Consider the following 57671-nt stretch of genomic DNA (forward strand, 5'->3'; position numbering starts at 1 on the left):
ATCACCGTCATGAGGATATCTACAAACTCCTCCTCAAGATGCTCAGAGAGAATCCTCTCTGCTAGTCATGACCCAAATTTTTTTCATGTTACAGCTGGAAAAAAGCATAAAAAAACACTGTAGACACACCAACATCCCAGCCTTTAAACAGGAATTCACGCACGATAGATTTTATAAATCAACATATTGCGCGTAATAAGCTGTTCTCCCACGGCGCTGTTCCTGCGAAAATGAAGAAAGGAGGCGTTAATATGAATTCCAAGGATGTTAGTAAGCTTGCCGCACAGGTTGGCCGCGTCATGGCCCGGCGACGCAAAATGTGCGGGATGACACAGGCCATGCTGGCCGAGAAACTCGGCATCACGCAAGACTCGCTTTCACGCATGGAAAAGGGCGTCATGGCCCCCAAATTTTCCCGTCTGCCGGAAGTGGCGCACTTTCTGGACTGTCGCGTAGCGGATCTTTTTCGCGAGGCCAGCCCCGAATCGGACGACTGGGCTGCGGCCATAGCCGAGGAGTTGCGGGATCTGTCTCCCGACGGCCGCGAGCTTATCCTGAACCTCGTTCGGGAGATCGCCCGCTCCCTGCGCAAGATGCAGGAAAGCCGAACGAAGGGATTTGACAGCAGCGAGGGCTAGGCATAGTTTTCCATTCAGTCATCCGGGCCGTGCACAGCTCATGACCGGTCTGCGCGCTGCGGGCAGGAACCGCCGACAGCAGCCACGCGTGTGCATTTTTCTTACAGGAGCAAGAGGGCATGAGCAAAGCCTTTCATCACGTTTACGGCCCGGTCCCTTCCCGCCGCCTCGGACGCTCGCTGGGCGTGGACGCCCTGACATTCAAGACCTGTTCCTTCGATTGCGTCTACTGCCAGCTTGGCCATACCACCAACCATACGGTCGAACGCAAGGAATACGTGGCAGTCGACGACATCCTCGATGAAGTCAGACGCAAACTTGCCGTCGATACGCCGCAGTACATCAGCTTCGCCGGCTCAGGAGAACCGACCCTCAACAGCCGGCTTGGCGACATCATCCGAAACATCAAGATCCTGACGGATGTGCCGGTGGTCGTCATCACCAACGGCTCACTGCTCTGGCGTGCCGATGTCCGCTCGGATCTGGCGGCGGCGGATGTGGTCATCCCCTCTCTGGACGGCGGCAGCGCCGCACAGCTCGATGCGGTCAATGCGCCGGAGGCTTCCCTGGGATTCCAGCAAATCGTGGACGGCCTCATCCGCTTCCGCAAGGAGTTCCGCGGGCAGATATGGCTGGAGATCATGCTGCTCGGCGGCATGAACGATGACGATGCCTCCATAGACGCCCTTGCCCGACTCGTGGCGGATATCCGCCCGGACAAAGTCCAGCTCAACAGCGTCTGCCGGCCTCCGGCGGAACGCAGCGCCCAGCCTGTCCCGATGGCGCGGTTGCGGGCCATCTGTGAACGCATGGCGGCGGAAGTCCCCTGTCCGGTGGAGATCATCGCCACGCATCTGGACGACGAGGCCCACACGACCTTCCGGACCCAGGTACAGGAAGAAGACGTGCTGGCGACCATCGCCCGGCGTCCCTGCACCGTCAACGATGTGGCCGCCGGATTGGGCATCCATCACAACGAGGCCCTCAAGCATCTGGAAATGCTGGTGGCTGACGGCAAGGCCGTCACCCAGACGCGCGGAGATCAGCTCTATTACGCCGCCGTGGAAACGGCCTGATCCCACCGTGACAGACAAACGGCGTCCGTTTGGCTTGAACGGACGCCGTTTTCATCATGCTCACCGACCTGCTCCACAATGGCGTTCGCCGCTTCAGGAGTCCGTCTCGTCTCCGACCCGACGCAATATCAACAGCAGGATCTCCCCAGGAACTCCCAGCCGGTAGGGGAAACCGCCCCACAGGCCGCATCCGCTGGACACGACAAGACGAGAATCCTCGTCCCCGTAGAGACCGCGCACATAACCGCCATTGAAGGCGGCCACCAGCCAGTCCACGCCCAGGATCGAACCGCCGTGCGTGTGCCCGGACAGTTGCAGCGCAACCTTGCCCCGCACGGCGTCAAAGAGGGTAGGCCGATGGGAAAGCAGGATGACGGGCAGGCGCTCCTTCGTGCCGTCCGGGCGCGCGGAGAGCGCATGGGAGTCCAAGCCGCGCGGCAGCGTGCTTTCCAGGTCCGGGCCGGGCAGGCCGAAACGGGCGGCAGCGGGATCGGTCACGCCGGACAGGACGAATTCCCTGTCCGCGTGCCTCACGATGACATGCATATTATCGAGCATCGTGATGCCCGTATGACGCAGCAGGGGCTTCCAGGCCGGATAGTCGGAGTAGTATTCATGGTTGCCCGTGCAGGCATACGTGCCCAGCGTTGACCGCAGATCGGCCAGCGGACGGATATCGTCAGCTCGCAGGGCCGGAGAACCATCCATGATGTCCCCGGTCAGCAGGATGATGTCCGGCCGGGCCGCGTTGACCCGCTGCACCAGTTCCTCAGCCCATGCACGGCTGAAGGTGCGGCTGAGATGCAGGTCGCTCAGATGCGCCAGCCGCAGACCGTCCAGTTCCGGCGGCAGAGAGCGCACGGGCAGTTCCACCTCCCGCACGGCGGGTACGCGCAGAGCCGTAGGGATGGCCACGGCAGCCAGAAGAAGAGCCAGCAGACACAAGCCCAGAGAAAGACGCCCGTCCCAGGGACGCAGACGGCTCCAGAGCCTGCCCGCACCACAACGCTCAAGCAGCCAGCAGATGCACAGCAGGGCATCCCGCCCCAGACTCAATGCGGCAAACAGCAGCACGATGCCCAACGGGATACCCGTGCCGACCTGGAACCAGCGCGGCACTTCCGGCGAATAGGAGCCGAAAAAAAGACGAAAAAATAAAAGCTTGCAGGCCCCGGCGACTGTCAGCGCGGCCAGCGGGAGCCGCAGGGAGAGGGAAAGATGCGTGCGCCACAGCACGCGCACCAGAACATACAACGTCAGCAGGAGGGAAAAGAACGTCAGCATACGATCAGGAATATAAAAAGAGACGAAGGGAGCCGCAACTCCCTCCGTCCGCATGTCTTTTGCGTCAGATCAACGCAGAGCCTCCGCGTCAACAGGCGCGGATGCCTCCGCTTGCCTAACGGGTGGCGATGGCCTCCACTTCAACCAGCGCTCCCAGCGGCAGACCGGCCACGGCCACGCAGGAACGAGCCGGGTAGGGCGCGGCAAAGTATTTCTTGTAGACCTCATTGACGGCGGGGAAGTTGGCCATATCCGTGATAAAGACGACCGTCTTCACCACGTTTTCCGTCCCAAGACCGGCTTCGGCCAACACGGCGGAAAGGTTCTTCAGGGCTTGCTCGGCCTGAGCCGCCACGTCGCCTTCCACCATTTTGCCCGTTTCGGGCACAAGGCCGATCTGGCCGGAAAAGTAGCAGGTCTCACCGGAACGGATTCCCTGACTGTAGGGACCGACAGCGGCAGGGGCCTTGGACGTGTTGATCAGTTCCTTGCTCATGCGTGTTCTCCTATTTGAAGGCAGGCAGATAGTTCAGTACGGTCAGGGTATGGCACACCGCCACGCCGATACCGTACACCAGCAACAGAGGGATGGCCCAGCTTGCGCCGGGCATACGATACAGCGCTTCGCCTCCCTTGCGGCGACTGACATGCAGCAGCATGGCCGGGACGATGACCGACCAGATGGCCGCCGCCAGACCGGCCCAGCCGATGGCCGCCAGAAAGCCGTCCGGCCAGATGAGACCGCCCAGCATGGGAGGCAGGAAGGTCACCAGCATGGTCAGTGTACGCCCACGCCGGGAATTGTCAAAGTTGCACAGGTCCGCCATGTAGTCGAACAGCCCGAGCCCCGCGCCGAGAAAGGATGTGGCGATGGCGAACAGGGCAAAGAATTCCAGCATCTTCTGGATGATGTACCCCAGCGAGGAGCCGGAAGCCTGCACCAGATCCCCCACGTTGCCGCCCGCCGCGATGACGGCGCGGAAGGCCTCGCGGTCCAGGATGCCGTCAGCGGCAATGATCCAGACAAGATAGCAGAGCAGGGCAATGAAGGTGCCGTTGCGCAGGCAGGCATTGATGATGCGAGGTTCCTTGCCCAGATATTTGATGAGGCTGGGCACCGAGGCATGGAAGCAGAAGGAGGTCAGATACGTGGAGACCGCGCCGAACAGGAAGATGAATTCCCCGCTGTCGGCCTGTTCCCCCCAGATATGCCCCATGTCGGCATTGCCGATCATGCCGCCCACGGAGAGGAAAAAGGTGATGATCATCCCGCCCATGAGCACCACGGAAAGCCGGTCCACCACCTGCGAGCTCCACCAGACGCAAGCCGTCAGCAACAAGGAAAAGATGAGGCTCGTCAGCACTCGCGGCGGCGTATAGCCCCAATTGGACTGCATGGCCTGCTGCACCACCGAGCCGCCGCCGCTCACATAGGCATAGACCAGCGTATAGAGCACAAAGGCCACGGCAAGCCCGTTGATGAGGCTCCACGCCGGTCCCAGCGTCCGGTTGACCATGGTATGCAGGCTGTCGCCGGGCTCAAAGCAGAGGTTGACCTCCAGGATAGCCTGACTGGCGCGCAACATGCAGAACCAGGAAACAAAAATGACCACCAGCGACCAGTTGAACCACATGCCCGCGGAGATCATGGGCAGGCCCAGCATCCCGGCGCCGATGGCCGTACCGGCCACGACCATGGATCCCCCCATGACTTTCTGAAAATTCGGGCCAAAAAAAGAACGCATGCGTTGTCTTTCCTCCTCATTGCCGCCGAATTGCGGCCAAAGGGCATCTTGGCAGAGAGGAGAGGGCAAATCAAGAGGGCGCTGCCGCGCGCTTGAAAATCCACGCGATGCCGTATATATTGGACAACCTTGGCGACCATACGGCCGCCCAATCCGACCTTTGAGGAAAGCATGAGCAACGAACCGGACAAGATTATTTATTCCATGATTCGCGTGTCCAAGCGGCACGGACAGAAGGAAGTGCTCAAGGATATCTCGCTCTCCTACTTTTACGGAGCGAAGATCGGCGTGCTCGGTCTGAACGGCGCAGGCAAGTCCAGCCTGCTCAAGATCCTGGCAGGCGTCGATCAGTCCTTTGACGGCAAGACCGTGCTCGCGCCCGGCTATACCATCGGCTATCTGGAGCAGGAGCCCCTTCAGGGCGAGACCCGCACTGTGCGGGAGGTGGTGGAAGAGGGCGTGGCCGAGCTCATGGCCATCGCCCGCGAATTTGAAGCCATCAACGCCAAGTTTGCCGAGCCCATGGAGCCGGAGGAGATGGACGCCCTCATCGCCCGGCAGGCGGAAGTGCAGGAGCTGATGGACCACAAGGGCGTCTGGGATCTGGACTCCAAGCTGGAAATGGCCATGGATGCCTTGCGCTGCCCGCCCGGGGACATGAGCGTGGCCCACATATCGGGCGGCGAACGTCGCCGCGTGGCCCTCTGCCGTCTGCTGCTCCAGAACCCCGACATCCTGCTGCTGGACGAACCCACCAACCATCTGGACGCCGAGTCCGTGGCCTGGCTGGAGCGCTATCTCTCCACCTTCCCCGGCACGGTCATCGCCGTCACCCACGACCGCTATTTCCTCGACAACGTGGCGGGCTGGATACTGGAACTGGACCGCGGCCGCGGCATCCCGTGGAAGGGCAACTATTCCTCCTGGCTCGAACAGAAGCAGAAGCGTCTGGCGCAGGAAGACAAGGCCGAGGCCGACCGCCAGAAGACCCTTGCCCGCGAGCTGGAATGGATACGCATGTCCCCCAAGGGCCGTCATGCCAAGGGCAAGGCCCGCATCAACGCTTATGAAGCCATGCTTTCCCACGAGAGCGAGAAGCGCGCGCCGGATCTGGAGATCTACATCCCGCCGGGACCGCGCCTCGGCAAGAGCGTCATCGAGCTTAAGGGCGTGAGCAAGAGCATGGGCGACAAGCTGCTCATGGAGAATGTGGACGCTCTCGTGCCCGCCGGCGCCATCGTGGGCATCATCGGCCCCAACGGCGCGGGCAAGACCACGCTGTTCAAGCTCCTCACCGGGCAGGAAAAGCCGGACGCGGGCACCATCACCATCGGCGATACCGTCAAGTTCGCCTATGTGGATCAGGGGCGCGAATCCCTCACGCCCGGCAAGACCGTCTATGAGCTCATCAGCGACGGGCACGAGACCATCAAGCTGGGCAGCAGGGAAGTGAACGCCCGAGCCTACTGCACGCGTTTCAATTTCCACGGCGCGGATCAGCAGAAAAAGGTGGACGTGCTCTCCGGCGGCGAACGCAACCGCCTGCACCTTGCCCGTATGCTCAAATCCGGGGCCAACGTCCTCCTGCTGGACGAACCGACCAACGATATCGACGTGAACACCATGCGGGCCCTTGAAGACGCGCTGGACAACTTTGCCGGTTGCGTGCTCGTGGTGAGCCATGACCGCTGGTTTCTCGACCGTATCGCCACCCACATCATGGCCTTTGAAGGCGACTCGAAGGTGGATTTCTTCGAGGGGAACTTCACGGAATACGAGGAAGACCGCAAGAAGCGCCTCGGCAAGGATGCCGATACGCCGCATCGCCTGAAATTCCGCCGCCTTACCCGGTAAGACGGCAAGGAGAGAAGTTCATGTTTCACATTAACTATAAAACGCCGCGCCCGTGCAGTGCGTCTCGACGGCATGGACGCGCTCTGCCGCTGGCCGTGCTGGCCCTGTGCGGGCTGCTGACGGGCAGTCCCGCGCCTGCGCAGGCCGCCGCAACGCCGGAGGTCGCAACCATGCCGACAGGTGCTTCAACGTTCCCGAAAGAAAGTGAGGGAGCGACGCCGTCCGCAGCCGCAAAAACCGCACCCGGGGCATCTCTTGATGCGCCTGTGGCCTCACAGCCTGCTGAACAGACGGACCGTGAAGCAGGGGAGACCTTCAGCCAGCCGCGGACGGTGGAACTGTTCCCGGCCGGAGCGCAGATCACCCTTGAAGAAAAGATCATGGCCGCCAGCCGTGACGGACAAGCCGTCCTGCGCCTGCTCCTGCCGGATGGCGCGGCCAATGTCGTGCCCGATGTGCCGGGGCAAAAGGTGCTTGGCTGGACGCTGACGCCCGTTGCCGCCCGGCCGCAGGGCAAGGTCGCTGAACGTCGGCGCGAGCTGCTGGACAGGCTGGATGAGCTGGAAGGCCGCATAGCGGCGCTCAACGCACGCATGGAGCTGCACAAGCAGCTTCCCGGCGGGGCAAACGGCGAAGCCGTGGAAGATCTGGATGCGTTGGCGGGAAAGACCGTGCCCGCTCTCATGGCCGAACGCCAGAAGCTCACGCGCGAGCAGGAACAGCTCCGCAAGCTCGTGAACGCCGTCCCGGCGCTTTCGGAGCAGGGGAAACTGCTGGAGATCCGGCTGGCCGCGGCGCCTGACGGCCCTGTGCAGGTTCATTGCTCCTACATGCTGCATAATTGCGGCTGGCAGCCGCGCTACAGCGTCAATGCCCGCCCCGGTACGGGCAAGGTGGACATCAGCCTTTCCGCGGAAGTCTGGCAGTATTCCGGCCAGGACTGGGACAAGGCCCGGCTGTCGCTGGTCACCCGTACGCCCGGTTCGCTCGGCCCGGATGCTCTGCCGGACTGGATCATCGAGCCCTTTTCACCGGAGGCCGCCCGCCCGGCCGGGATGCCCCGGCACGCCAAGGCTGTTCCGCTCATGGCCGCCGCCGCGGACAACAGCGGCATCCCCGTCTCGGAAGAGGGCGCTTTTGTCCGCTGGGAAGTCCCCTCGACGGGTCTTGCGCAGGGCAAATCCATCCTCAACGTAACGAGCGAGGAATGGACGGCTCCCATGCAGTGGCTGGCCCGCCCGTCGGCAGGGGAGAACCGTGTCTGGATGACGGCGGAATACGCCTTTGCCGATCGTCCTTCCTGGCCGACCGGTCTCATGGAATGCCGCATCGACGGACAGTATGTGGGTACAGGCACCTTCCGCCCCGAAGCCGGCAAGGTGAAGCTCTTTTTCGGGGCTGATCCGCGTGTGACCGTCAAGACCATCAACGAGACCCGCAAGGAAAACGAAAGCGGCATCATCAATGCCCGCCGTTTCTGGCGCTGGAGCTGGCGCTACGCCATCCGCAACGAGCGGCCGGAAGAAGTGCGGGTGCGCGTGGAGCGCCCCCTGCCGCGCAGCGTAGATGAGCGCGTGACGCTCAAGCTGGAGGGCACCCCCGCACCGACCACGGATCAGGACGAAGGCATCCTCTTCTGGGAAGTGAAGGTCCCCGCACGCGGCAACAGCGATATCCGGCAGAATGTGGAGATCACGGCCCCTGCCGACATGAAGCTCGCGCCAGTCGCCCCCTAATGGCAAAAACGATATCGTATCTTGGGAGCCGCCTTTTGCCGGGCGGCTCCCTGTTTTTCCAAGGGCCCCCCACGGACGGACAGTGCCGCGGCACTTGCCTCTCAGCGCCTTTTTCCGTAGGTTTGCTGCATGGCAAAAACGCGCGAAGTCTACATCTGTTCCGCCTGCGGCGCGCAGACCCTGCAATGGCGGGGCCAGTGCCCCGGCTGTCATGAGTGGAACACACTGCAGGCCGCTGCCCAGCCCCGCGCCGCTGCCGCGCGACCAGCTTCCGCCGCTGCCGCCCGTACGCCGGGCAGCCGTCCCCAGCCCCTGCGGGATGTTTCCGACTCGGGGCACACCCCCTATGCCAGCGGCATCGAGGCGCTGGACCGTGTTCTCGGCAAGGGGCTCGTGCCCGGCGCGGCCCTGCTGGTGGGCGGCGAACCCGGCATAGGCAAGTCGACCCTCCTGCTTCAGGTGGCCGGACTCGTGGCCCGGCAGGGCAGGGATGTGCTCTATGCCAGCGGCGAGGAGTCCCTCCCCCAGATCAAGGCCCGCGGGCAACGACTTGAAGTATTGCATGAACGATTGCTGGCCATGGCCACTTCCAGCGTGGAAGAAGTCATCGCCGCCGTGGAAAGCGCTCCGCCGACCCTGCTGGTGGTGGACTCCGTCCAGACCCTGACCAGCCTCGAGGCTGACGGTCTGCCCGGTAACGTCAGTCAGGTAAGGGCCGTGGCCACCGCTCTGCTGGAGTGCTGCCGACGCACCGGGACAACGCTCATCCTCGTGGGACATGTCACCAAGGATGGCGTGCTGGCCGGACCGCGTATGCTGGAACACATGGTCGATACGGTCATCTCCGTGGAAGGGGACCGCCGCCAGCTCTTCCGTCTGCTGCGCGTCTTCAAGAACCGCTTCGGCCCCAATGAAGAGCTCCTCGTCTTTCGCATGGGGCAGCGCGGCATGGAAGTGGTGGACGATCCTTCCACCTTCTTCCTCGGCGCACGCGACCCGGAGCTGTCCGGTACGGCCGTGGTCATGGCCGTGGACGGGCAGCGGCCTCTGGCGGTGGAAGTGCAGGCCCTTGTGGCGCGTACCTTTCTGAGCATCCCGCGTCGGGCGGCTCTGGGTTTTGACGCCAACCGGCTCCATCTGCTGCTGGCCGTGCTGGAAAAACGCCTCAAGCTCAACTTCGGGCAGGTGGACATCTACGCCAAGGTGGGCGGCGGCATGAAGCTCCAGGAGCCGGGGCTCGATCTGGCGCTGGTAGCGGCCGTACTGTCCTCCTACTATGACCTGCCGCTGCCGGAAAAATGCGTCCTCTGGGGCGAGGTCGATCTCAACGGCCAGATCCGGCCGGTCGCCGCTCAGGATCTGCGGCTCCGACAGGCACAGCGCCTTGGTTTTTCCCCCATCATCCATCCGGCGGCGGACAAGGGCGGCATATCCACTCTTACCCAGCTGCAACAGCGGCTTTTCCACCGCCGCAATCCCTGAGGCTTTCATGAGCTGTGAAGTGGAACGCAAATATCTGGATGTGGACTTTTCCCGCCTGCGGGAACGGCTGACCGCTCATGGCGCCCACAGCGAGGGCGTCCATTTCGAGCGCAACATCCTGTTCGACAAGGACGAGGAGCTGTTCGGCAGCCAGCGCCTGCTCCGCCTGCGCAGTCGGCAATGGGCCGACCATGAGGACCACATCCTTACCCTCAAGTTGCCGCCCCTCGCCGCGCGCACTGCCGCCGAGACCGGATTCAAGATCCGGGAGGAGCGTGAATGCCCCGTAGCGGACAGACAGACCATGCAGGGCATCCTGGAAGGGCTGGGCTATCTTCCTGTGGCCCGGTATGAAAAGTTCCGGGAAAGCTGGCAGGTCGACGGGGTGCATGTGGATATGGACATCCTGCCTTTCCTTCAGATGGTGGAGCTGGAAGGCGAGGCGGAACGCATCCGGAAAGTTGAAGTGCTGCTTGAACTTGACAAGCGGCCGACCAGTGCCGACTCTTACCATGTACTGCACAAGCGCTGGCGCGTGGAACAGGGTCTGCCGCCGGAGCGTTCCTTTGTCTTTTCCCCCTGTCAGGCGGCGCAATGGCGTGCCGCGCTGCATCTGCCGCCAGAGGAGGACTGAGCCATGCCGGCCCCATACAGACCGCAAGACGAAAGTGACGGGCAAAGCCTGGTAAAAGAGCGTGTCCGGGAGCCGCAGCGCTTCGTGGTGCTGCTGCACAATGACGACTACACCAGCATGGATTTTGTGGTGGATGTCCTGCAGGGGATCTTCAACAAGAACAGGGAAGAAGCCACGCGCATCATGCTGTCCGTGCATGAGAAAGGCGTAGGGCGTTGCGGCGTCTATACCGCGGAGATAGCCGAAGCCAAGGTCCGTCGCGTGACGCAGAAGGCACGCGCGGCGGGATTCCCGCTGCGCTGCACCATGGAGCCGGAATAAGACATGTTGAGCAACGACGTTCAGGAAGTCCTGAAGATCGCCGTCATGGAAGTGCAGGAACGGCAGCACGAGATGCTGACCGTGGAGCACATCCTCTACGGCATGACCGCCACGGTGCGCGGCTGCCTCATCCTGGAGGGCAGCGGGGTGGACGTGCCCTTGCTGCGCGAACAGCTCGAGCATTTTTTTCAAACGGAGATGGAGAGCGTCCGCCCGGCCAATCAGCTGGAGATCATCCAGACGCCGGGCGTGCAGCGTCTGCTGGAACGGGCCGTGGCGCATATCCGCTCCGCCGGGCGGGAGACCGTGGATGTGGGCGACATGCTTGTTTCCCTCATGGAAGAGGAAGGGAGCTATGCCGTCTATTATCTGCGCAAGCAGGGTGTGGAACGGCTGGACGTGCTGACCTTCATCTCCCACGGGCTGGAAGACGGCAGCGGCTCCAAAGGCGTTCGGGAAAAGGCGGAGGACGACGAGGAAGGCCGGGAGGACGATCCCCTGGCCCGCTATACCACGGACCTTACGGCCCGCGCGGCCGCCGGCGGCATCGATCCCCTCATCGGACGGGAAATGGAGCTTGACCGCGCCATCGAAGTGCTGTGCCGCCGCCGCAAGAACAATCCTCTTTTCGTGGGCGAGCCCGGCGTGGGCAAGACCGCCCTTGCGGAGGGCCTTGCCCTGCGCATCCACGAGGGCAAGGTGCCGCCGCGCTTCCGGGAGGCCCGCCTCTTCGCGCTGGACATGGGTCTCGTGCTGGCTGGCACGCGCTATCGCGGCGACTTCGAGCAACGCCTGAAAAAGATCATGGATGCCTTGAAGCATGTGCCGCAGGCCATCCTGTTCATCGACGAACTCCACACCATCGTGGGAGCGGGCGCCACGTCCGGCGGGTCGATGGATGCCTCCAACCTGCTCAAGCCTCTGCTGGCCAGCGGCGATCTGCGCTGCATCGGCTCCACCACCCATGAGGAATACCGCAACCATCTGGAGAAGGACAGGGCGCTCGTACGACGCTTTCAGCGCATAGATGTGCGTGAGCCCGGCATCGAGGACTGTCTGGCCATCCTGGAAGGCCTGCAGAGCCATTATGCGGACTTCCATCAGGTCCGCTATGCCAAGCCCGTCCTCCGGGCCATGGTGGAGCTTTCCAGCCGCCATGTGCGGGAGCGCCTCCTGCCGGACAAGGCCATCGACGTCATGGACGAGGCCGGGGCCGCCGTCCGTCTGCGGCAGCCGGACGAGGACGGCAAGCGCCCGGCGGTGACCCTGCGTGATGTGGAGCGCATCGTGGCCCGCATGGCCGGCATCCCCGAACGCAGCGTCAGCGGCGGGGAAAAAGACCGCCTGCGCCATCTGGAACGCGACCTCAATGCTCGCGTCTTCGGACAGGAGGCCGCCATCTCGCTGGTGGTGCGCGCCATCCTGCGCTCGCGCGCCGGACTGGGCCAGAGCGGACGCCCCGCCGGGGCCTTCCTCTTCTACGGGCCCACCGGCGTAGGCAAGACCGAGGTTGCCCGATCGCTGGCGCAGTGTCTGGGGGTGGATTTCCTGCGCTATGACATGAGCGAATACATGGAAAAACACGCGGTCTCCCGCCTCATCGGCGCGCCTCCGGGCTATGTGGGCTTCGATCAGGGCGGTCTGCTGACCGAGGCCGTGCGCAAATCCCCGTATTCCGTGGTCCTGCTGGACGAGATGGAAAAAGCGCATCCTGACATCTTTAATGTTCTGCTTCAAGTCATGGACTACGGCACGCTGACCGACACCACGGGCCGAAAGACGGACTTCTCGCACGTGGTGCTGATCATGACCAGCAATGCCGGGGCCTTCGAGATGTCCGCCGCCAGCATGGGCTTTGCCACGCCCGCCGCTGTCCGTACGGACGGTCCGGATGCGGAGGACGGGAAAGGAAGGACATCGGAAGCCGCGGCCCGCAAGGGGCGCAAAGCGCTGGAACAGCTCTTCACGCCGGAATTCCGCAACCGTCTTGATGCGCTGGTGCCGTTCGGTAGCCTGACGCAGCCCATGATGCTCCGCATCGTGGACAAATTCGTGGAAGAGGTGGCCCAGAGCCTGACCGAACGCCATGTCCACCTTACGCTGGACGAGGAGGCCCGGCGGCATCTGGCCCAAAAGGGATTCGATCCCCGCATGGGCGCGCGCCCGCTGCGCCGCCTGCTGCGGGATGAACTGGAAGACCCGCTGGCGCAGGAACTGCTGTTCGGCCGCCTGCAAAAGGGCGGCGAGGCCGTGCTCGTCCTGCGGGACGGCAAGCTGCATCTGGACATCTCCCGCAAGGGACCGGCCTGTGCGGAAGCTGCCGCCGCGGGTGGTGAAGCCCGCAAGACGCCGCGTCCGCGCCCGTCCACGAGGCGCACGAAAAGAGATGGGCATGAGTGAGGTCCCGCCGGAACGCCCGGCCGATCTGGTGGCAGCCTATGCCGAGCAATTCCCCCCTCTGGAGGCGGCACGAGAGGACGGGCTGTTGTGCCGCGGCGGCGATCTGCATCCGGTGCGCCTGCTGGCCGCTTACAGTCGGGGCATTTTCCCGTGGTACAGTGAGGGGATGCCGCTGCTCTGGTGGTCGCCCGCGCCGCGCTGCATCCTGCCGCTGGACAAGTTCCGCCTGCCCCGGCGCAGCATCCGGACGTTGCGCAAGGCGGGCTTCCGCCTGACCTGCGATACGGTCTTTGCGGAAGTCATGCTGCAATGTGCCGGGCCACGCCGCCGAGAACGGGGCACATGGATCACGCGCGACATGTTCCGTGCCTATGTACGGCTGCATGAAATGGGCTATGCCCATTCCATCGAGACCTGGCAGGGGGATGCGCTGGTAGGGGGGCTATACGGCGTGTCGCTGGGAAGGGCCTTCTTTGGCGAATCCATGTTCCACCGGGCGTCCGAAGCCTCGCGCGCGGCCCTGACAGGTCTGGTGGATCTGCTGCGCCTGCGGGGCACGCTCCTGCTGGACTGCCAGCAGGACACCCCGCACATCATGGGCATGGGGGGCGAGCTCGTCTCCCGCGCAACATTTGAAGAATTGCTTGAACGATCCGTACAGCAGGCGGCGGATCCCGCCTGTCCGTTGCGCTGGCAGCCCTGGCGCGAACGCTATGTCCATGACGGCCGGCAGTGGCACGAGGTCAACCCCGCATGAATGAGACCGTCTTTTCCCTGCAAAGCGAGCACCAGCCCACGGGCGACCAGCCCGAGGCCATCGACCAGCTCGTCAGCAATATCCAGGCCGGTGTCCCGGCGCAGGTACTGCTGGGGGTGACAGGGTCGGGCAAGACCTTCACCATGGCCAACGTCATCGCCCGCTGCAACCGTCCGGCGCTGGTGCTGGCCCCCAACAAGACCCTTGCCGCCCAGCTGTACAGCGAATTCCGCGCGCTCTTTCCACGCAATGCCGTGGAATACTTCGTCAGCTATTACGATTACTATCAGCCGGAAGCCTATGTGCCCGCCTCGGACACCTACATCGAAAAGGATTCGGCCATCAACGACAATATCGACAAGCTGCGACATGCGGCGACACATGCCCTGCTGACGCGGCGTGACGTCATCATCGTGGCTTCGGTCTCCTGCATCTACGGCCTCGGTTCGCCGGAATACTACGCCAAGATGGTCATTCCCGTGGAGGTCGGCCAGCGCTTCCCCATGGATGCGCTCATCAGCAGGCTGGTGGAAGTGCATTACGAGCGCAACGACTACGATTTCCACCGCGGCACCTTCAGGGTGCGGGGCGACGTGCTGGAGATCATCCCGGCCTATCACCACGAACGGGCCCTGCGGCTGGAATTCTTCGGTGACGACATCGACGCCATGCGCGAGATCGACCCGCTCACCGGCGACGTGCTGGCCGAGGTGAGCAAGACCGTCCTGTATCCTGCCAGCCACTTCGTGTCCGCGCAGGACAACCTCAAACGCGCCTGCGACGATATCCGTCAGGAGCTGCAGGAACGCCTTGCCCTGTTCCGCGAGCAGGGCAAGCTGGTGGAGGCCCAGCGCCTGGAACAGCGTACCCAGCTCGATCTCGAAATGATCGAGGAGCTGGGCTACTGCAACGGCATCGAAAACTATACCCGCCACATGGACGGACGCAAGCCGGGCGAGCCGCCGTCCTGCCTGCTCAACTATTTTCCCGAAGACTATCTGCTCTTCGTGGACGAGTCCCACATCAGCGTGCCGCAGGTGGGCGGCATGTTCAAGGGCGACCGTTCCCGCAAGGAAACGCTGGTCAATTACGGCTTTCGCCTGCCTTCGGCGCTGGACAACCGCCCCTTGCAGTTCGCGGAGTTCCGCCGGCTCGTGCATCAGGCCGTCTACGTCTCGGCCACGCCGGCCAAATACGAGCTGGACGAGGCGCAGGGCATCGTGGTGGAGCAGATCATCCGGCCCACCGGCCTTGTGGACCCGGAAGTGGAGGTGCGGCCCACGGCCGGACAGATGGAAAATCTGCTGGGCGAATGCCGCGCCCGCGTCAGTCGGGGCGAACGCGTGCTGGTGACGACGCTGACCAAGCGCATGGCCGAGGACCTGACGGAATACTGCTGCAATATGGGCGTGCGCACCCGCTACCTGCATTCGGACATCGACACGCTGGAGCGTATGCAGATCATCCGCGCCCTGCGCACCGGCGAATTTGACGTGCTGGTAGGGATCAACCTCCTGCGTGAAGGACTGGACATCCCGGAAGTCTCCCTGGTCTGTATCCTGGATGCGGACAAGGAGGGTTTTCTGCGCTCCACGGGCTCGCTCATCCAGACGTTCGGGCGAGCGGCCCGCAATGAGCACGGGCATGTCATCCTCTATGCGGACACGGTGACGGCCTCCATGCAGGCCGCCATGAACGAGACCGCCCGCCGCCGGGAAAAGCAGGCCGCCTACAATGAAGCGCACCACATCACCCCGCGCAGCACCCGCAAAAGCCTGGATTCTCCGCTGGACGCCCTCTATGCGGACAGCGAAGGCAAAGGCGGACGCGGACGCGGCAAGGGCAGGGCGGCCGCCCGCAACGAACAGGCGGAGCTCCCTCTCACGGCCGAGGAGACCGCCGTGCGCATCGCCGAACTGGAAAAGGAAATGCGGGCCGCGGCCCGCGATCTGGAATTTGAGCGGGCCGCCGAGCTGCGGGACAGCATCCGGGCACTGCGCTCCCGCCTTATCGCCCTGCCGGAGTGATCATGTCTTTTGATGATTTGCCGCTTTTTACCCAGCCTGACGCCCAAATGTCGCCGGAAAAGGCGCACATGGACGCTTTGGTAGCTCAACTGGAGCACCACAACTACCGCTACCATACGTTGGACGCACCGGAGATCAGCGACGACGCCTATGATGCCCTGTTCCGCGAACTGCAGGAACTGGAAGCCGCTCATCCCCAATGGCGCAGCCCGCATTCGCCGACCCTGCGCGTGGGCGGCGGTCTCTTGAGCGGACTGGACAAGAAGGCGCACCGCCGCCGCATGTACGGGCTGGACAATGTATTCAACGCTGAGGAATGGCGCGACTTCGTCGAACGTATGCGCCGGGCCCTGCCCGAAGCGCCGCTTGCCTTCTGGTGTGACCCCAAACTGGACGGGTTGGCGCTGGAGATCGTCTATGAAAACGGTATCCTGACCGAAGCCCTGACCCGCGGCGACGGGGAGACCGGCGAAGTGGTGACGGCCGCCGTGCGTACCATCAAGACCGTTCCCCTGCGCCTCAGACCACCGGCGCAAGGCGGGGAGCTGCCCGCCCGTCTGGAAGTCCGCGGCGAGGTCGTCATCTTCAAGGCCGACTTTGCCGCCCTCAATGAGCGTCGCGACGCTCTCGGGCAAAAAACCTTCGCCAATCCGCGCAATGCGGCGGCGGGTGCGCTCCGTCAGCTGGATACCACGGCGACCCGTTCCGTACCGCTGCGCTTTCTGGCCTACAGCCTGGGCGATGCGGACTGGGGCGGGGCACAGCCCTGTACGCATCAGAGCGAACTTATGGCGCGACTGCGGGACTACGGCTTCCAGACGCCGCCTTCCGGCCGCCTCTGCGCCGGTCCCGCCGACGTGGAAGCCTATGTGGAAGAAGTGCGACAGCGGCGCGAACACTTCGATATGGAGATCGACGGCGCCGTGGCCAAGCAGGACGATCTGGAAGCGCAGGAAGCTCTCGGCCATACGGCCCGTGCGCCGCGTTTTGCCGTGGCCTTCAAATTCCCGGCCATGCAGGCCCGCACCATCCTGCGCGGCATCGAGATCCAGGTGGGGCGTACCGGCGTACTGACGCCGGTGGCCATCCTTGACCCGGTGGCCGTGGGCGGGGTCATGGTCTCGCGGGCCACCCTGCACAATGAGGATGAGATCCGGGCCAAGAATATCCGCATCGGTGATACGGTGATCGTGCAGCGCGCCGGGGACGTCATCCCCGAAGTGGTCGGCCCGGTGCTGGAAGAACGCCCGGCGGATGCGGTGGAGTTTGCCTTCCCGCACACTTGCCCGGTCTGCGGCCAGCCCGCTCATCGGGAAGAAGGGGAGGCCGCTTGGCGCTGCGACAATCTTGCCTGCCCGGCCATCCGCCTGCGGGCCATCATCCACTTCGTCTCCAAGGCCGGGCTGGACATCGGCGGCATCGGCCAGAAGTGGATCGAGCAGCTCGTCAGCAGCGGGCGCGTCCAGTCGCCGCCGGATCTCTTCACCCTCACGGCGCAGGAACTGCTGCAATACGAGCGCATGGGCGAATCGCTGGCTCAGAAATTCGTGGACGCCATCGAGCAGGCCCGACACACGGCCACTCTCGCGCGCCTGATCTGCGGCCTCGGCATCCGGCATGTGGGCGAGCAGACGGCACGTCAGCTTGCCCGGCATTATGCCGACCTTGATGCACTGGCTCAGGCCGGGACGGAAGAGCTCATGCGCATGGAGGATATCGGTCCTGAAGTCGCATCATCCATCCATGCTTTCTTTGCCAATGCCGCCAATGCCGCCATGCTGGAACGCTTCCGCGCGCTGGGGCTCTGGCCTGTGGTCACGGAGGAAGCCGCACGGCCCTCCACGGCTGGAGGCCCGCTGGCCGGAAAAACCATCCTCTTCACTGGGACTCTTTCCATGAAACGGGACGACGCCGCCAAGATGGCGGAAGCCAGCGGCGCGACCATCGCGGGCGGCGTCAGCAAAAAACTGGATTATCTGGTGGCCGGAGAAAAGGCCGGCAGCAAGCGCGAAAAGGCCGAAAAGCTGGGGATCCCCATCCTCAGTGAGCAGGAATTTCTGGACATGCTCCATGCGGGCGAATAAGCCCGGCACGTCCATGATCAAAGGAGAGACGACATTATGGCAACGCCGCTTATCATCATGGGAGCCGGCGGGCGCATGGGACGCACCATCGCCACGCTGGCCGAAGAGGACGATACCTACAGCCTTGCGGCCCTGGTGGATCGGGCCGATCATCTGGACCAGCTCCGCGCCGGGAACGGCTGCCTGATCACCGACGACCTGCGCGCTGCGCTCGCCCACTGCGCCGATGCCGTGATCATTGATTTCACCGCCCCGGAAGTCAGCCTGAATACCGCACGGCAGGCCGCTGAAAGCGGTCATGCCGCCGTCATCGGTACAACGGGCCTTGATGAGGCGCAGCGGGCCGAACTTGCGGAACTTGCCCAAAAAGCGCCCTTGTTCTGGTCATCCAACATGAGCGTGGGCATCAATGTGCTGCGCAAGATCCTGCCCGAATTGACCAAGGCGCTGGGCGACAAGTACGACATCGAAATGGTGGAACTCCACCACAACCGCAAAAAGGACTCCCCCAGCGGTACGGCCCTGACCCTTGGCGAATGCCTCGCAGAGGCGCGCGGCTGGAAGCTGCCCGACGTTCGCTGTTCGGCGCGTGATGGCATCATCGGTGAGCGTCCCAAAGCGCAGATCGGCATCCAGGCCATCCGGGGCGGCGATGTGGTTGGCGTCCATACGATCTACTTCATGGGCCCCGGCGAGCGTATCGAGGTCACCCATCAGGCCCATTCGCGCGAGACCTTTGCCCAGGGAGCCCTGCGGGCCGCCGCCTGGCTCAAGGGTCGTGCCGCCGGTCGCCTCTACGGGATGCAAGATATTTTCTAGATTTTTTCTTGATATTTTCCCTTTGGTACGATAGGGAGAAAAGGTACGTGAAAAAATAAGGGGTTTGGAGCAGGCTCAAGCGCAACGGAACGCCCACGCCAATGTGATAGAAAGCAGAAAACCAGATGCTTTCTCTGTAGGTGCTTTTCCGTGCATCCTGTCTGCTCCCAATTTACCGGGGGGAACATGCCACAGGTCGCCGCTCGCATCAATGAGGACCAGGAACGCTGGCTCAAAGATTATTTCCGCACCAAGAGCGCGGGAGCGGAATTTATTCTCCCGTGGGCTGTGGATACGTTTTTCCGGGCCATCACCAACATCAAGACCCTGTTCACCGGCGCCGAGCTGAAAGCCATAGTGGAAGCGCACAAGGATATGCGGCTTATGCCGGATAATTCCCGCTTGTCCTATCTGTTGTTGCGGGTACATGATGCCTGTGAGATAAATCATGTGCACATGCGCCACGGTGCCAGCAAATCCAGTCTGGAAAGCAAGCTCAAATCTCTGGATGACACACAGGCAACAGCGCTCATGGTCTGGGCTTCCGCTTTTTGGGTCAGCCGCAATTGTTCGGCTGAAAGCCTGGACGAATATATCCGCGCGTACTAGACTTCCAGAGATTTTTATAACATTCGACGCGAACAGCACAGTGGCAAAAGCTGCTGTGCTGTTTTTTTGTGCTCGGAACTCTCGTTAAGCGGAGAGAGAGAGAATAGAGAATAGAGCGCTTTGCCTTTGAAAAGGCAAAGTGCGAGGTGGAGCACAGCGCCGCCCGACCGAAAGTGAGCGGAAAACCGTGCTTTTTCCGCGAAACGCCAGACCGTATGGAGGGCGTATGGTTTGGGAAACGCAAAGCGTTTCAAACTAAAATGCTCTAAAAAAACGGGCATCACCCGTTGAGGTGACGCCCGTCTCAGGCACGATAACAGATTGCTCGGTCAGATGGTGAATTCCTCGCACCCCGAAGACTCGGAAGAGGAGGCACGGGAAACGCCCTTGGGCGGCTCATTGCCCAAGCTGTTGCTGGCCTTGGACGTGGACATCACATAGATCTCATGCGGATCGAGGATGAGGATGACCGAACCGTCGCCCATGATGGTCGCCCCGGAAATGCCCTTCAAATCGCCAAGGTAAGCCCCCAGAGGCTTGATAACGATTTCCTGCCGTTCAAGCAGACGATCCACCACCAGACCCAGACGGCGGTCGTTATCATGGATCACCACGACGGAGAGCACTTCAGGCAGCGGATCCGTACGCGGCAGATCCAGCATCTCCGCCAGTTCCACGATACCCAGCACTTCACCGCGCAGGGTGACAGCCTTACGTCCCTTCACGTCCGTCAGGCGGCTGCACTCGATCTTGGTCGTTTCCGAGACCGCATCCAGGGGGATGGCATAGGTCTGGCCGGACACATTGACCATCAGGGCGTCAATGATGGCCAGCGTCAAGGGCAGACTCAGCGTGAAACGCGTGCCCTTGCCCAGTTCCGTATTGGTACTGACGCTTCCCTTGAGGTTCTTGATGTTGGTACGCACCACGTCCATACCCACACCACGACCGGAAATATCCGTAATCTTGTCCGCGGAAGAGAAGCCAGGAGCGAAGATAAGTTCAACCGCTTCGCGATCATCCAGTTGCGCGGCTTCTTCAGCCGTGATGATCCCCTTGCGGATGGCCACCTCGCGCATCTTTTCGGGGTCGATCCCCTTACCGTCGTCCTCGATCTCGATGGCGACGGAGTTCCCCTTGTGGAATGCCCGCAAGGTCACGCGGCCCTTGGGAGACTTTCCAGCGGCCACACGCACATCTTCCGGTTCGATGCCGTGGTCGACGGAGTTACGGATAAGGTGCACCAGCGGGTCGCCGATAGCCTCCACCACGCTCTTGTCCAGTTCCGTTTCCTCGCCTTCCATAACGAGATCCACTTCCTTGCCGCTCTTGCGGGAAAGGTCGCGCACCAGACGGGGGAAGCGGGAAAACACGGAAGAGACCGGCACCATGCGCACCTTCATGATGGTATCCTGAAGGTCGTCGGAAATGCGCGCCATGGCGTAGGTCGTTTCCGAAAGGCTCTGCGCCACCTGCGAAATGTCCACATCCGTCCCGCCGGATTCCAGGGAACGGGCGATGAGGGCATAGCGGTTGCGGTTGATGATGAGCTCACCGATGAGGTTCATGAGGTGGTCAAGACGCTCATGATCCACGCGGATGGACGAGCTTTTTTGCGCCGTCTCCGTAGCCGGCTTGGCAGCGGGTTTGGCGGCGGACGCCGCAGGCTTGGCCGCCGGGGCGGCAGGCTTGGCAGCAGCCGCTGGAGCAGGCGCGGCAGGCTTGGCCGCGGCGGCGGGTGCAGCGGGAGCAGCCGCTGCGGCAGCGGGCTTGGGTGCAGGCTCAGCGGCGGGAGCAGCCGCTGCGGGCTTTTCCGGCTCAGCTGCGGGAGCTGCGGCTTCAGACGCCGCGGGAGCGGCTTCACGCTTCTTTTTCACCGCTGCCGCCGCCATCTCTTCGATAATGGCGGTCTCCTGCGAAATGAGGTCCACCATCAAGGAAAAGTCGATACCCTGAGAACGTCCCTGATCGACGATGCCGGCGGTCCGCTCAGCGTATTCCTTGACGTCGTTGAAGCCCACAAAGCTGCTGGCATTCTTGATGGCCGTCAGACAACGGAAAAGAGCATCTTCGGAATCTTTGTGCGCCCCGTCCTTGCGCAGCGTGGCAAGCGCGGCATTGATGATCTCAAACTGCTGCTTGATCGTCGCCTGGAAGGCATCCAGATCGTCTCCTTCCGCACCCATGGGGATAATGACCGGCGTCACCACATCCACAGGCTTGCCGTCGCCGGCTTCTCCGGCCTTGCCGCCTTTCTGGGCAGCGATCAGCGCAGGGGGGAGGGCGACCTCCTCACCAGCCACCGCCTTTTTCAGCTGCGTCAGGATAGGTTCGGTATCAAAAGGCCGCGTCTTACCGCTGGCAACGTCGATTCGACCGACGAGCGCCTCCATGACGTCCACGACCAGCAACAGCAGGTCTATGAGCTCATGGGTCGGCGTCATTTTGCCCTGGCGGACATTATTGAGCAGCGTTTCCGCTTCATGCGTCAGGGCATTCAGTTCATTATAGCCGATGATGCCGCTGTTTCCCTTCATATTGTGGAAAAAGCGGAAAAGGTCATTGACCAGATCTCCCTGCCCGTCGCCTTCTTCCAGCTGCAGCAAGCCGTCATTGAGGTTGCCGGTAATCTCGAGAGACTCATCAATGAAGTCCTTGAGATGGGCCTCCCCAAAGGCGTTGAGCGCGTACTCTTTCGTATCCGGCAGGCTGGCGACCCACTCCTTGCTGCTCATGCCCGGGCTTTCTTCCGCCCCAGAGGCTTCAGACGAAGGCGCCGCCGGAGCCTCGGCAGCAGGTGCGGGAGCCTCGGGAGCAGGGGCAGCCTCGACTTCCGGTGCGGCCTCCACGGCGGCAGGAGCCGGTTCCGCGGGCGCTTCCGCCGGTGCGGCCTCAGCAGCGGGAGCCGCCGCCTCGCCGTTCATGATGGCTTCGATCTGGGCAATGATGTGGTCGATCTCCACATCCCCTTCGGAATTCGTCGCCTCAAGATTCTCGACCATCTGGCGCAAGGCATCGGTAGAGGAAAGGATCACGTCCATGATCTCGGGCGTGACCACCATGGTCCCCTTACGCAGTTCGTCCAGAATATTTTCTGACTTGTGGGCAAGCTGATTGATGCGATTCAGCCCAAGAAAGCCCGACGCCCCTTTCAGGGAGTGCATGGGCCGGAAAATATCATTGAGAAGCGCAAGATTGTCCGGAGCCTTTTCCAGCTCCAGCAAGTTCGGCTCGATAGTTTCCAGATGCTCCTTGGCTTCATTGATGAAGTCGGCAAAGAGTTCCGGATCAAAAAAATCTTGACTCATACCATACCTACTTGGCTTGAGAGTATGCCATTCAGGCGCACTTGCCTAGTTATATCGGCTAGCCAAGCAGCATCTTTATGTTGCGGACCATTTTTTCTGGCTGGGCGGGCTTCACCATGTACAGGTTGGCCCCGAGCGCCATGCCGGTCTGGATGTCCTTCTCCTGGCCTTCTGTGGAAAGCACGATGATGGGAATATCCTTATAGGCATCCTGAGCGCGGATGTTCTTGATGAAGGTAAAGCCGTCCATGCGCGGCATATTGACGTCGGAAACGATAAGATCCACCTGCTCCAGGCTGTACAGCTTTTCCATGGCGTCAAGACCGTCTTCGGCGGTGCTGACACGAAAGCCCTCGGCCTTGAGCACAAAGGCCACAAGATTGCGAATCGTCTTGGAATCGTCCACCACCAGTATATGCTTGCTCATGTCGTGCCATCCTCGTGCAAAGGCGTTTGAAGCTGAGTCTAGAGAGTTTCAGGGGGCTTGGCAAGTCTGCCGGATAACTGAAAGCTTCCGGTCAGCGGCACAGGATCTGCCCGATGCGTTCCGGCGCCAGAATGCCGTAAAGATGCTCGCCGATGCGGGCGAGCGCATAGAGACATTCCGCGGCTTCACCGAAGTGGGTCTCGGGATTCCAGTTGAGTTCCTGCTGCTGCACGGTATAAATATTTTCCACTTTGTCAATGATAAGGCCTATCTGTATCCCCCCGCAGGGGCAGACCACCACCAGACTGTCCGCATTGTAGCGGGGGGCGGCGTCACTGCTGACCAGCATACACAGGTGGACCAGCGGCGTGAGCCTTCCGCGCAGATTGATGACGCCCGCCACATGCCGTGGCGCGCGCGGCAGCAGTGCCAGCGGCATATGCCGCAGGACCTCGCTGATGGCCATGATGGGCAGCAGGAAGGACGTTCCGGCGATGCGAACGGACACCAGCTGGATCTCGGAAGCGGAAAAAAGCAAACGACGCTGATCCTCCACCGCATCGACAGGCTCCGCTTCCTCTGTCGCGGCGGCAAAAGAACGCTCCGCAGCCGATGACGCCGTCACGAGTGCAGGGGCCGGAGACGCGGCCACAGGCTGAACGGCGGCCCCCCCTTGCATCAACGGTTCGGGCGCGGTGATGACGGGGATGCCCGCCAGCGCATCAGGGCCAAGATATTTTTCCACAAAGGACTGTTCCGCACGCGAAAGAGGCGCGGTGGCCGCATCCTTGCCGGAAAGATGCAAATCCAGATCGGCAAAATATTCGGCAGGAGTTTTCACCATAATTTCAGCACCTCCTCGGCCATGTCGGCGTATGCGCACGCACCGCGGGACTTGGGATCTATATCAAAAATAGTGCAACCCAGAGCGCTGGCCTCACGGAAACGCGTGTCCACGCCGATGACGGTCTCAAAAATAGCGCCATCCATCTTCTTCTGCAGCAACTCCAGCACATGCATACAGGCTTTGGCCCTTTTGTCATACATGGTGGCCACGGCCCTGTAGCGGATGGGCGACGGCAACACCTTGTTCAGCGTATGCAGCGAATCAAACAACAGACGCAGGCCGTGCAGAGCCAAAAAATCCGTCTGGATGGGAATGATCAGCAGATCGCTGGCCAGCAAAGCATTGACGAGCATAAGGCACATGTGCGGCGGACAGTCCAGCAGGATAAAATCGTACCTGTCGCGCACCTTGCGCACAGCGCGTGCAAGAATCGTTCCCTTGCACGTCCTGTTATGCATGACATCTTCCAGATCGTTCAGGCGAATACTGCCTGGAGCGATATCCATGCCCGAAATGGCCTGCGTATGGATGAGCTGTTCCCAAACGGCAGGCCACTCGCTTTCTTTAGCGGTAAAAAGTTCATACAGGCTGACGGTGACCGTTTCAGGATACAGACGCGCATGTAGCGTTGCGCAGGCATGAGGATCCAGATCCAGAATCAGGACCCGCTTGCCCAAGCGCGCCAGAGCGCCGCCAAGACTGAGCGAAGTGGTCGTTTTGCCCACTCCGCCTTTCTGGTTGGCAACGGCAAGGATCTTGGCGGCCATGACCTCAGCTCATCTTGCGATAGACAATGGTGCCGGTATGGTGCTCCGGCTTGAACGCACGGCTGATATTGTGCAGCGATTCGGAATGACCGATAAGCAGCATACCGTTGGGTTCAAGATTGTCGTAAAACGCGCTGATGACCTTACGTTTCATATCATCGTCAAAATAAATGATGACATTACGGCAAAAAACGATTTGCGACTTTTCCACGCGCCGCAGCTGGTCCTTGTCGCTCAGATTGATCTGGCCAAAGGAAACCAGCTGTTTCAATTCCGGCTTGATCTTATAGACATTGCCGTCCTTGGTGAAATAGGCGGAAACGATCTCCGGCGGCGTGGTACGCAGGGCATACTCATTGTAGATGCCTCGGCGGGCGGCCGCTAGAACGGCTTCCGAAAGGTCGTTGGCGGTGATCTTGATATCCCACGAACGGATCTCCGACTTCAGCACTTCATACAGGATGATCGCCAACGTATACGGTTCTTCACCGGTACTGCACCCTGCCGACCAGATACGCAGGCGCTTGCGGCCTGTCTTGCGGCACTCGTCGATGACTTCCTTGAGCACATAGTCCTGAAAGACCTTGAGCTGCGGCGGATTACGGAAAAAGCTCGTTTCGTTGGTCGTGACCACTTCGAAAAGGCGGTTGAGCTCTTCCTTACGGCTGTTGTCGAAACGAAGAAAATTGTAATACTCGCTGTAGGACTTGAGGTTCAGTTCCTTGATGCGGTTGGAGAGTCGGTTTTCCACCAGATACTTACGGTTTTCCGCAATGAAGATACCGCACACCTGATAGATGAAGTCCCGCAACTGCAGAAATTCTTCGTCGGATATCTGCAAGTCCTTGCGAAAGGGCGTAGATGAGCCGGACAACATGCCACTGCCGGGAGCAGGGCGAAAGGCTGACGTAGGCGAGGGCGTACGCGGCCCGCCCAGAGCATTCTGCGTCCGAAAAGAAGAGGTGGGCGCGGAGGAGGGCGATGTCTGACCTGCCGGCCGGAATGGAGTAGAGGGCATCATCCCCGTGCGCGCCTGCGAGTCCTGGGCTGTACGGCTCAAGCTGCTCAACGGGGAGCGCAGTCCGCCAGTCCCCGCCGTGTTTGCGCCGCCTTGCTGCCCCAGAGTGGAACGGAAAGGAGAGGATGTCGTGCCAAGCCCGGATGTGGCCGTTCCCGCTCCTGCCCCTGAAGGCACCGCTGGACGGGAAAAGGCCGAGGGACGGGCGGGCGAGGAAAGACCAGAGGAAAAACTGCCTGTCTGGCCGGCCCCGGTGGCCCCCCCTAGTCCTGTGCCGCTGCGCAAGCCGGAAGAAAAGGCGGATCCGCTCCCCAACGCGCTGCCGCTGGTCTGGCTGCCGAACGAGGAACGAAAAGGAGATTCCGGCTTGTCGGAACCGGCGCCCAGTCCTGACCCCAGCGTACTGCCGGTCGTTCCCGTTGTGGTGCGCAAGGAAGAAAAGGGACGAGGAGCCTCGGCAGGCTTGCGCAGAGAAGAATCCTTGTCCTTTTCTGACGAGAGCTTGCCGTCACCACTTAAAAAAGAAGGGCGCTGCTGGCTCATGATAATTACTCCTGTTCAGCCTGAATGGCGGCAACGGCTTCGGCAGCCGCGTGCTGAATCTCAGGATCTTCATGATCCATCATGCTCAGCAACACGCTGAAAGCGACATTGCCGCCAATCTTGCCCAACACCTCAATGATCTTGAAGGTGAGCATGGGGCTGGAATGTTCCAGCATGGACGCCAGCGTCGGCACCGCATCAATGGCCTTGTTGAGCCCCAGCGCCTCGACGGCGCGGATACGCACCCAGTCATTGTCATCATTGAGGGCTGTCATCAAGTGCGGCATGACGGACGGCGTGCCGATCTGGCCGAGCAGATTGACGACAGCGGCGCGGACGTCCTTGTTTTCATCAAAGAGACGAGGGATGATGCGCGGCAAATAGCGTTCGGCCTCGATACCGAGATTGAGGAACGCCTCCACAGCCATCTGCCGTACGCGCGGGCTCTGATCCTCCAGAGCATCGGTGATCTCGCTGAGGTTTTCCGTCACGCTGTAACGCCCCATGGCATAGACAGCCATAAGGCGTTGCATGTCGTCATCGCTGTTCATGCGTTCACGGAACCGCTGATTGAGGATGGGGCTGTGCAGGTTGATGCAGGCCTCAAGGGCCATCTCCTGCACGTCCACATAGCGGTGATCGAGCTGGCTGAAAGCCACCGTGCAGGCATCTTCGCAACCGTGCTGATTACCAAAGAAGATAAGAGCGCTCTTGAGGATCTCCGGGTCATCGCAACGAGCGACGACATCCTTGAAGAAGGGGATATCCTCGGTCGTCCCCAGCTGGGAAAGTTCGGCCATGCCCGCGCGCTGCAGTTCGCTGCCCAGATCCCAGAAAATGCTTTTGATGACCTCGACAGGCCGGTGATCCCCCATGAGCTGGCAGGCTTCCATGGCGATCATGATATGCAGATCATCCCCGCTGGTCAGCGCATCACGGATGACGTCATTATAACCGATGGAGGCGATGGCACGGATGGTCGCCTCATACAGTTCGGGCGACTGATCGGGGTCGAGACGGCAGGCAAGATCGAATACCGCCTGCGAGGCTTCCCCGTCCCCCATGAAGCTCAGCCCCTGCAGGGCTGCCATGAGGATATCCTCATCATTGTCCGTCAGGGCATCCAGGAGATAGACGCGCAGGCGCTCCTGGAGCTTAGGCGTCAGCAGCGACAGGGACTGTCCCCCGAGGATCTGGACGATGGCCTTGACGGTCTTGTGCCGCAAGGCCACGCTGACATTCTCCAGCGACTTGAACAACAGAGGGATGGTCTTGATGTCGCCCACGCTGCCGATGGCGTCAATGATGGCGGAACACACCAGAGGCGAGACATCCGGCAACACCTGCACGAGGGCCCGGATGGTGGATTCGTCATTGATGCGGCTCAGGGCTTCCACCACGGCGAACTGCACCCACTCCTCGTCCTCCATCATGGCCTTGGCCAGATAGTCCACAGATTCGGGGAAGCCCAGCGTGCCCAAGCTCACCGCCGCCTGATAGCGGACGTTGACCTCGGGATCGTGCAGCAGCACTTCGCCCAGCAAGGGGACCGCAAGGTGATCCTGCGTGTATCCCAGAATATCGGACACGAAAATGCGGACATCCGGATCCTCGTCATGCAGCCATTCGCGCAGAGCACGCATGTTGTCCACGCCGATCTCGCGCAGAATATCCATGGCCACATTGCGGATGGGAGCGTCGTCATGGCGCAGCAGCGGCAACACAGCATCCACGGTCCGTGCGCCGCGGATCTTGCGCAGGGCGTACTCCGCCGCTTCCTGTATGCCCAGATTTTCACTGGTCAGATGTTTGCACAGATAGGGGAGGGCCTCCTCAAGGCCCGCGTCACCCGCGGCAAACGCACCGCTGCGAATGGCGTCACTGTCTTCGCTCTGAAGATTTTCCAGTATCTGATGCACATTGGTAGACGAGTCGAGCATGATCGTGTCCTTGAGTAGGGGGTCAACTAACCTTTTACGCAGGCCATTATTGCCTTGGCGATATCTTCGACATCAAGAATCTGATCGGCCAGCCCCGCATCCACGACCGCCTTGGGCATACCGTAGACGACGCAGGAAGCCTCGTTCTGGGCAATCAGGTAACCGCCTCTCTGCTTGAGCACCTTGGCGCCCTCGCATCCGTCGGACCCCATGCCGGTAAGCATGACGCCCAACACCCGCCGGCCCAGACCATTGCCCGCCGTTTCCATAAGCACATTGACGCTGGGCTTGTACAACGCGGAAGTCGGTTCCGTCGTCACCAGCACTTCCGGAAGCGGTCCGCGCATCTGGATGCCGATATGTTTGCCGCCCGGACAGACATAGGCATGTCCGTTCTGGATCTTGTCGCCGTTGGCGGCTTCCGTTACCGAGATCTGGCAAACACTGTCGAGGCGTTTGGCAAAGGGCCCGGTAAAGGTCGCCGGCATGTGCTGGGCCACCAGAATGCAGGCGGGGAAATTGGCGGGCAGTGCGGAAAGGATCTTCTGCACCACCGGCGGCCCCCCGGTGGAGACGCCGATGACGACGATATCATGCGCTCCGCTGCAAGGACGGATGATGCCGCCTGCCGATGCTGCGGCGCCCGCGCCTGCCGCCGGGGAGGAAGTCCGCAACGACGGGCGGGGGGAAGCCGTACTCTGACGAGAGGCGGCGGATGCGCTGCCGGACAGGCTGCTCACACCGGACGTCCTGCCCAGACCGGAAGAAAGGGAAGTCGGGCGCGCGGCGCTATTCGTAGCGCTACCGAGGGAGGAGGCGCTGCCGGCGGAAGAGGAAAGGGGAGAGCCGCGTCCGGCTTCAAGATTGGTCCGCGTATAGCGCAGGCGAAGGAATGCCTTGCGCCGGGCAATGGACTTGACCTTATGGCGCAGCTCGACGCCGAAATCTTCCTGATCGGCGCCGCTCACCTTGGCAATGAAGTCAAGCGCTCCGTATTCCAGAGCCTTGAGGGTCGTCTCCGCCCCTTCGGCCGTCAGAGAGCTGACCATGAGCACGGGCAGGGGGTTGGTCCGCATCAGTTCCTTGAGCGTCGCCAGCCCGTCCATGCGCGGCATTTCCACATCCAGGGTGATGATGTCCGGCTGCAGCTGGGCAACCTTGGCCAAACAGTCCTGTCCGTCCTTGGCGGTACCGCAAACGGTGATCTCAGGATCTTTTTCCAGCAGAGCCACGATGGCGCTGCGCATAAACGTAGAATCGTCAACGACAAGAACTCGTACCACGGGAAAGCTCCAGAGCTAAAGTAGTTCATCGCTCAACAAAAAAAATCTACCGCAGATAAAAAAAATTGACAAATGAAAAAAAGGCTTGCAATTCTTCCCGCGTTGGGCTAGGTTCTTTTTCGCAACGGGATGTGGCTCAGTTTGGCTAGAGCGCAGCGTTCGGGACGCTGAGGCCGCGCGTTCAAATCGCGCCATCCCGACCAGAAAAATCAAGGGGTTATGCGAAAGCATGACCCCTTTTTCGTTTGCTCTCGCAACATTTTTCGATGGGGCTACCGCAGATCCCCTCCTCAGATCTCCTCAAATCAAAAAGCAACGCCATCAGAAGAGGGCCGCAGGATCCATCAATCTTAGAGCATTTTCCGCTTGAAACGCTTCACGTTCCAAGCATACGGTTGGCGTTTCGCGGAAAAAAACGCGGTCTTTCCGCTTGGCTTGGGCCAGGCGGCGCTGTTGCCGTCGCCTCGCGCCTTGCTCTTTTCAAAGGCAAAACGCTCTAAAAAAATTGCCTCCGTCACCTCGACCCACCATAGGAAAATCTCTCACGGGGACCGAATCCGGCATACAGACATAAAGAAAGGGACGCATAGCGTCCCTTTTTTCAAGTGCAAATCAGCGAAACGAAACAGCTTACGACTCACGCCGCACCGTTTACGCCGTCCTCGGCCTCCCAACGGGCAAGGTGATCGCGAATGAACGCGCAGATGGCGCCATGTTCCGCCTTGCCGTTGCCGCTGATGGTCATGGCCTCCCCAAAAACAAAGCGTACCGGCATACCGGGCCGTACCGGGCCCAGCTCCTTGACACGCTTTCCCTTGCCCCAGGCATCCGTCTTGAGGGCCAGCGGCACCACAGGAACGCCCGCCTTACGCGCAAGCTTGATGCCGATAGTGTTGAAATGTTCTTCGCTGAACTGCCGGGAGCGCGTACTCTGCGGAAAGACGATGACGGAGATGCCCTTTTCCAGCAGGCGCTGCCCGCCCTCCAGTACGGCGGCCAGATCCTGACGGGGATTGACCCGCTCCACGACGATAGGATCACGCGAGCGCATGACCGCCCCGAAAAAGGGCATGGTGGTGAGGCTCTTTTTGACCACAAAGGTCACAGGCCGAAACGGACGGATGATGCTGGGGAGCAAAAAAGTCTCCAGGGTGCTCATGTGGTTGCCCACAAAGAGACACGGCCCGTCAAGCTGTTCAAAATGCCGCATACCGTCCACGAATATGGGACACCCCAACCCCTCCATCAATTCTGCGACCCAGGCGCTGGCATGTACCCAGGCCGCATCCGTGCACTCGCCACGAGCGGCTTTGGCGCACAGCCAGCGCACAGGCCCCAGAAAAAGCCGGTAATAAAAACCGCAGGAGCGCAGCAGGCCCGGCGACGGGACCGCAGGCAGGGCAGAGCTGCGGTAGCTGTCCTCCGTCAGGAACTTGCGGCTGAAAAAACTGTCGTCAAAGGGCATGGGCATTTTCATCCGTCAGCCATCCTTGTGAATTTTATGTATCCTGCGCCACCACTGACTCAGGCGCGCCTCATCCCCGCAGTCCTTTGGCTGGTAGAAACGTCGCCCCTGCACTTCGTCCGGCAGATAGACCTGCTCCACATACCCCTCAGGATAATTGTGCGGATATTTATAGTCCTTGCCGTACCCCCACTCCCGTTGCAGCTGGGTCGTGGCGTTGCGCAAGTGCAGCGGCACAGGCGGCACGCCGTTGAGCTTCACCTCGCGCTGAGCATTGAGATAGGCGGCATAGCTGGAATTGCTCTTGCGAGCCAGCGCCAGATAGACGACGGTCTCCGCCAAGGGGATGAAGCCCTCAGGCATACCCACGAATTCCACGGCCTGCTGACAGGCCACAGCCAGCGGCAGCGCCTGCGGATCGGCCAGGCCCACATCCTCGGACGCCGACAGGATAAGACGACGGCAGATGAAGCGGGGATCCTCGCCTCCTTCCAGCAGGCAGGCCAGGTAGAAGAGAGCCGCGTCCACGTCGCTGCCGCGGATGGACTTGATGAGCGCCGAGGCCAGCTCATAATGATTGTCGCCATCCTTGTCATGCCGGGCCAGCATTTCCGGCAGGGCGGCCTTGAGCGATTCGGCATGGCGGCTTTCTTCCGGAAGGGCGGCCGCATACTCCACCAGATTGAGCAGGGTACGAGCATCGCCGCCCGCCGCGGCCGCCAGCACTTCCCGGGCGGCGTCATCCAAAACGATATGCAAGGATTCCGCGCCGCGCCGCGCAAGCTCCATAAGCTCCGTCCGCCCCAGCGGGCGCAACCGCAGCACATGCAGGCGCGAAAGGAGCTGCCGCGTCACGCTGAAGGAGGGATTTTCCGTCGTGCTGGCCAGCAACGTCAGCTCGCCGGATTCCAGCAACGGCAAAAAGAAATCCTGCTGGGCCTTGGAAAAACGGTGCAGTTCGTCCAGCACCAGCACCTCCACCCCAGCCAGTGACCGCCGCAGATGCTGCAAGCCCGCTTCCGGCGCGCTGATGCGGAGATAACGCTTGCCGCTGGCGCGCGCCAGCAAGAGGGCCAGGGTGGATTTGCCGCAGCCGGGCGGTCCGAAAAAAAGCAGGCTCGGCAGGCGCGGAGCCTGCATGAAGGAGCGGATCTTGGCCGCAAGATGCGGCTGCCCAAGGAAAAGATCCAGACCATCCGGGCGCAGCCGCTCCGGAAGAGGGCGGGCGGAATCCTCGCCGCTGCTCAGGAGGGACGGTTGATCGTGAGATGCGAAGCCCACCAGTGAATCCCCAGACAAAGTGTTGCCGCCGTCTCGCAGCGCAAGACCCGCTGCCCCAGACTGACCATGCGGAAAGAAGCCGCCCGCAGCGCCTCCAGTTCACGCGAAGAAAAGCCGCCCTCGGGGCCGATGACATAAAGGGTCGTGCCGGGCCGCCCCACCATATCAGGCGTCAGCATGGAGGAACCGTCCTGCAGCTCCCACGGCAGGATGCGCTGGTCCACCTGTTCGGACAAGGCAAGCACCTCACCGATCCCTCCGGACAGGGCGCGGATCTGCGGCAGCCAGAGGTTGCCGCACTGCTTGGCTCCGGCGATCATCTGATTCTGCCAAGAATCGCGAATATCGGCGGGCAGACGCCCCTGACTGTGATCCCCCTGCCAGAGCCAGACCTCCCATGCGCCCAGCTCCACGGCCTTTTCCATGAAAAAACCACGCCGTACGGCCTTGCTGAAGGCCAAGGCGATGATGGGCCGGGAGACGGGTTCAGGAGAGATGTCCACACTGCGGCAGACGAGACGCACCCGGCGCTTGCCGCACTCCACGACGGAGAACAGACCGGCGCGTCCTCTGCCGTCCAAAAGGGTGACATCCGCCCCTGGACCAAGACGCAGGGACTGCGCCAGATGCACGGCCTCCTGTCCCTCCAGCAGGGCCTCGCCCTGCGGGGCGTCAGGCCAGCTCTCCGGCGCAAGATAAAAACGATGTTCGCTCACGACAGGGCCTCGTCCTTATGGGTTCTTGCCTTGCGGACGGCCTTGAAGCCGTCCAGCAGAGATACCAGTTTGCCATAATTGCGCCGTATTTCAAGCCCGGCCTTGCTCAACTGTTCTTCCGCAGGCTCCATATACGTCCGCAGCATGTAGCGGTCGGACAAAATTCCCTCCACACACTTCATGATGGCGTCCACAAGATCCGGAAAGAACGTGGAGATCTCAAACTTGAGATCCGTGAGCTGGTCGAGCGCCTCGCGCATCATCTGACGGTAGGTGATGCGCGTCCCCTTGAAGGTACGCAGGCGCAGATCTTCCAGGATGCGTACGCGCCTTGCCTGCTGGATATAGCTGAAGCGCGTGCAGACCTCGCGGTGCAGCTCGCGCATGGTCTCAAAGGCCTCGTCGTTTTCCGGCGCATAAAGATAACGGGAAAGGACCTTGCTCACGTTGGAAAAGAATTCGTCGCTGTAGCTGATCATGCGGCGCTGATGCTTGGTCAGCCAGGCATAGAGGAACTTGAGCCGTTTTTCGTCGGTATCGGTATTTTCCACCACTTCGGTACGCTTGTAGACGATGCGGCCCGAATACTCACCGCGTACGATGTCGTTGAGCCGCAGGAACATATTGGTGGTGTCCTTGATGATGTTGAGGCCCGGCAGCGGCTGCCCCGTCAAGGGATGCAGCACTTCCTGGAAAGCGACCGAAAGGGCACGATCCTGCCGGACATTGCTCTGATCGAAACTGTGCTGGCGGTAGGTGACACGGATGATGACGACCCGGCGGGATCTGTCGAGGAAAAAGCCGCCTTCCTCGATGCGCTCGATGACTTCTTCCTGATCCTCGTCCACCTTGACGAGCGCGATCTTTTCCAGCAGGGGATAGCGGCGGTTCTCGCCGTCCGCCGTATAGGTGGTGAGGGTTCGGTCCGTCTGCCCCAGCACGCGCAGCAGGAAGCGCTCCCCCATCTTGTGCAGCTTGCGGGCGAAGAGGGCGGACGAGGTGCGGCGTTCGGACACGATGGGGAAGCCGTAAAGCTCCATAAGATATTGATAGACGAACATGCGGTTGCGTTCGTACAGCTCGTTGTCGCCGTAGACGAACTTGCCGATGCGGATGCCGAAGCGCTTGAGCTCGCTGTCGATATCCGAGGGGAAGGAGGCGAAGATGCCGGCCAGATGGAACTGCCGCCCGGCATCAAGCGCCAGCACCTGCGCCCTGTCCATGCTGCAGAGATAGGGCACGAGCGCCGGGTAGGTGTCCAGCAGGGAGGTGTCCGCCGTGCGGAACTGCTGCCGAAAAACGTCCTGATGCAGGCGCGGCAGGCGGGAAGCCAGGGTCTCCAGATTCTGGTGATAGACCTGGCTTTCCAGCGGGCAGCAGGGCACGCCCTCCACCTCGGTGATGACCGGATGCAGCTTGTCGTACTGGAAGATCTCGGAAAAATAATGCAGTTGCCGGGCAAAGGCCACCATGGCAAAGCCGGGCAGATCCTTGTGCTCGAACATATCGTTGTCAAAGGAAGGGAGCAGCTCACGCGACTCCACCAGCGGGTAGCCCTTGGACTCCTGAAAAGGCTTGACCAGACAGAAACGAATATGTACCGCATCAAGAAAGGACTTGAGCTGGGCAAGGCTGCTGCACGACAACGGCTCGGCAAGCGTTTCGGCGTCCTGCCAGGGCAGGCCGTTCTTGCTGAAAACTTCTTGCCATTTGAGCATGTGTCACCTTCTCCGCGTAGTGAATGATTCTACGATATTTTTCTGTCGATTTCCAGCCCCCTGCCTGCCGTTTTTTACAAAAAATACGGCGAACACAGGATAGTTGCGGCCGGTCCCTTCCTCTGGTATCGTAGCGCCGTCGTCCGTGATGACGGGCCATACCCTCAACATCGGTCATCCCCCCTCACACCTATGAACAATATCCTTGAAAAGCACGTCCTGAGCATCGTCTGCAGCGTTTTCGACGCCTATTCCGCCGTTCTCTTCCTGCCGGAGGAAAACGCGGAAGGCGAGGGAGAGCTTCATCGTCTGGTTGCCGCCTTCAGCCTGGGGGACGGCATCGCGGAGGGCAGCACCATCCAGCCGGGCAAGGGGCTCGTGGGCTGGATCCTGCGCAACCGCCAGCCGCTGGTCGTGCCCAATTTCGACAAGCATCAGAGTACGCTGGGCTATTACCGCGAAGGGGAAGAAGGCGGGGTCAAGGCCTTCATGGGATGCCCCGTGCCCACGGGGGGAGCGCTGTGCGTGGACAGCAAGCGCCAGTACTCCTTCACGGACAAGGACTACAAGATCCTGCAGATGTTTGCGGAGCTCATCACGCGCCAGCAGGCCGCGCAGGGCGTGGCGGAACCGCTGGGAGGGGACATCTCCCGCTATTTTGCCCAGCTCTGCGTCATCCAGAACCTGCGCTTCCACCATAAACGCTGGCCGCAGTTCATCCAGAATTATCTGAAAACAGTGGCAGCGGCCACGAATTTCGATTACTGCGCCTTTGCTTCGGTGGTGCGTCCCGGCGAAGCCTACTGCCTTGAATGCGAATCCGCCCCGCTGCTGCTCAACGAAGGAGAAATGCTGGAGTTCAGCATGAGCAGCGGCCTTGCGGGATGGGTGTTCAACAACGATCAGCCCGTTTTCGTGGAAGGCAGCAACGGCGGACAGGGGACCATGCTCTTTGCCAAGCTCCCGGACATGCCGGATTTCCAGGCCGTCATCTGTATGCCGGTCATCGTCAACAGGAGCACGCGCTGCGTGCTCTGCCTTGCTCATACCGCTCCCCGTGAAATGGACGAGGCCCTGCGCAGCTTCGTCCAGCTGGCTGTGGATCATCTGGCCCTTTTCCTGGAAAACCTCTACCTCAAGACCAGGCTGCGCAACATGCTGCCGCGAGCGCAAGTCCACACCAGCGGTTCCCGCATGTACGATCCGGACAATGCGCCGCACCCCCATGCCGGTGAAGAATAGCCATGCTGCCGCATCTGCTTCGCCGCTTTTTCGCCCAGGACATCGCCATGGACCTGGGGACAGCCAATACGCTGCTGTTCACCCGCAAGCATGGCATCGTCATCAACGAGCCCTCCGTGGTCGCCGTGGATGTCCAGAAGAACACAGTGCTTGCCGTGGGGAGCGAAGCGCGGGAATATCTGGGACGGACCCCGCAGCGTATCCGGGCCATCCGTCCCATGAAAGACGGCGTCATCGCGGACTTTGACGTGACGCGGGCCATGATCGCCTACTTTGTGCGCAAGACCATCACCGGTCTGCGCCTGGTCAAGCCGTCCATGGTCATCTGCATCCCCACCGGCATCACGCAGGTGGAGAAACGCGCCGTCATCGATTCGGCACATCTGGCCGGTGCGCATGACGTCTCACTGGTGGAAGAGCCCATGGGCGCGGCGCTGGGAGCGGACCTTCCCGTAGGCGAGCCGCTGGGCAATATGGTGCTCGACATAGGCGGCGGCACCAGTGAGGTGGCGGTCATCACCCTGTCCGGCATCGCCGTCTCCCAGTCGGTGCGTGTGGCCGGAGACGCCATGAACATGGCCGTACAACGCTATCTTCGGGATGTCTTTCGGCTTGAAGTCGGTGAAATAACGGCAGAAAACGTCAAAAAGATCCTCGGCAACGCTGTACCGCGCCCCGATTCTCCCCGTCTGGAGGTTTCCGGCAAGGATCTTGTGGAGGGCGCGCCCAAAGTCATCACCATCGGTGAGGGGCATATCCGCGAGGCCCTCAACGAGTGCATACAGGCCATCGTCGGGACCGTCCTGCGGACGCTGGAACGCACTCCGCCGGAACTGGCCGCGGACATCCACCGTAACGGTCTGCTCATGGCCGGGGGCGGTTCTCTGCTCCGGGGCCTGGATCAACGCATCGCGCGTGAAACGCGCCTCAAGGTCTTTGTGGACAAGGAACCGCTGACCACAGTGCTGCGCGGGACCGCCAAGGCCATGCTGGACCGCAAGCTGTATCAACCCGTTTTCATCAACTGACGCGCCATGTACGATCTTTCCTGCAATCTGTCCGCACTTACGGACAAAGTGGAAGCGCTTGTACGCCGCAGCGGCGACATCATCCTCGAACACTGGCGGCATCCCAGCCATGTACGCCACAAGGGCCGTACCGACCTTGTCACTGAGACCGACGAGGCCGTGGAAGCCTTTCTCGTACAGGAGCTGCAACAGATCCTGCCGCAAGCGGGCATCCTTGCCGAGGAGGGCGATTCCTTCGGACCGGGCACTGACGGGCTGTGCTGGATCATCGACCCGGTGGACGGCACGACCAATTTCGTCCACCGCCTGCCCCATGTCGGTACTTCCGTCGCCCTCTGGGACAGAGGTGAACCGTTGCTGGGCGTGGTCAACGTGCCCATGTTGCATGAATGCTACCGGGCCTACCGCGGCGGCGGGGCCTTCCGCAACGGCGTCCGCCTCTCGGTCAGCGGAGCGGATCAGCTCACGGACAGTCTGGTGGCCACGGGCATCCCGTATGATGTCCGTGAAGGTTTACAGCACATCATGGCACAGCTTGCCGTCATCCTGCCGCAGGTGCAGAACCTCCGGCGCATGGGGGCGGCCTCCATCGATCTGGCCTATGTGGCTTCCGGCCAGCTGGACGCTTATTTTGAAAAGGGACTCAAACCCTGGGATGTGGCGGCCGGCATACTGCTCGTCACGGAAGCCGGGGGACGGATAAGCCGCAGCGACGGCGCTCCCTACAACTTTGGAGACGAGATACTGGCTACCAACGGTCATGTGCATGAGGCCAACGGCCGCGCAGGCTGGTCCCTCGGCATAGAGCCGCCTGACGGCCTTTATCCCGTCAGGAAAAAAACAGACAGGCGGTTCAGTCCAGCAGCGAACTTTCCAGAACGGCATGTCGCACAAGCGGAGAAAGCAGCTCCCCGCCATGCAGGGCCAGTCCCCGGAACTCCTCCCGATCCAGCAGCAGACGCGTGGCGGTATCCTCGGCCATCAGGCGCATACGGGAAGAGGCGACTCGCAGCGAAAACAGGGAAACAAAGGCCAGATCCGTGGCCGGACAGGGCGGTAACGTGCCCAGCTCGCGCAGGCGACAGTCCCCCAGCCCCAGCCGCAGGGCCAGCGCCTCGACGCTGTCCAGCAAAGATGCCCCGGCAGGAACGGGACTGCGCGCAAAAAAGTCCCAACCGTGTGGACCTGCAGCCAGCAATATGCCTTCCCGGCTCCCCACCAGCAGACAGATTTCCCTATGGACAAGCCGTTGCTCCCGCACAAGGCGCTCGGCGAGACGGCAAAAAGGACGATTACGGGCATCGACGACTTCCAGCAGGGAGTGCGCGCCCGCCAGCAAGGAACGATTCCGCATGAATACACCTGAGACGGGTCTGACATTTCGCCGCCTGCACGCCGAGGACGCGCAGGCCATGTTCAGTCTGGAAAAACGCTGTTTCAGCCAGCCCTGGACAGCGGAGCAGTGCCGCGCCGCCTTCCGTCAGCCGGCCTTTGCCGCCTTCGGACTGGTGGAGACGGCGGGACTAGCGGCCTACATATCCTTTTATCACAGCGCGGATGAACTGGAAATACTCAATATCGCCGTGTCGCCGGAGCGCCGCAGGCAGGGGCTCGGACGCCGGGTACTGGGAATGGCCTTGCAAGTAGCGGGGAAAATGGGTATCAAAAAGAGTTTGCTGGAAGTGCGAGAAAGCAATATTCCAGCCATTGGCCTGTACGAAAGCTTTGATTTTCGCCCGGTGGGGCGACGCCGCAACTATTACCGAGCCCCGGACGAGGATGCCCTGATCTACGAGCGCCTCGTCAGGGCCTGAATGGATCCCATCATGCAAAAGATTATTGCCGCCAACTGGAAAATGTACAAAACCCGGGCCGAAGCTCGTGAAACGGCTGCGGCCCTAGCCCGTCGCCTGACGGAAAAACAGCCTGATGGACGCCGGGTCATCGTCTACCCGCCGTTCACGGCCATTGCCGAGGTGGCTGCGGCCCTTGAGGGCGTGTCTTGTGCGGCTACCGGCGGTCAGGATGTCTATCCCGCCGGAGAGGGGGCTTTCACCGGTGAGATCTCCCCCCGTATGCTGCAGGATGCCGGAGCGTCCTGGGTGCTGACGGGCCATTCCGAACGCCGCCACGTCTTGTTGGAAAGTGACGAACTCGTAGGCCGCAAGACGGCTTTTGCTCTTGCTCAGGGCCTTTCCGTCATGCTCTGCATCGGAGAGACCCTTGCCGAGCGGGAAAGCGGTCAGCTGCGTGCCGTTCTGCAGCGTCAGCTCCAGGCCGGTCTGGCGGAGGTCGCTCCCGCCGACGTCAGTCGTCTGGCCGTCGCCTACGAACCGGTCTGGGCCATCGGCACCGGCAAGGTCGCCGGGCCGGAAGAAGCGAGCGAAGCCCACGCCATCGCCCGCGAGCTGCTGCGCGAGGTCATCGGGGCGGCAGGGGAGAGCACGCCGCTGCTGTACGGCGGCAGCGTCAAGCCTGCCAATGCCGCCGGTCTTCTGGCCCTTGACAATGTGGACGGCCTTCTGGTAGGAGGCGCTTCTTTGGACGCGGATTCTTTCGCCCAGATCATCTTTGCCTAATCCCGTCCGTGCCGTTGCAGAACGGCGCGGGACTTCAGGCAATGCCTGAAGAGGGATTTCCCGGAGGAAGCAGTGGAAACCCTTATCTTAACGCTTCACATCATTGTTTGCGTTCTCCTTGTCATCCTCATCCTCCTGCAGGCGGGCAAGGAAGGCATGGGCGTCATCTTCGGGGGAGGCGGAAGCACCTCCGTGTTCGGCAGCGCGGGCGCAGGGGGCATCCTTGCCAAACTGACGGCGTTCATGGCGATCATCTTCGTCATCACGTCCCTGAGCTATACCTATGTCACCAGCCCGCGTACGGCTTCCGATGAATCGCAGATCCTCAGCACGCCGCCGGTGAGCATCGAGGACAGCGCTCCGGCTGCTCCGCAGGCTCCTGCCGCCACGCCCGACGCCGCCACGCCTGCCGAGGGCGCGCCGACGGCCCCTGCGGCGGAAACGCCCGCCGCGGCGCAATAACCCTTCCAGCAGAACCTGAAAAAGCCGCGGCTTGTCCGCGGCTTTTTTTTCCGAGAGGGTCCGCCATGTCCCACAAGGCACACTCCGACGATAGCGGCAATTCCCGCTTCAATAATCCCTTTGCCTCGCTTGATCACAAGGCCTTTCCCCGCCGCGGGGGCCATGCTCCGACGGACGGAGCGTCCGCGTCCCACGGCAAGCGACGTCATGCCCCGAAGGATGACGACGCCGATGCCGCCTTGTTCCTGGCGGCCATGACCCGCGTGGAAAAAACGGCTCCTTCACGGACGGCCCGACAGGGCTTTTCGCTCGATGAGCACAGCGACCTCACGGAAAAGATGAAAAAAGCTCGTCAGCGCAGCACGGATGCAGCGGAACGCTCCGCATCCCCAGCCAACGCCAAGGAGACGCCTGCTCCCCTCACCATGCCGGACAGTCAGCCCATCAGCGAGGAAGAAGACGCCTTTTTGCTGGCCATGAAGCAAGTGGCCCCCCTGGCCGGTAAGGGAAGAGCCGTGGCCCCGGCCGTCAATCCTCAGTCGCCGCCTCCGGCGGCGGATACTTCCTTGCAGGATTTTCTGGACGGCAAACTGGAATTTGCGCTCTCCTTCACGGACGAATATCTGGAAGGGCATGTGGTAGGGCTGGACCCGCTCATCATGGGCAAGCTGCGCTCCGGGTCGCTCAGTCCGGAGGCGCACCTCGACCTGCACGGCCTCAACGTCCTGCAAGCCTTTGAAACGCTGCGCGGCTTCATGCGCGGCGCATGGTACAAGGGTCTGCGCACTGTGCTGCTCGTGCCCGGACGCGGCAAGAATTCGCCGGACGGCATAGGCATCCTGCGCGGCAAGCTGCAGACATGGCTGACGCAAGACCCGTTCAAACGTGTCGTACTGGCATTTTGCACCGCACAGCCGCATGACGGCGGTCCCGGCAGCATCTACGTCCTGCTGCGCAAGTTTCGTAAAAAAGGGCGCATCTGCTGGGAGCGTATGCCGGCGGACGCCGATCTGTTCTAGGCATTCCCTGAGGGTCTGTTAACACAAATTTTACAAACCATTTCAATAGATAAGACAAATAAGCTGTATACGCTCCGCTTGCCCTTGGGGCAAGGGAGCCTCGTGTCCCTGACTCTTCCCACGGTAAAAGCGCGCTGGGGAAGGGATGGGGGGCTTGGGGGGAAGGGAGCGACCGAAAGGCGGCCCGCAGGGCCGTACCCGTTAGGCGACAAAGGAGCCTTACGGACATCGACAGCAGAGCGAGGGGTTTCCCTTCCCCCCAAACAGGCAACGAATAGTGTTGACAGGCCCTAATGGCCCATGAAACGTCCCCGATCTGGAAAGGCCAGCGGAAAATGTGTCTCTTGGCCGGCAATGCGCCTTATTCTGAGTATGCTTTTCCCCATGACAGCTGACGCCCATCAAGAGCCATGCGAGGGAGAGGCGTCTGCCTCTGCAGAGCAGGGCAGGTAAAAAGTGAGCTGGATTTTTGCCGCTGGACGCGCAGGCAGCGGAAGATGTGTGGGTACCCGTTCGGGCGGCAGGTACGGCACAGCCTGCGCCGTCACTCCGAATGCTTTCCGCAGCTTCGACCGTGCGCCGTGATCATGCGCCACAGAGCCGCCTCCGTTCAACCCGCTCCATCATGCCATGAGGAAAAAGCCCTGTGATGCCCCATCCTCCGACCTTGCAGCCCATCCTGACTACCCACGACCTTTCCTTTGCCGGGATCCGCTATCCCGACATCGCCTTTCAGCGGCAGGGCATCAACATCATCTGCGGTCCCAGCGGCTGCGGCAAAAGCACCTTGCTGCGCCTCTGCAACCGGACGCTCGTCCCCAGCACCGGCCAAGTCCGCCTTTGACGGTCAGGACATACGCGCCTGTGACCCGCTGCAACTCAGACGTGACGTCTTGCTGGCCGGACAGGAGGTCTTTCTCTGCGACGGCAGCATAGCCGACAACTTCCGGCAGTTCTATGCGCTGCGCGAGCTGCCGGAACCAAATCCCACCGGTATGCGGCGCTTTCTTGATCTCTGCGCCTGCCCCTTATCCACGGACAGTCCGTGCGGCACGCTTTCCGGAGGAGAGCGCCAGCGGGTATTCCTGGCCGTATGCCTTTCCTTCGTACCGCGCGTCCTGCTGCTGGACGAGCCGACATCGGCTCTGGACGGCGACACGGCCCGCCGGTTCATGAACAATCTGCGTGACTTTGCCGCGCAGCACGGCATAAGCGTCATTCTTGTCAGTCATGATAGAGGATTGACCGCCAGTTTTGCCGACAACCTCTTGGAACTCGCCTGAGTCGCCAAGGCTCCACTCCCTCTACAACGAACCTTCGACGATCATAGAATCCTCGCTGCTTTCCCAGATAATGCCCTTTTTGCTGGCCTACGTCCTCCTGCTCATGGTGGGCGGCATCATGAAAGCCTGTCGCATCGCGCAGACGCGCCTCCTGTTCATGGCCGGCTTGCGCATGACCCTTCAGCTCATCCTGGCCGGTTTTGTGCTGACCTGGCTCTTTGCCCATCCGCATCCATTGCTGACAGTCGGATATCTGGCGCTCATGACGGGCTTCACCATCCGCACCGTGCTGGGACGTCATCCGCAGCTCAACCGCCGCTTTGCCTGCTGCGTGGCCTGCTGCCTTGCCTGCTGCGGCCTGCTTTCCACCGTATTTTTTGTGACCTGCATCGCGCGGCAAAACGCCTTCGATCCGCGATATGTCATCCCGCTGGGGGGAATGCTCATGGGAAATGCCATGACCGGCCTCAGTCTGGCGCTCAAAAGCTTTGAGACGGCCCTGCAAGGACAGCAGGCACGCATCCGTACGCTGGTCAATCTGGGCGTGCGCCCGCAGCACATCCTCTTTCCACTCGTACGCACAGCACTGGAAACGGCGCTCCTGCCCACGCTCAACTCCATGCTGGGCATGGGCATCGTCTTTTTGCCGGGCATGATGACCGGCCAGATCCTTGCCGGAGCCGACCCGGCCACGGCCATCCTGTATCAGGGCAGCATCATGATGGCCATTTGCGCCACTGTCTGCCTGACGGTGCTCAGCGCGCTGCTCTGGGGCTATCGCAGTCTCTGGGATGCGGACATGTGCATCCACCTGCCTGGAAATGACCGGCAGCCTGGGCAAAACGCATAGCGCGTTTCAAACCGAAATTGTTCCAGGGCCAACACTATTCGTTGCCTGTTTGGGGGGAAGGGAAAGCCCTCGCTCTGCTGTCGATGTCCGTAAGGCTCCTGCATCGCCTAACGGACACGGCCTGCGGCCGCCCGTTGGGTCGCTGCCAGCGCGGGAGCGGGTTTCCCTTCCCCAGCGCGCTTTTATCGGGGGAAGAGTCAAAGACACGAGGCACCCTCGTCCCAAAAGCAAGCGATGCGCATACAGTCTTCTTGGCTTATCTATTAAAATTGTTTGCAAAATTTGTGTTAACAGGCCCTAGTCCGCCCAAAAGAAGAGACAAATGATCATTGCGGATAGCCGTCATGCTTCGGGACGACCACGCCGCACCAGGTCCTGTAATCCAGCTTGTCCAAACCGGGGCAGGGCACATCCTTTGCCATGACGGCATACGGCATCACACCGGCATAATAGTAGAAGGCATCATCTTCTCCATACAGCCAGTATTCTCCATTGCCTATATTGTCCAACGTAACGGAGAAGGTAAAAAGAGAGGATTCTTTCGGGATGAAATATCCCCGGCTTGCGACGAGCGCACCTATATTGCCAAAAAAGTTTGTGCCCAACGACACATATAGCAGAAGTAAAAAGGATATCCACTTCAAGCTACGCACTAACTTTAAGGAAAGCATATCTCTTTCCTGTCACGATACAAAACAGGCTTCTCCGCGCCAGCGCAGGTCATGCCGATAAAAGCGGGTCAGGCTTTCTCCCCGTCTGTCCTCCCGGCAGTCACCTTGCGGGAAAGCCTGTCCAGCAGCCGGTCGTAATACTGTTCGTCATCCAGATGCAGCACACGCTCATGGCGGGTCTTGGCGCGCATGACGAGCAGACGCAGTTTCTGCATCTGCCGCACGCGTTCCTGCTCGTCCTCGCACTGCTCCAGCATATCCGCCAGATTGGCTATATCCTTGCGATCCTGCATCTCCGGCGGCAGACAGCCAGCGTTGCGCAGCACCTTGTAGGCCATACGCAATTCCTGCGGGATATGGCTGTCATCTTCCAGTTGCAACGGGCGTCCCGCTCCGGGAAGATCATCGAACGCTCCCTGTTTCTGCGCTTCGGCAATGCGCTGCTCGGCAATGGACTGGATGACGCTCCACGGATTGGGCTGACTCATGCGTGCATTCCTTTTTCATTTTTCCGCTGGCCGGTATAGGCCAGGAAGATATCTTCGCCTGTCTCGCGGGTGAAGGATGCCCTCCACAGCAAGACTTCCGTTGCCTTCGGCAGAACATGCAGCCGCAGCGGTCATGCAAAGCGGCATCCATCGTGCACCAAGAGACGATGGAAACATCGAACAGAGACTGGGTCTGTCGTTTCGCGGAAAAACGCGGTCATTCCGCTTTTGGGGCCGGGCGGTGTGTGCCCTCGTCTCGCGTCAAGCCTTTTTCAAAGGCAAAACGCTCTAAAACGGCGGTTCGCCTTCATCCGCCGCATCGGCAGGAGGAAGAGCAAAGGAAAGCTCCGTGTTGGTCTGTTCCTCAGCGGGTGACGGATCAGCGATGTCCCCTCCATTTCCCGCATCTTCGTCAGGACGTGGCGGAATGCCCCAAAGCTGTTTCCATTCCGTCACCAGACGGAGCGCCTCCAGCGGGGTCAGCTTTTCCGGCTCCACATCCCGCAGCAACAGGACCAGCGGGTGCTCCTGCGGCAACGTCCGGCAGGCTTCCTGAGGATCGACGGAAGCAATGCCCTTGCCCTTCTTCACCGGGGGGGCTTGCGGCAGCTCCAGGCCGGGCAGGGCAAGGGAAACCGGGGCCTCGCTGCGTCGTTCGCCCCTTCCGCGCTCCAGATCAGCCAGAATGGCGCGCGCCCTCTGCACCACGGAGGAGGGCACCCCGGCCAGACGAGCCACCTCCACGCCGTAACTGCGGTCGGACGGACCGGGGACCAGACGATGCAGGAACAGGATCTCGTTGTTATGCTCCCGAATGGCGATGTTCATGGTGAAAACGCCGGGGATGCGCCCCTCCAGCGCGGTCAGTTCATGATAATGTGTGGCAAAGAAGGTACGGATGCCGCCAAGGCGGCCAGCCAGATTCTCCACAACGGCCCAGGCCAGCGCCACGCCGTCATAGGTGCTGGTCCCCCGGCCGATCTCGTCCAGGATGACCAGACTGCGCCGGGTAGCCTGTCGCAGGATACGGGCGGTCTCCATCATCTCCACCATGAAGGTGCTTTGCCCCTGCGCCAGATTGTCCGATGCGCCCACCCGCGAGAACAACTTGTCCACAAGGCCGATGCGGGCTTCAGCGGCCGGGACCATACTCCCCATCTGGGCCAGCAGGCAGATGATGGCCACCTGTCGCAGGACAGTGGACTTGCCAGCCATGTTTGGCCCCGTGAGCAGGCAGAGACGCCGCCTGTCATCCAGCACCACCGTGTTAGGAACAAAATTGGCGCTGCCCACCATGGCCTCCACCACCGGATGCCGACCTTCACGCAGGAAGAGCTGCGTGGAGTCCTCCAGCTCGGGACGGCACCAGCCGTTTCGCCGCCCCACATGGGCCAGCGACTGCCAGTAATCCAGCTGAGCCAGCACATCCGCCATGTGCAACAGGCGTTCCCGCTGGGCGGCCATATGCGCCCGCAAGGACACAAAGAGCGAATACTCCAGCTCCTTGCGCTTATCTGAAGCGGAAAGGAGGTTTTCCTCCAGCTCCTTGAGGGCCGGGGTCGTGAACCGTTCGGCATTGGCGAGCGTCTGCCGACGGATGAAATGATCAGGCAGCGGCCCGGAATGAGCGGCCTTGCTGACTTCGTAAAAATACCCGAACACGCGGTTGTAGCCGAGCTTGAGCTTGCCGATGCCCGTGGCGCGCTGCTCCTCTTCAAGCATTTCCTGAAGTTTCTGCTCGCCATGCTCCACAAGGTCCATAAGCTTGTCCAGATCCGCATGATAACCCGGCTTGAACAGGCCGCCGTCCGTGATGACCGTGGGCGGACTGTCCACCAGGGCCTGCGTCAGCAGTTCCGTACAGTCCTCCAGCGAATCCCATCCGGCGCAGAGCTCATGCAGGGCGGCAGGCAGATCGTTGCCGAGGCTTCGTTCTTCCGTGACGTACTGCCCGTCCGTCGGCGTGATCAGGGCCGCATAGACATGCGGCAGGGCCGCAAGGCTGTTGCGCAGGGCGATGAAGTCACGCGGGGTAGCGCGCTCCAGCGTGATGCGCGTGGAGAGGCGCTCTATGTCGTAGACGGCATCCAATGCTTCGCGCATACGCTCCCGACGGACATCATCACCATGCAGGAAAGCCACGGCATCCTGGATACGGACGATGGGCCCACGCTCCCGCCACGGGTGGCGGAGCATGTCCTCCAGCAGACGCCCGCCCATAGGGGTCATGGTCTGATCAAGCACATGTCGCAGCGTGCCCTTGCCCTTACGTCCGTTCAGACGCGAAAAAACTTCCAGATTACGTTCCGTCACGTCATCGACGAGCATACGCCGCCCCAGATCGAGCGGCTGAAAGGGCAGGAGATGCTCGGGAAGGCGCTTCTGCGTCTGCTCCAGATAATGCAGCAGGCCGCCGCAGGCCCGCAGGAGCGCTTCCTTGTCCTGCAAGCCGAGCGCCTGGAGTTCCTGTACGCCTTGCGCCCGGAGCACCCGCTGCGCTGACCGGCCGGACTCGAAGGCCACTCGCGGCAGCCGCACAAGACGGATGCCTTCCAGCAGACAATGCGGCGGCAAGGTCATGTCTTCAGGCACGAGCAGCTCCCGCGGGGCCAGCTTCTGCGCCCATTGCCACAGCTCGTTTGCCCGGCGCAGTTCCACCCCCGACCACTGCCCGGTGGAGATATCGGCCCAGGTGAACGCTCCCCGGCCGCTTTCATCCAGCAGCAGCGCGCCAAGATAGTTATGGCTCTTGCTGTCCAGGTTGGCGTCGTCCAACACGGTGGCAGGCGTCACTACCCGCGTCACGGCGCGCTGCACAAGCCCCTTTGCCTGCCGCGGATCCTCCACCTGATCGCAAATGGCGACGTGGTAGCCTTTATCCACCAGCTGGGCAAGATAGCTCTGTGCGGCGTGCCAGGGCACCCCGCACATGGGGACGGGATTTTCGCTGTCCTTGCTGCGGCTGGTGAGAGCGATCTGCAATTCACGGGCGGCCGTGACCGCATCGTCGAAGAAAAGTTCGTAAAAGTCGCCCATACGATAGAAAAGCAGGGCGTCAGGATGTTCGGCCTTGATACGCAGATACTGCTCGAACATGGGGGTCAGCTTTGCGCCGGACGGGATCTGGGCAGCGGAGGCGGAGGAAATGGAAGTATCGGACATGACGGACATGATAGAAGGATCAGGAAAAAGAGGAACAGACACAGAGGGGCGACACCATCAGACGATGATGCCGCCCCTCTGAAAATCAACCATGGATGGGCCTGCTAGGGCTTGTCAGGATCGGGCGCCACGATATCTTCGACAGAAGAGGCCGCCTCAGCTTCCTTGGCGGACGTTTCCAGAGGCTTGGTATTGGCGGGCTTTTCCGTGGGGGTCTCAACAGGCTTTTCAGCGGGCTTTTCCTGCGCGGCGCCTTCCTTGCCCTGCCGGGCACGCTGGAAGAAAGACTGCTTCTTGCCCTCGGCAGCCAGCTGCTTCTGCAGCTTCTCCACTTCGCGCTCAAGCTGGCTGATGCGCCAGCGCGCCTTCATGAAGCGGGCCGTGCCGTGCATCTTGTCCCAGACAAGGAAACAGACGGACAGCAGCGCGCCCAGCGCAAAGGCGGCAAGGAGCATGAAATAGAGGGGCAAGGGGATGGAAGACATGGGCGCCGTGAAGAAGAGGTTCAGCGTCAACACCATGTCCTGAGACAGGGCCGCCTGGTTTTGGAACAGAAAAACCAGCGCCAGAAAGATTGCCACAACCAGAATCAGGACTTTAAGAAAGCGCATAGCTCCTCCTCTCGGCGCTTTTCGTTAAAAACAGGCCCGCAGGGCCTTGTACGTCTCGCTGATGTGCTGAGGGATGGTCCGCACGTCATCCATCACGGCAATAAAGGACGAATCCCCGTTCCAGCGGGGCACAAGATGGAAATGCAGATGCTCTCCGATGCCCGCGCCGGCGGCCTTGCCGAGATTGAGCCCCACGTTGATCCCCTCACAGTTAAAGTGCTGCTTGAGGATCCCGCTGCATCGCTGCACAAGATCCATGATCTCATGGGCTTCCTCACGAGAAAGCTCCGTCAGTTCGGAAACATGACGGTACGGACAGACCATGATATGCCCGTTATTGTAGGGATAACGGTTCATGATGACAAAGGCGCTCCCGCCACGGTACAGGACAAGGCGTTCCTCATCCTCCTGCGTGCTTTCCGGCAGGCAGAACACGCAGGTATCGGGCTTCGTCCCCAAAATATATTCGATGCGCCACGGCGCCCAGAGCTGTTTCATGGTTTGTGACTATACACCTCCTCCGCGCCGAGGGCAAGCCCGCAGGCCAATGCCCCTGACATGCGCGCAAAGATATCCTTACGGAGGGCCTACTTCCGCCCCGCATCAGGCTCGGACGCGTCCGCTTCGGCCAGTGCTGCCTGCACAAGATCGCGCGCCAGCTCCCATTGCGCTTCAGGGCTGACCGCCGTGCCGTTGAGCTTGGCAGCCAGCACCTGCCGCAGGATCTCGGTAAAGCGCGGACCGGGGCGGAGTCCCAGCGCGATGAGATCCGAACCGCCGATGTCCGCCTTTTCTCTGCGCCACTGGGTGATGTAGCGGGAAAAGTTCTTCTGCAGTCCTTCCTCATCAGTGGCGGCCATGAGATAGAGCAAGAACTCCAGCTCAAGCCCTTCCAGCATCTTCCAGAAACCGAAAACGTCCGTATGGGCGTCGCTTTGCTTGCGCTGCCAGCTTTCCAGCCGAGAGCAGAGGTAGCGCGCCTTCTCCCGCAGATGGAAGACCGCCGCCCGACGCTGCGGCGGCAGGCCGAGGCGTTCGTAGACGCTACGGGCGTCCTCGTAATTGAGATTGTGGCAAAGGGCCAGAAAATAGGCCAGCCAGTGCTGCACCGACTCTTCCAGGTAGAGCAGATGATACCAGCTTACCATTTCCCGCATACGCATGAGCGTCTCCCGTCGGGTAGGCGTGAGCGCGAGTTGCGGGCTTATGGCCTTGAGCAGCCCCAGCTCCTCCATACGGATGAAACAGGCCGGAGGATTGGGTTCGGTGCACATGTGGCTGTATTCATGGTAGATACGGGGACTGCTCAGCTTGTCCAGCAAATTGAGCGACAGAACGTTCTTGATGAGCTTTTCCGCCGCGGGGTCAAGATGGAAGCCATAACGTTGCTCAAAGCGCACGGCCCGCAGACAGCGCGTGGGATCTTCCACAAAGCTCAGAGTATGCAGGACACGGATATTCCCGTCCTTGATGTCCCGCTGACCGCCGAAAAAGTCCACCATCTGCCCGTAGGGAGAGCAGTCCAGCCGGATGGCGAGGGCATTGATGGTGAAATCGCGCCGGAACAGGTCCATCTTGATGGAAGAAAGCTCCACCGTAGGCAGGGCGGCGGGATACTCATAGTATTCCAGTCGGGCCGTAGCCACGTCGATACGCAATTCCTCACCGTCCGGGCCGGTATAGATGACCACCGAGGTCATGAACTTCTGATGCTCGCGCACGCGCCCGTCCAGGGCTTCGGCCAGGGCCTTGGCCAGCTCGATGCCGTTGCCTTCCACCACCAGATCGATGTCCTCGTTGTCCCGATCCAGAAGGATGTCGCGCACGAAACCGCCCACCACATACACGGGCAGCCCCAGCTTGCGGCCCAGATTGCCGGCCAGCTCCAGAATGGAACGCGTATGCGCCGAGAGCCTGTCGCGCATGAGCTTGGCCACATTGCGCGGCTTGATGACCGGCTGGTCATTTTCCTTGAGCTGCACAGGCTCGTTGGCAAAGACATTGATAAGGTCGGTGCGCGTCACCACACCGATGACCTCATCATGCTCGATAATGGGGACGAGACGCTGCCGCGCGCCCACGATGATGGCTGAAAGCTCGCTCAACGGCGCTTCCGGCGGCAGCAGGGTGGGAGTACGGAGCATGTAGTTCTCCACCGTGAACTCGCCCAGTCCGTGCAGCCGGGCGCGCGAGGCCGTCTGCGCATCCAGAATGCCGCAACAGCGGCGCGTACCGGGCACGAAGACAGGCACGGCCTTGAGGCCGAAATGCAGCATGAGCTCATCGGCGGCGCGGATAGTCTTGTCCGACTCGATGCCCACGGCCGGCGTGGACATATAGTCCCTGGCGGTCTTGTCCTCCCCAAGCTGGCCGCGCAGATTGCGCACGATGGCGTCATGCACCTCATTGAGCATCATGTTGCGTATGGAAGCCGAGGCTGCATAGGCATGTCCGCCGCCGCCCAGCTCCGCACAGACCGCGCCCACGTTGATGAGCTCCGTCCGGCTGCGGGCCACCACCTGGATACGATCCTCCATGCGCCCCACGGCAAACAGCACCGTGAACTTCTCCATCTCCATGAGCCGGTGGGCCAGATAGGCGAAATCGCCCAAATAATGCTCCATCGACGCTTCAGCGATGACGACGGCGATGCCGTTGATGGTATAGGTGCGGGCCGATTCCAGCAGACTGTTCAGCGCCCGTACATGCGCGCTGGTGAGCTCGTGGGCGGCCATGTCGTCGATATCGTTGACGCGCATCCCCTGCGTGAGGAGCCAGGCGGCGCTTTCAAAATCCAGCGGCGTGGTGGAGGAGTACGTGAACGAGCCGGTATCGCCATAGATGCCGAGGCCGAGCAGGGTGGCCTCGTCCGCATCCAGCCGGACATCAGCGATGGACAGCGCCTTGACGATAAGGCTCGTCACCGCTCCCACTTCGGCCCGATGCGTCACCGTGGCCACCACGTCGTCCCCGGAGTCGGGGTGATGGTCCCAGACCTCGATGCGCATCCCTTCCCGATCCAGCAGACGCCCCACATGCTGCAGGCGGTCGCGTTGCCGGGTATCCACCACCACAAGACGCGTCACGGCATCCCAGTCGATCTCATCGCTCTCGCGCAGCGAATACCGTTCTCTGTCCACGGTGGCGGCGATCTTCTGAAGACCGCGCTCCTGCGTCCCCGGGAAAAGCAGGGCGCAGGGGGCATACAGATGCCGGACGGCCAGCATGGCGGCAAAGGCGTCAAAATCGGCATTGGCGTGGCAGGTGACAAGGGTGGAAACGACTGTCATCGGGACTGGCTCCGGGGATGATGGGCACGATGGATGCTGCGCAGGCGTTCGGCCTGCACATGGGTATAGATCTCCGTGGCGCTGATGTCCGCATGGCCCAGAAGGACCTGGACGGACCGCAGGTCGGCGCCGCCTTCCAGCAGATGCGTGGCAAAGGAATGCCGGAAGGTATGCGGCGAGATCTCACGACGGATGCCCGCCGTCAGCGCGTATTTCTTGATGGCTTTCCAGACGTACTGCCGGGTAAGTCCGTTGCCGGAACGGTTGACGAAGAGCAGATGGCTGTTGGGCGAAAATTCGGGACGGCAGTGGGCGATATAGTCCTGGAGCCGGGCTTGGGCCTCAGCATGAAGGGGCACCAGACGCTCCTTGCCGCCCTTGCCGAACACCCGCACGAGCCCGCGCTGCAGATCGAGATCCTCCAGCGTCAGCTCGCAGACTTCCGAGACCCGCAGACCCGCCGCGTACAGGACCTCCATAAGGCAGCGATCCCTCCGGCCGGACTTGTCGCGCAGATCCGGCTGGGCAAGCAGGCGCTCCATCTCCTCACGACTCAGCACTTCGGGCAGATATTGCGGCAGCCTGGGACTTTCCAGCAGGGCGGCGGGATTGGCCGACAGCACCTTTTCTTCCACGGCAAAGGCAAAGAAACTGCGCAGGGCCGACAAGCGTCTGGCCAGACTGCGCCCCGTATTCTGTCGTGAGCGCAACCAGGCCAGAAACAGCATGATGTCCTGTTCACCAAGCTGGACGGCCTGCCGAGAAGCGGCAGCCCCCCGGCCCATATCCCACTCGTCCAGATAGAGGAGGAAGAGCTCCATGTCCTGTCGGTAGGCTTCCACTGTCCGTACGGAAAGTCCCCGCTCGGCCAGCAAGGCATTGGCCCAGACGGGAACAGAGCGCGCCAGCGCATCACGCAGCTTTGCAAAGGGGACAGCGGGGGAGGCGGTGTTTTTCTCCATCTCCGTATGGTAGCCTGCCTCCGCCGGAGGGGCAAGCCTCCGATGCTTTGACAGCCCTGCCCGTTGTACGCTATTTTTTTTAAATGCTGTCTGCTGCTGCCGAACTGCCGGTCTATGTGAGCCTCGGTTCCAATACGCCTGATGCCGCGCATATGCTCGACGCCGCGAGCGCCGCGCTGGAACGCCTGGAGGGCCTGCGCCTCGTGCGGGCCGCCTCCCGCTACACGACCGAGCCGCAGGGCTACGCCCATCAGCCGTGGTTTGAGAATACCGTACTGGAGCTGGCCGTGGATGCTGCCCGCTGGCAGTCGCGTGAGCTGCTGGCCGCCATGCTGGGCATGGAAGCGGCACTGGGAAGGCGGCGTGATCCGGATCTGCGTTTCGGCCCGCGCAGCATCGACATGGACCTGCTCCTTTTCGGCAACGAAACGAGTACGGATATCCATTGCCTGCTGCCGCACCCGCGCATGTGCGAGCGGGCCTTCGTGCTCGTGCCGCTGGCGGAGCTCGCGCCGGATCTTCTCGTCAACGGCCGCAGCGTCTCCCAATGGCTGGAAAGCCTTGTCTGGCGCAGGGAAGGGCGGGCAATTTTTCAGTGACCTTTCGGCAGGCCTGTGCTACACAGGGCGAGTGTTGCCGCGCCGTCCGCGCCGCCGCATCCCACCGTTAGAGCAATTCCACATTGAAAATGTGGATTGCTCTGGTAGTCGCGAGAGCGACTACCAGCAACCGAACACACGGAAAAACCACGCTTTTTCCGTAGTGTGAGGGCAGCGTCAGCATTGAAATTGGACACAATTTCAATGCGAATCCGCTCTAAGGAGTATCTATGTGGAAATGGCTTATTCTGGCCGTGGCGGTCTATGTGCTGTACCGCATGTTTGCCAATGACTTCATGAAAAAAAAGCAGGCGGACAAAAAAGAAGACGCCGCCGAGATGGAACGCAAGGTCGCCGCCGGAGAAATGGTCAAGGATCCGGAATGCGGGGCCTATGTCTCTGTGGATGAGAGCATTACCGTACGGGACGGCGAAAAGGTCTACCGCTTCTGCAGCTATGACTGTCGCGACAAGTTCCTCAAGCGCCTTCAGGAAGGCGGCCGGGAACTGCCCGCCAGAGAGGACTAGACCGAAACGGCAGCCATGCCGGACATGGCCGAGTCCGGAAAGGAACGCCCCGCTCGGGCGGAGCTTTCCGCCTCCTCTTTTTGTCCTTTCTTCCGTACGAGGGACGGGATAGGGTTGAGGGAACAACCTTTGCCCTGCGGCCGATGACCACTGACGGGATGAGACATGGAAGCGGCGTTGCCCGAACGGCAGCCCCGCTTTTTTCATAGTCGCTCCTGCCTTTCCCGCCCCCTGCCCAGAGCGACGAGTTCCGGCGGCGACCGGCGAGCCGGCGGGAAAGGGCATCCCCCTCCCCGCCAGCGCAGCAGCGCGCCAGACGCGCTTTTTTCCATGCGTTCCCGAAAGAGCCAGAGGCGTTATTTTCCCTGAGGCTGCTTGTAGGCAATGCAGTCCACTTCCACACGCAGATCGCTCATCATGGCCGCCTGTACGCACACTCTGGCCGGGGCGTGCTCCGCCGTGAAATACTGGGCATAGATCTTGTTGAACCCGGCGAAATCGCGCGGATCATCCAGAAACACCGTGACGCGCACCACATCTTCCAGCCCATAACCCGCCAGTTCGAGCGCCGCCTTGAGATTGTCCAGCGCCACACGCGCCTGCACGCTGATGCTGCCGCTCACGATCTCCCCGGAAGCGTCACGGGGAACCTGTCCGCTGACATACAGCCAGCCGTCAGCGGCAACAGCCTTGGCAAAGGGCAGGGCGCCGGGGGCCGAGGGGATTCCAAACCGTTTGATGGACATACTTCTCTCCTTTTTTATGGGGATGGGATTTTATTTTATAAAATATTTCATAAAAAATTGCCATGCCAGGAAAAAGGCCGCATATGCGGCCTGATCTTCCCAAAGCCCAACCAACCCGGACGGCGGCGTCCGCAGGCGTTACCCGCGCCGGCAGGAAGCGCCGCCGCGACCGGGGGCATATGCTAGTTGATGTCCCAATCCAGCCCAAACGTATCGTGCAGGATGCGCACGGCAAGCTCCACATACTTTTCCTGGATGAGGATAGTGATCTTGATCTCCGAGGTGCTGATCATCAGGATGTTGATGCCTTCCTGCGTGAGGGCGGCAAAGGCCCGGGCAGCCACGCCGGAATGGTTGCGCATCCCCACGCCGATGGCCGACACCTTGGCCACGTTGACGTCGTGCACCACTTCGGAAGCGCCGATCTTCCTCGCAACCTCGTCCATGATGGCCAGCGTCTGATTGAGGTCCTTGCGGGACACGGTGAAGGTGATGTCCGTATGGCCGTCAAGGCTGGTGTTCTGCACGATCATGTCCACCAGCACGCCCTTTTCGGAGAGCGGACCAAAAACGGCAGCCGCAATGCCGGGCACGTCCGGCACTTCATGCAGGGTCACGCGGGCCTGATCCTTGTCGTAGGCAATGCCGGATACAAGAAGAGCTTCCATGCTCGAATCCTCCTGGGTAACTAGGGTGCCGGGATCATCCGTGAAGGTCGAGCGCACCCGTACCGGCACTTTGTACTTTTTGGCAAATTCCACGGAACGAATGTGCAGCACCTTGGCCCCCATGCTCGCCATCTCGAGCATCTCCTCATAGGCCACGCGATCCATCTTGCGGGCCGTGGAGCAAATATTGGGGTCTGTGGTGTAGACGCCGTCCACATCCGTATAGATCTCGCATTCCACGGAGCCGAGCGCAGCGGCAAGCGCCACGGCGGACGTATCCGAGCCGCCCCGGCCCAACGTGGTGATACGCCCGTCCTCGGTGCATCCCTGAAAACCGGCCACGACCAGCACGTCGTATTCTTCCAGAGCGGCGCGCAGCTTTGCGCTGTCGATATCCGTAATGCGCGCCCGGCCGTAGTCGTCATCCGTGGTCATGGGAATCTGCCAGCCCAGAAGGGAACGCGCACGAACGCCCGCATCCTTGAGCAGCATGGTGAACAGGGCAATGGACACCTGCTCCCCGGTGGAAACCAGCACATCGCATTCGGCCTTGTCCGGCGTATTGGACCATTCATCCGCCAGAGCAAGCAGGCGGTTCGTCTCTCCCGAACGGGCAGACAGCACCACCACCATCTTGTTGCCCCTGGCCAGACCGGCAAGGACCTTTTCACGAACCTTTTTCATGCACTCCAGATTGGCTACCGAAGTGCCGCCAAATTTTTGCACGAGAATCTTCATGCCACTCTCACGCCACCTGACTGCAACAAGTGAATCACAGGGCAACAGGATCGACCCCTTGCAGGCTGGGCCATCCCTCTTGCAGCCGTTCAACCAGACGCTGTGCGGCCGGGCCCCTGGCCCGCAGCGTCACAAGGTGTTTCTCTTCGCATGAGTTCAGGCAGATGTCCAGATATTCCTTGGGCAGATCCGCCTCCGGCAGGGCTTCCCCCCATTCCACGAAACAGAGGCTCTTCCCGTCGTCCAGCGCATCCCATAATTCGTCGGGCGCACCGGCAGGACAGCGGTACAGATCGGCGTGCAGGACAGGGGGGCATGTGGGATAACTGTTGCACAAGGTGAAGGTCGGGCTGGAGATCTCCGCCCTGTCGCCGCCCGGCAGGGCTTCCACCACGGCGCGCGTGAGCGTGGTCTTGCCGCTGCCCAGATCCCCATGCAGCAGAAAGAGCCGCACGGCAGGGACATCCTGTACGGCCGCGGCAAGCGCGCCTCCCAGACGCCTGGTGTCGTCAAGGGAAGCGAGCACAAGAGAACATTCCTTCAGCATTTTCCGTCCCCCCCCGTCCGTGCCCGCTGCCCGCAGTGAGCCGCATGTACGGACGGCAGGACATCTGCCAGCTCATGCGCCAGATTGCCGCGCGTCGGATATTTTTCCGCCACGGCACGCCCAGCCAGCGCGTGCCAGCTCACGCCCACGGCGGCAAGCGTCAGCGCATCCACCGGGCAATCCCCCTCCAGCGTTCCGGCAGGGTGCGCCGCCCGCCGGGCCAACAAAGCGCCCATGCAGCCCGCCAGCACGTCGCCGCTGCCGCCCACGGCCAGAGAGGGCACATCCCACGGACTCACGCACACAGGCCGCAGACGCTGCGCCCGCTGCTGTCCGATGAGGGTCCCGGCCCCCTTGAGCACGACACAGGCGGGCGTCAGGGAACACAGGGCCCGCAAGGCCTGCAGACGGTCAGCCTGTATCTGGGCGGACGTCGTGCCCAGCAGCGCCGCCGCCTCGCCCGGATGCGGCGTCAGCACATCCTGCTCCCGCAGGCCCCGCAAAAGTTCCGGCTCGCGGGCCAGCAGCACCAGCGCATCCGCATCCAGTACGGCACAAGGCCGCTCCGCGCAGGAAAGCAGCGCGCGCAACAGAGCCTGCGCCGCCTCGCTGCGCCCCATGCCCGGCCCGATGACCAGCGCCTGCGCTCTGTCCACGCTCGCTTCGAGCAACAATCGCAGATTGCCCGACGGCAGCGACGGCCAGAGCCCCGGAGAAGTTCCCGGCATTTCCCGCACCATGATCTCCGCCAGACCATTGCGGACAGCCAGCCCATTGCCATAGGGCACAAGCGCGCCCGCCAGCCCGGCCCCGGCCCGCAGGACGGCCCGCGCGGCAAGGTGGGCCGCGCCGCACAGATCCTCCGCGCCGCCCACCACCAGCACATGTCCGTAGGAATTCTTGTATCCCTGTGGCCGGAAGGGCGGCAAATGTCTCAGGACCTCCGCACTGAGCAGGCGGGCGGAACAAGGCGCCGTACGACGTACCGCCAGCGGGATGCCGATGGGCAGGGTGAGCAGGCGTCCCGTAAAAGGAGCGCTTTCCGGCAGGACAAGGCCATATTTGGCGGCTTCAAACGTTACTGTGGCGTGGGCGCGCACAGCTTCCGGCTGCGGCCGACCGCTCGCCGCATCCAGACCGGAAGGCACATCCAGCGCAAGGACGAAGGCCTCACGCCGCAGAGCATTGATATGGCGGACAAGGGCAAGCATCTCCGGCCGCAACTCTCCGTGGAAGCCGGTGCCGAGCAGTCCGTCCACCACGATATGCGGCAGCTCCTGGCCCTTGCGACCGTCACCGGCAAGACAGCGCCCCACCGGCAGGAAGGAAACGCCGCAGCGTCGCGCCATACGCACATGCTGGCCGCACGCGCCCCGGTACTGTCCCAGGGGCCGCGTATGCCAGACGGTGGGCACGGCCC

At 61.6% G+C, this 57671-nt stretch carries 49 protein-coding genes, 1 tRNA gene and 2 pseudogenes (1 of these 52 running past the window's edge); 26 read left to right on the forward strand and 26 right to left on the reverse strand.

What is annotated here, in order from left to right:
* Positions 1 to 251 precede the first annotated feature (251 nt).
* Together Q0K00_RS00005 and Q0K00_RS00010 are read left to right on the forward strand one after the other, a co-directional pair.
* A complete protein-coding gene (locus Q0K00_RS00005) occupies positions 252 to 638 on the forward strand; it encodes a helix-turn-helix transcriptional regulator (protein ID WP_297226512.1) in 387 nt (128 codons plus the stop codon).
* Positions 639 to 757: 119 nt separating this feature from the next.
* Positions 758 to 1714, forward strand: a complete 957-nt coding sequence (locus Q0K00_RS00010) for a radical SAM protein (RefSeq protein ID WP_297226513.1) — start codon at positions 758 to 760, stop codon at positions 1712 to 1714.
* A gap of 93 nt (positions 1715 to 1807) precedes the next feature.
* On the opposite strand, the gene Q0K00_RS00015 is transcribed toward Q0K00_RS00010, so the two are convergent.
* The 3 genes from Q0K00_RS00015 to Q0K00_RS00025 all read right to left on the reverse strand — a co-directional run bounded on the left by Q0K00_RS00015 (position 1808) and on the right by Q0K00_RS00025 (position 4743).
* Entirely contained in the window at positions 1808 to 2998 is a 1191-nt protein-coding gene (locus Q0K00_RS00015; RefSeq protein ID WP_297226514.1) for a metallophosphoesterase, read from the reverse strand.
* Positions 2999 to 3113: 115 nt separating this feature from the next.
* Positions 3114 to 3494: a RidA family protein gene (locus tag Q0K00_RS00020; RefSeq protein ID WP_297226515.1), complete on the reverse strand. Its 381-nt coding sequence runs from the start codon at positions 3492 to 3494 to the stop codon at positions 3114 to 3116.
* A gap of 10 nt (positions 3495 to 3504) precedes the next feature.
* The gene (locus Q0K00_RS00025; RefSeq protein WP_297226516.1) at positions 3505 to 4743 is read right to left on the reverse strand and encodes an aromatic amino acid transporter; all 1239 of its coding nucleotides are present in this window, start codon (positions 4741 to 4743) and stop codon (positions 3505 to 3507) included.
* 171 nt (positions 4744 to 4914) lie between these two features.
* Here Q0K00_RS00025 and ettA point away from each other — a divergent pair, with 171 nt between their 5' ends.
* The 11 genes from ettA (at position 4915) to Q0K00_RS00080 (ending at position 19466) form a co-directional block, all read left to right on the forward strand.
* On the forward strand, positions 4915 to 6597 hold the full coding sequence (gene ettA / locus Q0K00_RS00030) for an energy-dependent translational throttle protein EttA (RefSeq protein ID WP_297226517.1): 1683 nt from the start codon (positions 4915 to 4917) through the stop codon (positions 6595 to 6597).
* Positions 6598 to 6617: 20 nt separating this feature from the next.
* Positions 6618 to 8333 carry a DUF4139 domain-containing protein gene (locus Q0K00_RS00035; protein ID WP_297226518.1) on the forward strand — a complete coding sequence of 572 codons (1716 nt, stop codon included), beginning with the start codon at positions 6618 to 6620 and terminating at the stop codon, positions 8331 to 8333.
* 129 nt (positions 8334 to 8462) lie between these two features.
* Positions 8463 to 9815 carry a DNA repair protein RadA gene (gene radA / locus Q0K00_RS00040; protein ID WP_297226519.1) on the forward strand — a complete coding sequence of 451 codons (1353 nt, stop codon included), beginning with the start codon at positions 8463 to 8465 and terminating at the stop codon, positions 9813 to 9815.
* A gap of 7 nt (positions 9816 to 9822) precedes the next feature.
* On the forward strand, positions 9823 to 10449 hold the full coding sequence (locus Q0K00_RS00045) for a class IV adenylate cyclase (protein ID WP_297226520.1): 627 nt from the start codon (positions 9823 to 9825) through the stop codon (positions 10447 to 10449).
* A gap of 3 nt (positions 10450 to 10452) precedes the next feature.
* On the forward strand, positions 10453 to 10770 hold the full coding sequence (gene clpS, locus Q0K00_RS00050; RefSeq protein ID WP_297226521.1) for an ATP-dependent Clp protease adapter ClpS: 318 nt from the start codon (positions 10453 to 10455) through the stop codon (positions 10768 to 10770).
* A 3-nt stretch (positions 10771 to 10773) separates the two neighbouring features.
* Complete coding sequence (gene clpA / locus Q0K00_RS00055; protein ID WP_297226522.1) at positions 10774 to 13170, forward strand: ATP-dependent Clp protease ATP-binding subunit ClpA; 2397 nt, start codon at positions 10774 to 10776, stop codon at positions 13168 to 13170.
* Positions 13163 to 13927, forward strand: a complete 765-nt coding sequence (aat, locus tag Q0K00_RS00060) for a leucyl/phenylalanyl-tRNA--protein transferase (RefSeq protein WP_297226523.1) — start codon at positions 13163 to 13165, stop codon at positions 13925 to 13927. The genes clpA and aat overlap by 8 nt, the downstream gene beginning before the upstream one ends.
* Complete coding sequence (gene uvrB / locus Q0K00_RS00065) at positions 13924 to 15954, forward strand: excinuclease ABC subunit UvrB (protein ID WP_297226524.1); 2031 nt, start codon at positions 13924 to 13926, stop codon at positions 15952 to 15954. The genes aat and uvrB overlap by 4 nt, the downstream gene beginning before the upstream one ends.
* A gap of 47 nt (positions 15955 to 16001) precedes the next feature.
* Positions 16002 to 18038: an NAD-dependent DNA ligase LigA gene (gene ligA / locus Q0K00_RS00070; RefSeq protein ID WP_297226601.1), complete on the forward strand. Its 2037-nt coding sequence runs from the start codon at positions 16002 to 16004 to the stop codon at positions 18036 to 18038.
* A gap of 36 nt (positions 18039 to 18074) precedes the next feature.
* The gene (gene dapB, locus Q0K00_RS00075) at positions 18075 to 18857 is read left to right on the forward strand and encodes a 4-hydroxy-tetrahydrodipicolinate reductase (protein ID WP_297226525.1); all 783 of its coding nucleotides are present in this window, start codon (positions 18075 to 18077) and stop codon (positions 18855 to 18857) included.
* Between the two features lie 186 nt (positions 18858 to 19043).
* A complete protein-coding gene (locus tag Q0K00_RS00080) occupies positions 19044 to 19466 on the forward strand; it encodes a hypothetical protein (RefSeq protein ID WP_297226526.1) in 423 nt (140 codons plus the stop codon).
* A 329-nt stretch (positions 19467 to 19795) separates the two neighbouring features.
* Here Q0K00_RS00080 and Q0K00_RS00085 read toward each other — a convergent pair whose 3' ends face one another.
* From Q0K00_RS00085 to Q0K00_RS00115, 7 genes are all read right to left on the reverse strand, one after another.
* A complete protein-coding gene (locus Q0K00_RS00085) occupies positions 19796 to 22774 on the reverse strand; it encodes a chemotaxis protein CheA (RefSeq protein ID WP_297226527.1) in 2979 nt (992 codons plus the stop codon).
* A gap of 58 nt (positions 22775 to 22832) precedes the next feature.
* A complete protein-coding gene (locus Q0K00_RS00090; protein WP_297226528.1) occupies positions 22833 to 23201 on the reverse strand; it encodes a response regulator in 369 nt (122 codons plus the stop codon).
* 91 nt (positions 23202 to 23292) lie between these two features.
* Entirely contained in the window at positions 23293 to 24045 is a 753-nt protein-coding gene (locus Q0K00_RS00095) for a chemotaxis protein CheW (RefSeq protein ID WP_297226529.1), read from the reverse strand.
* Positions 24039 to 24815: a ParA family protein gene (locus tag Q0K00_RS00100; protein ID WP_297226530.1), complete on the reverse strand. Its 777-nt coding sequence runs from the start codon at positions 24813 to 24815 to the stop codon at positions 24039 to 24041. Before Q0K00_RS00100 ends, Q0K00_RS00095 begins: the two co-directional genes overlap by 7 nt.
* Before the next feature lie 4 nt (positions 24816 to 24819).
* Positions 24820 to 25692: a protein-glutamate O-methyltransferase CheR gene (locus tag Q0K00_RS00105; RefSeq protein ID WP_297226531.1), complete on the reverse strand. Its 873-nt coding sequence runs from the start codon at positions 25690 to 25692 to the stop codon at positions 24820 to 24822.
* 689 nt (positions 25693 to 26381) lie between these two features.
* Positions 26382 to 28316: a HEAT repeat domain-containing protein gene (locus Q0K00_RS00110; protein WP_297226532.1), complete on the reverse strand. Its 1935-nt coding sequence runs from the start codon at positions 28314 to 28316 to the stop codon at positions 26382 to 26384.
* 26 nt (positions 28317 to 28342) lie between these two features.
* Positions 28343 to 29599, reverse strand: a complete 1257-nt coding sequence (locus Q0K00_RS00115; RefSeq protein WP_297226533.1) for a chemotaxis response regulator protein-glutamate methylesterase — start codon at positions 29597 to 29599, stop codon at positions 28343 to 28345.
* A gap of 125 nt (positions 29600 to 29724) precedes the next feature.
* Between Q0K00_RS00115 and Q0K00_RS00120 the strand changes: the two genes are divergently transcribed.
* A tRNA-Pro gene (locus Q0K00_RS00120) sits at positions 29725 to 29802 on the forward strand.
* A gap of 434 nt (positions 29803 to 30236) precedes the next feature.
* Here Q0K00_RS00120 and Q0K00_RS00125 read toward each other — a convergent pair.
* Genes Q0K00_RS00125 through Q0K00_RS00140 form a run of 4 tightly spaced genes read right to left on the reverse strand, consistent with a single transcriptional unit; the run spans position 30237 to position 34779 of the window.
* On the reverse strand, positions 30237 to 31076 hold the full coding sequence (locus Q0K00_RS00125; protein WP_297226534.1) for a 1-acyl-sn-glycerol-3-phosphate acyltransferase: 840 nt from the start codon (positions 31074 to 31076) through the stop codon (positions 30237 to 30239).
* 3 nt (positions 31077 to 31079) lie between these two features.
* A complete protein-coding gene (locus Q0K00_RS00130; RefSeq protein ID WP_297226535.1) occupies positions 31080 to 32345 on the reverse strand; it encodes a replication-associated recombination protein A in 1266 nt (421 codons plus the stop codon).
* The gene (locus tag Q0K00_RS00135) at positions 32309 to 33061 is read right to left on the reverse strand and encodes a 16S rRNA (uracil(1498)-N(3))-methyltransferase (protein ID WP_297226536.1); all 753 of its coding nucleotides are present in this window, start codon (positions 33059 to 33061) and stop codon (positions 32309 to 32311) included. The genes Q0K00_RS00130 and Q0K00_RS00135 overlap by 37 nt, the downstream gene beginning before the upstream one ends.
* The gene (locus Q0K00_RS00140) at positions 33058 to 34779 is read right to left on the reverse strand and encodes a hypothetical protein (protein WP_297226537.1); all 1722 of its coding nucleotides are present in this window, start codon (positions 34777 to 34779) and stop codon (positions 33058 to 33060) included. The genes Q0K00_RS00135 and Q0K00_RS00140 overlap by 4 nt, the downstream gene beginning before the upstream one ends.
* A 192-nt stretch (positions 34780 to 34971) precedes the next feature.
* Here Q0K00_RS00140 and Q0K00_RS00145 point away from each other — a divergent pair, with 192 nt between their 5' ends.
* The 3 genes and pseudogenes from Q0K00_RS00145 to Q0K00_RS00155 all read left to right on the forward strand — a co-directional run.
* The gene (locus tag Q0K00_RS00145; protein WP_297226538.1) at positions 34972 to 36021 is read left to right on the forward strand and encodes a GAF domain-containing protein; all 1050 of its coding nucleotides are present in this window, start codon (positions 34972 to 34974) and stop codon (positions 36019 to 36021) included.
* Between the two features lie 2 nt (positions 36022 to 36023).
* Positions 36024 to 37049 (forward strand): rod shape-determining protein, encoded by a 1026-nt coding sequence (locus Q0K00_RS00150; RefSeq protein ID WP_297226539.1) that lies wholly within the window; start codon positions 36024 to 36026, stop codon positions 37047 to 37049.
* 6 nt (positions 37050 to 37055) lie between these two features.
* Positions 37056 to 37724, forward strand: a pseudogene (locus tag Q0K00_RS00155) (inositol monophosphatase family protein); the annotation flags it as partial.
* A 178-nt stretch (positions 37725 to 37902) separates the two neighbouring features.
* On the opposite strand, the gene Q0K00_RS00160 reads toward Q0K00_RS00155, so the two are convergent.
* Positions 37903 to 38403, reverse strand: coding sequence for an NUDIX hydrolase (locus tag Q0K00_RS00160; protein ID WP_297226606.1), 501 nt, complete (start codon positions 38401 to 38403; stop codon positions 37903 to 37905).
* Here Q0K00_RS00160 and rimI point away from each other — a divergent pair.
* From rimI to Q0K00_RS00195, 7 genes are all read left to right on the forward strand, one after another.
* The gene (rimI, locus tag Q0K00_RS00165; protein WP_297226540.1) at positions 38402 to 38863 is read left to right on the forward strand and encodes a ribosomal protein S18-alanine N-acetyltransferase; all 462 of its coding nucleotides are present in this window, start codon (positions 38402 to 38404) and stop codon (positions 38861 to 38863) included. The genes Q0K00_RS00160 and rimI overlap by 2 nt on opposite strands.
* 12 nt (positions 38864 to 38875) lie before the next feature.
* Complete coding sequence (gene tpiA, locus Q0K00_RS00170) at positions 38876 to 39628, forward strand: triose-phosphate isomerase (RefSeq protein ID WP_297226541.1); 753 nt, start codon at positions 38876 to 38878, stop codon at positions 39626 to 39628.
* 72 nt (positions 39629 to 39700) lie between these two features.
* Positions 39701 to 40090 (forward strand): preprotein translocase subunit SecG, encoded by a 390-nt coding sequence (gene secG, locus Q0K00_RS00175; RefSeq protein ID WP_297226542.1) that lies wholly within the window; start codon positions 39701 to 39703, stop codon positions 40088 to 40090.
* A 65-nt stretch (positions 40091 to 40155) separates the two neighbouring features.
* Positions 40156 to 41109 (forward strand): Smr/MutS family protein, encoded by a 954-nt coding sequence (locus Q0K00_RS00180; protein ID WP_297226543.1) that lies wholly within the window; start codon positions 40156 to 40158, stop codon positions 41107 to 41109.
* Between the two features lie 649 nt (positions 41110 to 41758).
* A complete protein-coding gene (locus Q0K00_RS00185; protein WP_297226602.1) occupies positions 41759 to 41953 on the forward strand; it encodes an AAA family ATPase in 195 nt (64 codons plus the stop codon).
* Positions 41954 to 41963: 10 nt separating this feature from the next.
* The gene (locus tag Q0K00_RS00190; protein ID WP_297226603.1) at positions 41964 to 42392 is read left to right on the forward strand and encodes an ATP-binding cassette domain-containing protein; all 429 of its coding nucleotides are present in this window, start codon (positions 41964 to 41966) and stop codon (positions 42390 to 42392) included.
* 70 nt (positions 42393 to 42462) lie between these two features.
* On the forward strand, positions 42463 to 43242 hold the full coding sequence (locus Q0K00_RS00195) for an ABC transporter permease (RefSeq protein ID WP_297226544.1): 780 nt from the start codon (positions 42463 to 42465) through the stop codon (positions 43240 to 43242).
* A gap of 326 nt (positions 43243 to 43568) precedes the next feature.
* Here the strand turns inward: Q0K00_RS00195 and Q0K00_RS00200 are convergent, their stop codons facing one another.
* The 7 genes and pseudogenes from Q0K00_RS00200 to xerD form a co-directional block, all read right to left on the reverse strand.
* Positions 43569 to 43913, reverse strand: a complete 345-nt coding sequence (locus tag Q0K00_RS00200; RefSeq protein ID WP_297226545.1) for a hypothetical protein — start codon at positions 43911 to 43913, stop codon at positions 43569 to 43571.
* A gap of 68 nt (positions 43914 to 43981) precedes the next feature.
* Positions 43982 to 44401: a DnaJ family domain-containing protein gene (locus Q0K00_RS00205; protein WP_297226546.1), complete on the reverse strand. Its 420-nt coding sequence runs from the start codon at positions 44399 to 44401 to the stop codon at positions 43982 to 43984.
* A 429-nt stretch (positions 44402 to 44830) separates the two neighbouring features.
* A pseudogene (gene mutS, locus Q0K00_RS00210) lies at positions 44831 to 47563 on the reverse strand (DNA mismatch repair protein MutS); the annotation flags it as partial.
* Between the two features lie 104 nt (positions 47564 to 47667).
* Complete coding sequence (locus Q0K00_RS00215) at positions 47668 to 48174, reverse strand: lipopolysaccharide assembly protein LapA domain-containing protein (RefSeq protein WP_297226547.1); 507 nt, start codon at positions 48172 to 48174, stop codon at positions 47668 to 47670.
* A gap of 24 nt (positions 48175 to 48198) precedes the next feature.
* Complete coding sequence (locus Q0K00_RS00220) at positions 48199 to 48672, reverse strand: HIT domain-containing protein (RefSeq protein ID WP_297226548.1); 474 nt, start codon at positions 48670 to 48672, stop codon at positions 48199 to 48201.
* An 89-nt stretch (positions 48673 to 48761) separates the two neighbouring features.
* Positions 48762 to 51464: a CBS domain-containing protein gene (locus Q0K00_RS00225; RefSeq protein ID WP_297226549.1), complete on the reverse strand. Its 2703-nt coding sequence runs from the start codon at positions 51462 to 51464 to the stop codon at positions 48762 to 48764.
* The gene (gene xerD / locus Q0K00_RS00230) at positions 51461 to 52426 is read right to left on the reverse strand and encodes a site-specific tyrosine recombinase XerD (RefSeq protein WP_297226550.1); all 966 of its coding nucleotides are present in this window, start codon (positions 52424 to 52426) and stop codon (positions 51461 to 51463) included. Before xerD ends, Q0K00_RS00225 begins: the two co-directional genes overlap by 4 nt.
* 83 nt (positions 52427 to 52509) lie before the next feature.
* On the opposite strand from xerD, the gene folK reads away from it, so the two are divergent.
* Both folK and Q0K00_RS00240 read left to right on the forward strand, forming a co-directional pair.
* On the forward strand, positions 52510 to 53025 hold the full coding sequence (gene folK / locus Q0K00_RS00235) for a 2-amino-4-hydroxy-6-hydroxymethyldihydropteridine diphosphokinase (protein WP_297226551.1): 516 nt from the start codon (positions 52510 to 52512) through the stop codon (positions 53023 to 53025).
* 230 nt (positions 53026 to 53255) lie between these two features.
* A complete protein-coding gene (locus Q0K00_RS00240; RefSeq protein WP_297226552.1) occupies positions 53256 to 53552 on the forward strand; it encodes a TRASH domain-containing protein in 297 nt (98 codons plus the stop codon).
* 356 nt (positions 53553 to 53908) lie between these two features.
* On the opposite strand, the gene Q0K00_RS00245 is transcribed toward Q0K00_RS00240, so the two are convergent.
* The 4 genes from Q0K00_RS00245 to Q0K00_RS00260 all read right to left on the reverse strand — a co-directional run.
* A complete protein-coding gene (locus tag Q0K00_RS00245) occupies positions 53909 to 54298 on the reverse strand; it encodes a RidA family protein (RefSeq protein ID WP_297226553.1) in 390 nt (129 codons plus the stop codon).
* Between the two features lie 182 nt (positions 54299 to 54480).
* Positions 54481 to 55704: an aspartate kinase gene (locus Q0K00_RS00250; RefSeq protein ID WP_297226554.1), complete on the reverse strand. Its 1224-nt coding sequence runs from the start codon at positions 55702 to 55704 to the stop codon at positions 54481 to 54483.
* 34 nt (positions 55705 to 55738) lie between these two features.
* Positions 55739 to 56251 (reverse strand): tRNA (adenosine(37)-N6)-threonylcarbamoyltransferase complex ATPase subunit type 1 TsaE, encoded by a 513-nt coding sequence (gene tsaE / locus Q0K00_RS00255; protein ID WP_297226555.1) that lies wholly within the window; start codon positions 56249 to 56251, stop codon positions 55739 to 55741.
* Positions 56245 to 57671: the 3' portion of an NAD(P)H-hydrate dehydratase gene (locus Q0K00_RS00260; protein ID WP_297226556.1), read on the reverse strand. Its footprint extends 238 nt past the window's final position; the window shows 1427 of its 1665 coding nt (coding positions 239-1665); the start codon falls outside the window, past its right edge; its stop codon occupies positions 56245 to 56247. The genes tsaE and Q0K00_RS00260 overlap by 7 nt, the downstream gene beginning before the upstream one ends.

Origin of the sequence: uncultured Desulfovibrio sp., from assembly GCF_944327235.1 — a bacterium.
Taxonomy (GTDB): domain Bacteria; phylum Desulfobacterota; class Desulfovibrionia; order Desulfovibrionales; family Desulfovibrionaceae; genus Desulfovibrio.

Excerpts from the sequence above, each read along its gene's own strand:
- Q0K00_RS00005 (WP_297226512.1), top strand. The coding sequence starts at position 252 with ATGAATTCCAAGGATGTTAGTAAGCTTGCCGCACAGGTTGGCCGCGTC.
- Q0K00_RS00010 (WP_297226513.1), top strand. The coding sequence starts at position 758 with ATGAGCAAAGCCTTTCATCACGTTTACGGCCCGGTCCCTTCCCGCCGC.
- Q0K00_RS00015 (WP_297226514.1), bottom strand. The coding sequence starts at position 2,998 with ATGCTGACGTTCTTTTCCCTCCTGCTGACGTTGTATGTTCTGGTGCGC.
- Q0K00_RS00020 (WP_297226515.1), bottom strand. The coding sequence starts at position 3,494 with ATGAGCAAGGAACTGATCAACACGTCCAAGGCCCCTGCCGCTGTCGGT.
- Q0K00_RS00025 (WP_297226516.1), bottom strand. The coding sequence starts at position 4,743 with ATGCGTTCTTTTTTTGGCCCGAATTTTCAGAAAGTCATGGGGGGATCC.
- ettA (WP_297226517.1), top strand. The coding sequence starts at position 4,915 with ATGAGCAACGAACCGGACAAGATTATTTATTCCATGATTCGCGTGTCC.
- Q0K00_RS00035 (WP_297226518.1), top strand. The coding sequence starts at position 6,618 with ATGTTTCACATTAACTATAAAACGCCGCGCCCGTGCAGTGCGTCTCGA.
- radA (WP_297226519.1), top strand. The coding sequence starts at position 8,463 with ATGGCAAAAACGCGCGAAGTCTACATCTGTTCCGCCTGCGGCGCGCAG.
- Q0K00_RS00045 (WP_297226520.1), top strand. The coding sequence starts at position 9,823 with ATGAGCTGTGAAGTGGAACGCAAATATCTGGATGTGGACTTTTCCCGC.
- clpS (WP_297226521.1), top strand. The coding sequence starts at position 10,453 with ATGCCGGCCCCATACAGACCGCAAGACGAAAGTGACGGGCAAAGCCTG.
- clpA (WP_297226522.1), top strand. The coding sequence starts at position 10,774 with ATGTTGAGCAACGACGTTCAGGAAGTCCTGAAGATCGCCGTCATGGAA.
- aat (WP_297226523.1), top strand. The coding sequence starts at position 13,163 with ATGAGTGAGGTCCCGCCGGAACGCCCGGCCGATCTGGTGGCAGCCTAT.
- uvrB (WP_297226524.1), top strand. The coding sequence starts at position 13,924 with ATGAATGAGACCGTCTTTTCCCTGCAAAGCGAGCACCAGCCCACGGGC.
- ligA (WP_297226601.1), top strand. The coding sequence starts at position 16,002 with ATGTCGCCGGAAAAGGCGCACATGGACGCTTTGGTAGCTCAACTGGAG.
- dapB (WP_297226525.1), top strand. The coding sequence starts at position 18,075 with ATGGCAACGCCGCTTATCATCATGGGAGCCGGCGGGCGCATGGGACGC.
- Q0K00_RS00080 (WP_297226526.1), top strand. The coding sequence starts at position 19,044 with ATGCCACAGGTCGCCGCTCGCATCAATGAGGACCAGGAACGCTGGCTC.
- Q0K00_RS00085 (WP_297226527.1), bottom strand. The coding sequence starts at position 22,774 with ATGAGTCAAGATTTTTTTGATCCGGAACTCTTTGCCGACTTCATCAAT.
- Q0K00_RS00090 (WP_297226528.1), bottom strand. The coding sequence starts at position 23,201 with ATGAGCAAGCATATACTGGTGGTGGACGATTCCAAGACGATTCGCAAT.
- Q0K00_RS00095 (WP_297226529.1), bottom strand. The coding sequence starts at position 24,045 with ATGGTGAAAACTCCTGCCGAATATTTTGCCGATCTGGATTTGCATCTT.
- Q0K00_RS00100 (WP_297226530.1), bottom strand. The coding sequence starts at position 24,815 with ATGGCCGCCAAGATCCTTGCCGTTGCCAACCAGAAAGGCGGAGTGGGC.
- Q0K00_RS00105 (WP_297226531.1), bottom strand. The coding sequence starts at position 25,692 with ATGTTGTCCGGCTCATCTACGCCCTTTCGCAAGGACTTGCAGATATCC.
- Q0K00_RS00110 (WP_297226532.1), bottom strand. The coding sequence starts at position 28,316 with ATGCTCGACTCGTCTACCAATGTGCATCAGATACTGGAAAATCTTCAG.
- Q0K00_RS00125 (WP_297226534.1), bottom strand. The coding sequence starts at position 31,076 with ATGAAAATGCCCATGCCCTTTGACGACAGTTTTTTCAGCCGCAAGTTC.
- Q0K00_RS00140 (WP_297226537.1), bottom strand. The coding sequence starts at position 34,779 with ATGCTCAAATGGCAAGAAGTTTTCAGCAAGAACGGCCTGCCCTGGCAG.
- Q0K00_RS00145 (WP_297226538.1), top strand. The coding sequence starts at position 34,972 with ATGAACAATATCCTTGAAAAGCACGTCCTGAGCATCGTCTGCAGCGTT.
- Q0K00_RS00150 (WP_297226539.1), top strand. The coding sequence starts at position 36,024 with ATGCTGCCGCATCTGCTTCGCCGCTTTTTCGCCCAGGACATCGCCATG.
- rimI (WP_297226540.1), top strand. The coding sequence starts at position 38,402 with ATGAATACACCTGAGACGGGTCTGACATTTCGCCGCCTGCACGCCGAG.
- Q0K00_RS00160 (WP_297226606.1), bottom strand. The coding sequence starts at position 38,403 with ATGCGGAATCGTTCCTTGCTGGCGGGCGCGCACTCCCTGCTGGAAGTC.
- tpiA (WP_297226541.1), top strand. The coding sequence starts at position 38,876 with ATGCAAAAGATTATTGCCGCCAACTGGAAAATGTACAAAACCCGGGCC.
- Q0K00_RS00180 (WP_297226543.1), top strand. The coding sequence starts at position 40,156 with ATGTCCCACAAGGCACACTCCGACGATAGCGGCAATTCCCGCTTCAAT.
- Q0K00_RS00185 (WP_297226602.1), top strand. The coding sequence starts at position 41,759 with ATGCCCCATCCTCCGACCTTGCAGCCCATCCTGACTACCCACGACCTT.
- Q0K00_RS00195 (WP_297226544.1), top strand. The coding sequence starts at position 42,463 with ATGCCCTTTTTGCTGGCCTACGTCCTCCTGCTCATGGTGGGCGGCATC.
- Q0K00_RS00200 (WP_297226545.1), bottom strand. The coding sequence starts at position 43,913 with ATGCTTTCCTTAAAGTTAGTGCGTAGCTTGAAGTGGATATCCTTTTTA.
- Q0K00_RS00205 (WP_297226546.1), bottom strand. The coding sequence starts at position 44,401 with ATGAGTCAGCCCAATCCGTGGAGCGTCATCCAGTCCATTGCCGAGCAG.
- Q0K00_RS00215 (WP_297226547.1), bottom strand. The coding sequence starts at position 48,174 with ATGCGCTTTCTTAAAGTCCTGATTCTGGTTGTGGCAATCTTTCTGGCG.
- Q0K00_RS00220 (WP_297226548.1), bottom strand. The coding sequence starts at position 48,672 with ATGAAACAGCTCTGGGCGCCGTGGCGCATCGAATATATTTTGGGGACG.
- Q0K00_RS00225 (WP_297226549.1), bottom strand. The coding sequence starts at position 51,464 with ATGACAGTCGTTTCCACCCTTGTCACCTGCCACGCCAATGCCGATTTT.
- xerD (WP_297226550.1), bottom strand. The coding sequence starts at position 52,426 with ATGGAGAAAAACACCGCCTCCCCCGCTGTCCCCTTTGCAAAGCTGCGT.
- folK (WP_297226551.1), top strand. The coding sequence starts at position 52,510 with ATGCTGTCTGCTGCTGCCGAACTGCCGGTCTATGTGAGCCTCGGTTCC.
- Q0K00_RS00240 (WP_297226552.1), top strand. The coding sequence starts at position 53,256 with ATGTGGAAATGGCTTATTCTGGCCGTGGCGGTCTATGTGCTGTACCGC.
- Q0K00_RS00245 (WP_297226553.1), bottom strand. The coding sequence starts at position 54,298 with ATGTCCATCAAACGGTTTGGAATCCCCTCGGCCCCCGGCGCCCTGCCC.
- Q0K00_RS00250 (WP_297226554.1), bottom strand. The coding sequence starts at position 55,704 with ATGAAGATTCTCGTGCAAAAATTTGGCGGCACTTCGGTAGCCAATCTG.
- tsaE (WP_297226555.1), bottom strand. The coding sequence starts at position 56,251 with ATGCTGAAGGAATGTTCTCTTGTGCTCGCTTCCCTTGACGACACCAGG.